Annotated in this window: 58 protein-coding genes and 1 tRNA gene (1 of these 59 cut by a window edge); 26 read left to right on the top strand and 33 right to left on the bottom strand. The window is 69.2% G+C overall.

Going from position 1 to position 56,602, the window contains the following annotated elements; genetic code table 11:
* Nucleotides 1-899 carry the 3' portion of an AMP-binding protein gene (locus tag ACFORO_RS28980; protein WP_377873636.1) on the top strand. Its footprint begins 628 nt before the window's first position, so 899 of the gene's 1,527 nt are visible here — the last part of the coding sequence; its start codon lies off the left edge, out of view; it ends in the stop codon at nt 897-899.
* Nucleotides 900-964: 65 nt separating this feature from the next.
* Here ACFORO_RS28980 and ACFORO_RS28975 read toward each other — a convergent pair whose 3' ends face one another.
* Entirely contained in the window at nt 965-1,411 is a 447-nt protein-coding gene (locus ACFORO_RS28975) for a MarR family winged helix-turn-helix transcriptional regulator (RefSeq protein WP_377873637.1), read from the bottom strand.
* A 101-nt stretch (nt 1,412-1,512) separates the two neighbouring features.
* Between ACFORO_RS28975 and ACFORO_RS28970 the strand changes: the two genes are divergently transcribed.
* On the top strand, nt 1,513-2,727 hold the full coding sequence (locus ACFORO_RS28970; RefSeq protein WP_377873638.1) for an amidohydrolase family protein: 1,215 nt from the start codon (nt 1,513-1,515) through the stop codon (nt 2,725-2,727).
* 71 nt (nt 2,728-2,798) lie between these two features.
* Here the strand turns inward: ACFORO_RS28970 and ACFORO_RS28965 are convergent, their stop codons facing one another.
* The 5 genes from ACFORO_RS28965 to ACFORO_RS28945 all read right to left on the bottom strand — a co-directional run bounded on the left by ACFORO_RS28965 (nt 2,799) and on the right by ACFORO_RS28945 (nt 6,051).
* Nucleotides 2,799-3,344, bottom strand: a complete 546-nt coding sequence (locus ACFORO_RS28965) for a dihydrofolate reductase family protein (RefSeq protein WP_377873639.1) — start codon at nt 3,342-3,344, stop codon at nt 2,799-2,801.
* An 86-nt stretch (nt 3,345-3,430) separates the two neighbouring features.
* The gene (locus tag ACFORO_RS28960; protein WP_377873680.1) at nt 3,431-4,468 is read right to left on the bottom strand and encodes an LLM class flavin-dependent oxidoreductase; all 1,038 of its coding nucleotides are present in this window, start codon (nt 4,466-4,468) and stop codon (nt 3,431-3,433) included.
* Nucleotides 4,468-4,980: an SRPBCC family protein gene (locus ACFORO_RS28955; protein WP_377873640.1), complete on the bottom strand. Its 513-nt coding sequence runs from the start codon at nt 4,978-4,980 to the stop codon at nt 4,468-4,470. Before ACFORO_RS28955 ends, ACFORO_RS28960 begins: the two co-directional genes overlap by 1 nt.
* Nucleotides 4,981-5,117: 137 nt before the next feature.
* Complete coding sequence (locus ACFORO_RS28950; RefSeq protein ID WP_354750034.1) at nt 5,118-5,621, bottom strand: winged helix-turn-helix transcriptional regulator; 504 nt, start codon at nt 5,619-5,621, stop codon at nt 5,118-5,120.
* 40 nt (nt 5,622-5,661) lie between these two features.
* Entirely contained in the window at nt 5,662-6,051 is a 390-nt protein-coding gene (locus tag ACFORO_RS28945) for a cupin domain-containing protein (protein ID WP_354750032.1), read from the bottom strand.
* Nucleotides 6,052-6,102: 51 nt separating this feature from the next.
* On the opposite strand from ACFORO_RS28945, the gene ACFORO_RS28940 reads away from it, so the two are divergent.
* The 5 genes from ACFORO_RS28940 (at nt 6,103) to ACFORO_RS28920 (ending at nt 10,827) form a co-directional block, all read left to right on the top strand.
* Nucleotides 6,103-7,068, top strand: a complete 966-nt coding sequence (locus ACFORO_RS28940; protein WP_377873641.1) for a helix-turn-helix domain-containing protein — start codon at nt 6,103-6,105, stop codon at nt 7,066-7,068.
* A gap of 219 nt (nt 7,069-7,287) precedes the next feature.
* Nucleotides 7,288-8,454, top strand: a complete 1,167-nt coding sequence (locus ACFORO_RS28935; protein ID WP_377873642.1) for a lytic transglycosylase domain-containing protein — start codon at nt 7,288-7,290, stop codon at nt 8,452-8,454.
* 53 nt (nt 8,455-8,507) lie between these two features.
* Entirely contained in the window at nt 8,508-9,422 is a 915-nt protein-coding gene (locus tag ACFORO_RS28930) for an SDR family NAD(P)-dependent oxidoreductase (protein WP_377873643.1), read from the top strand.
* 61 nt (nt 9,423-9,483) lie between these two features.
* Nucleotides 9,484-10,092, top strand: a complete 609-nt coding sequence (locus ACFORO_RS28925; RefSeq protein ID WP_377873644.1) for a TetR/AcrR family transcriptional regulator — start codon at nt 9,484-9,486, stop codon at nt 10,090-10,092.
* The gene (locus ACFORO_RS28920) at nt 10,093-10,827 is read left to right on the top strand and encodes an alpha/beta fold hydrolase (protein ID WP_377873645.1); all 735 of its coding nucleotides are present in this window, start codon (nt 10,093-10,095) and stop codon (nt 10,825-10,827) included.
* 2 nt (nt 10,828-10,829) lie between these two features.
* On the opposite strand, the gene ACFORO_RS28915 is transcribed toward ACFORO_RS28920, so the two are convergent.
* Nucleotides 10,830-11,633, bottom strand: a complete 804-nt coding sequence (locus ACFORO_RS28915; protein WP_377873646.1) for a TetR/AcrR family transcriptional regulator C-terminal domain-containing protein — start codon at nt 11,631-11,633, stop codon at nt 10,830-10,832.
* 120 nt (nt 11,634-11,753) lie between these two features.
* Here ACFORO_RS28915 and ACFORO_RS28910 point away from each other — a divergent pair, with 120 nt between their 5' ends.
* From ACFORO_RS28910 to ACFORO_RS28895, 4 genes are all read left to right on the top strand, one after another.
* Nucleotides 11,754-12,167, top strand: a complete 414-nt coding sequence (locus ACFORO_RS28910; protein ID WP_377873647.1) for a DnaJ family domain-containing protein — start codon at nt 11,754-11,756, stop codon at nt 12,165-12,167.
* Nucleotides 12,168-12,767: 600 nt separating this feature from the next.
* The gene (locus ACFORO_RS28905) at nt 12,768-13,898 is read left to right on the top strand and encodes a metallophosphoesterase (protein ID WP_377873648.1); all 1,131 of its coding nucleotides are present in this window, start codon (nt 12,768-12,770) and stop codon (nt 13,896-13,898) included.
* A 119-nt stretch (nt 13,899-14,017) separates the two neighbouring features.
* On the top strand, nt 14,018-14,818 hold the full coding sequence (locus ACFORO_RS28900) for an alpha/beta fold hydrolase (RefSeq protein ID WP_377873649.1): 801 nt from the start codon (nt 14,018-14,020) through the stop codon (nt 14,816-14,818).
* 36 nt (nt 14,819-14,854) lie between these two features.
* The gene (locus ACFORO_RS28895; protein WP_377873650.1) at nt 14,855-15,511 is read left to right on the top strand and encodes an HAD family hydrolase; all 657 of its coding nucleotides are present in this window, start codon (nt 14,855-14,857) and stop codon (nt 15,509-15,511) included.
* A 368-nt stretch (nt 15,512-15,879) separates the two neighbouring features.
* Here ACFORO_RS28895 and ACFORO_RS28890 read toward each other — a convergent pair whose 3' ends face one another.
* Complete coding sequence (locus ACFORO_RS28890; protein WP_377873651.1) at nt 15,880-16,338, bottom strand: NUDIX domain-containing protein; 459 nt, start codon at nt 16,336-16,338, stop codon at nt 15,880-15,882.
* Nucleotides 16,339-16,477: 139 nt separating this feature from the next.
* Here ACFORO_RS28890 and ACFORO_RS28885 point away from each other — a divergent pair, with 139 nt between their 5' ends.
* A complete protein-coding gene (locus tag ACFORO_RS28885; protein WP_377873652.1) occupies nt 16,478-16,939 on the top strand; it encodes a DoxX family protein in 462 nt (153 codons plus the stop codon).
* A gap of 29 nt (nt 16,940-16,968) precedes the next feature.
* On the opposite strand, the gene ACFORO_RS28880 is transcribed toward ACFORO_RS28885, so the two are convergent.
* The 6 genes from ACFORO_RS28880 to kynU form a co-directional block, all read right to left on the bottom strand.
* A complete protein-coding gene (locus ACFORO_RS28880) occupies nt 16,969-17,568 on the bottom strand; it encodes a GTP-binding protein (protein WP_354747177.1) in 600 nt (199 codons plus the stop codon).
* Nucleotides 17,549-17,920, bottom strand: a complete 372-nt coding sequence (locus ACFORO_RS28875; RefSeq protein WP_377873681.1) for a DUF742 domain-containing protein — start codon at nt 17,918-17,920, stop codon at nt 17,549-17,551. The genes ACFORO_RS28880 and ACFORO_RS28875 overlap by 20 nt, the downstream gene beginning before the upstream one ends.
* Complete coding sequence (locus ACFORO_RS28870) at nt 17,920-18,336, bottom strand: roadblock/LC7 domain-containing protein (protein ID WP_354747179.1); 417 nt, start codon at nt 18,334-18,336, stop codon at nt 17,920-17,922. The genes ACFORO_RS28875 and ACFORO_RS28870 overlap by 1 nt, the downstream gene beginning before the upstream one ends.
* Nucleotides 18,336-20,867: a sensor histidine kinase gene (locus ACFORO_RS28865; protein WP_377873653.1), complete on the bottom strand. Its 2,532-nt coding sequence runs from the start codon at nt 20,865-20,867 to the stop codon at nt 18,336-18,338. Before ACFORO_RS28865 ends, ACFORO_RS28870 begins: the two co-directional genes overlap by 1 nt.
* A 376-nt stretch (nt 20,868-21,243) precedes the next feature.
* Nucleotides 21,244-21,531, bottom strand: coding sequence for a hypothetical protein (locus ACFORO_RS28860; RefSeq protein ID WP_354747183.1), 288 nt, complete (start codon nt 21,529-21,531; stop codon nt 21,244-21,246).
* A gap of 211 nt (nt 21,532-21,742) precedes the next feature.
* Nucleotides 21,743-22,933 carry a kynureninase gene (gene kynU, locus ACFORO_RS28855; protein ID WP_377873654.1) on the bottom strand — a complete coding sequence of 397 codons (1,191 nt, stop codon included), beginning with the start codon at nt 22,931-22,933 and terminating at the stop codon, nt 21,743-21,745.
* A gap of 146 nt (nt 22,934-23,079) precedes the next feature.
* Here kynU and ACFORO_RS28850 point away from each other — a divergent pair, with 146 nt between their 5' ends.
* Complete coding sequence (locus ACFORO_RS28850; RefSeq protein ID WP_377873655.1) at nt 23,080-24,906, top strand: AMP-dependent synthetase/ligase; 1,827 nt, start codon at nt 23,080-23,082, stop codon at nt 24,904-24,906.
* A 246-nt stretch (nt 24,907-25,152) separates the two neighbouring features.
* Here ACFORO_RS28850 and ACFORO_RS28845 read toward each other — a convergent pair whose 3' ends face one another.
* Complete coding sequence (locus ACFORO_RS28845; RefSeq protein ID WP_377873656.1) at nt 25,153-26,037, bottom strand: SDR family NAD(P)-dependent oxidoreductase; 885 nt, start codon at nt 26,035-26,037, stop codon at nt 25,153-25,155.
* A gap of 352 nt (nt 26,038-26,389) precedes the next feature.
* Between ACFORO_RS28845 and ACFORO_RS28840 the strand changes: the two genes are divergently transcribed.
* The 5 genes from ACFORO_RS28840 to ACFORO_RS28820 all read left to right on the top strand — a co-directional run bounded on the left by ACFORO_RS28840 (nt 26,390) and on the right by ACFORO_RS28820 (nt 34,981).
* Nucleotides 26,390-27,598, top strand: a complete 1,209-nt coding sequence (locus tag ACFORO_RS28840) for an MFS transporter (protein ID WP_377873657.1) — start codon at nt 26,390-26,392, stop codon at nt 27,596-27,598.
* 465 nt (nt 27,599-28,063) lie between these two features.
* Nucleotides 28,064-29,428, top strand: a complete 1,365-nt coding sequence (locus ACFORO_RS28835) for a GGDEF domain-containing protein (RefSeq protein ID WP_377873658.1) — start codon at nt 28,064-28,066, stop codon at nt 29,426-29,428.
* Nucleotides 29,429-30,262: 834 nt separating this feature from the next.
* Nucleotides 30,263-32,434: a phospholipase A2 gene (locus ACFORO_RS28830; protein ID WP_377873659.1), complete on the top strand. Its 2,172-nt coding sequence runs from the start codon at nt 30,263-30,265 to the stop codon at nt 32,432-32,434.
* Between the two features lie 164 nt (nt 32,435-32,598).
* Nucleotides 32,599-34,266 carry an LCP family protein gene (locus tag ACFORO_RS28825; RefSeq protein WP_377873660.1) on the top strand — a complete coding sequence of 556 codons (1,668 nt, stop codon included), beginning with the start codon at nt 32,599-32,601 and terminating at the stop codon, nt 34,264-34,266.
* Nucleotides 34,267-34,390: 124 nt separating this feature from the next.
* Nucleotides 34,391-34,981, top strand: a complete 591-nt coding sequence (locus ACFORO_RS28820; protein WP_377873661.1) for a helix-turn-helix transcriptional regulator — start codon at nt 34,391-34,393, stop codon at nt 34,979-34,981.
* A 318-nt stretch (nt 34,982-35,299) separates the two neighbouring features.
* On the opposite strand, the gene ACFORO_RS28815 is transcribed toward ACFORO_RS28820, so the two are convergent.
* A complete protein-coding gene (locus ACFORO_RS28815; RefSeq protein ID WP_377873662.1) occupies nt 35,300-36,760 on the bottom strand; it encodes a flavin-containing monooxygenase in 1,461 nt (486 codons plus the stop codon).
* Nucleotides 36,761-36,831: 71 nt separating this feature from the next.
* Here ACFORO_RS28815 and ACFORO_RS28810 point away from each other — a divergent pair, with 71 nt between their 5' ends.
* Nucleotides 36,832-37,431: a TetR/AcrR family transcriptional regulator gene (locus tag ACFORO_RS28810; protein WP_377873663.1), complete on the top strand. Its 600-nt coding sequence runs from the start codon at nt 36,832-36,834 to the stop codon at nt 37,429-37,431.
* 220 nt (nt 37,432-37,651) lie between these two features.
* Nucleotides 37,652-38,203, top strand: coding sequence for a hypothetical protein (locus ACFORO_RS28805; protein ID WP_377873664.1), 552 nt, complete (start codon nt 37,652-37,654; stop codon nt 38,201-38,203).
* Nucleotides 38,204-38,844: 641 nt separating this feature from the next.
* On the opposite strand, the gene ACFORO_RS28800 is transcribed toward ACFORO_RS28805, so the two are convergent.
* Entirely contained in the window at nt 38,845-39,066 is a 222-nt protein-coding gene (locus ACFORO_RS28800) for a DUF3618 domain-containing protein (protein ID WP_037358573.1), read from the bottom strand.
* Between the two features lie 124 nt (nt 39,067-39,190).
* Here ACFORO_RS28800 and ACFORO_RS28795 point away from each other — a divergent pair.
* Nucleotides 39,191-39,264, top strand: a tRNA-Leu gene (locus ACFORO_RS28795).
* 99 nt (nt 39,265-39,363) lie between these two features.
* On the opposite strand, the gene ACFORO_RS28790 is transcribed toward ACFORO_RS28795, so the two are convergent.
* From ACFORO_RS28790 to ACFORO_RS28765, 6 genes are all read right to left on the bottom strand, one after another.
* Entirely contained in the window at nt 39,364-40,806 is a 1,443-nt protein-coding gene (locus ACFORO_RS28790) for an ATP-binding protein (RefSeq protein ID WP_377873665.1), read from the bottom strand.
* A gap of 76 nt (nt 40,807-40,882) precedes the next feature.
* A complete protein-coding gene (locus ACFORO_RS28785) occupies nt 40,883-41,251 on the bottom strand; it encodes a MerR family transcriptional regulator (protein ID WP_377873666.1) in 369 nt (122 codons plus the stop codon).
* 18 nt (nt 41,252-41,269) lie between these two features.
* Nucleotides 41,270-42,025, bottom strand: coding sequence for an SDR family NAD(P)-dependent oxidoreductase (locus ACFORO_RS28780; protein WP_377873667.1), 756 nt, complete (start codon nt 42,023-42,025; stop codon nt 41,270-41,272).
* 45 nt (nt 42,026-42,070) lie between these two features.
* Nucleotides 42,071-42,661, bottom strand: coding sequence for a dihydrofolate reductase family protein (locus ACFORO_RS28775; RefSeq protein WP_377873668.1), 591 nt, complete (start codon nt 42,659-42,661; stop codon nt 42,071-42,073).
* Nucleotides 42,658-43,467, bottom strand: a complete 810-nt coding sequence (locus tag ACFORO_RS28770; protein WP_377873669.1) for a metalloregulator ArsR/SmtB family transcription factor — start codon at nt 43,465-43,467, stop codon at nt 42,658-42,660. The genes ACFORO_RS28775 and ACFORO_RS28770 overlap by 4 nt, the downstream gene beginning before the upstream one ends.
* 56 nt (nt 43,468-43,523) lie before the next feature.
* Nucleotides 43,524-44,588, bottom strand: a complete 1,065-nt coding sequence (locus ACFORO_RS28765) for an FAD-dependent oxidoreductase (protein ID WP_377873670.1) — start codon at nt 44,586-44,588, stop codon at nt 43,524-43,526.
* Nucleotides 44,589-44,663: 75 nt separating this feature from the next.
* On the opposite strand from ACFORO_RS28765, the gene ACFORO_RS28760 reads away from it, so the two are divergent.
* On the top strand, nt 44,664-45,263 hold the full coding sequence (locus ACFORO_RS28760; RefSeq protein ID WP_377873671.1) for a TetR/AcrR family transcriptional regulator: 600 nt from the start codon (nt 44,664-44,666) through the stop codon (nt 45,261-45,263).
* Here ACFORO_RS28760 and ACFORO_RS28755 read toward each other — a convergent pair.
* Nucleotides 45,250-46,149 (bottom strand): MBL fold metallo-hydrolase, encoded by a 900-nt coding sequence (locus tag ACFORO_RS28755; protein ID WP_377873672.1) that lies wholly within the window; start codon nt 46,147-46,149, stop codon nt 45,250-45,252. The genes ACFORO_RS28760 and ACFORO_RS28755 overlap by 14 nt on opposite strands.
* 116 nt (nt 46,150-46,265) lie before the next feature.
* On the opposite strand from ACFORO_RS28755, the gene ACFORO_RS28750 reads away from it, so the two are divergent.
* The 4 genes from ACFORO_RS28750 to bcp all read left to right on the top strand — a co-directional run bounded on the left by ACFORO_RS28750 (nt 46,266) and on the right by bcp (nt 48,584).
* A complete protein-coding gene (locus ACFORO_RS28750; protein WP_377873673.1) occupies nt 46,266-47,141 on the top strand; it encodes a LysR family transcriptional regulator in 876 nt (291 codons plus the stop codon).
* A gap of 31 nt (nt 47,142-47,172) precedes the next feature.
* Entirely contained in the window at nt 47,173-47,355 is a 183-nt protein-coding gene (locus tag ACFORO_RS28745) for a hypothetical protein (RefSeq protein ID WP_116205006.1), read from the top strand.
* Nucleotides 47,356-47,552: 197 nt separating this feature from the next.
* Nucleotides 47,553-48,092 (top strand): hypothetical protein, encoded by a 540-nt coding sequence (locus ACFORO_RS28740; RefSeq protein ID WP_370934723.1) that lies wholly within the window; start codon nt 47,553-47,555, stop codon nt 48,090-48,092.
* A gap of 15 nt (nt 48,093-48,107) precedes the next feature.
* Nucleotides 48,108-48,584, top strand: coding sequence for a thioredoxin-dependent thiol peroxidase (bcp, locus tag ACFORO_RS28735; RefSeq protein ID WP_377873674.1), 477 nt, complete (start codon nt 48,108-48,110; stop codon nt 48,582-48,584).
* A gap of 48 nt (nt 48,585-48,632) precedes the next feature.
* Here the strand turns inward: bcp and ACFORO_RS28730 are convergent, their stop codons facing one another.
* From ACFORO_RS28730 to ACFORO_RS28690, 9 genes are all read right to left on the bottom strand, one after another.
* Nucleotides 48,633-49,211, bottom strand: coding sequence for a dihydrofolate reductase family protein (locus tag ACFORO_RS28730; RefSeq protein ID WP_354747222.1), 579 nt, complete (start codon nt 49,209-49,211; stop codon nt 48,633-48,635).
* A gap of 65 nt (nt 49,212-49,276) precedes the next feature.
* A complete protein-coding gene (locus ACFORO_RS28725; RefSeq protein ID WP_377873675.1) occupies nt 49,277-50,116 on the bottom strand; it encodes a helix-turn-helix domain-containing protein in 840 nt (279 codons plus the stop codon).
* A 33-nt stretch (nt 50,117-50,149) separates the two neighbouring features.
* A complete protein-coding gene (locus ACFORO_RS28720) occupies nt 50,150-51,913 on the bottom strand; it encodes a sensor histidine kinase (protein WP_377896666.1) in 1,764 nt (587 codons plus the stop codon).
* Nucleotides 51,903-52,592 carry a response regulator transcription factor gene (locus ACFORO_RS28715; protein ID WP_344271637.1) on the bottom strand — a complete coding sequence of 230 codons (690 nt, stop codon included), beginning with the start codon at nt 52,590-52,592 and terminating at the stop codon, nt 51,903-51,905. Before ACFORO_RS28715 ends, ACFORO_RS28720 begins: the two co-directional genes overlap by 11 nt.
* A 66-nt stretch (nt 52,593-52,658) precedes the next feature.
* Nucleotides 52,659-53,267, bottom strand: a complete 609-nt coding sequence (rdgB, locus tag ACFORO_RS28710; protein WP_377873677.1) for an RdgB/HAM1 family non-canonical purine NTP pyrophosphatase — start codon at nt 53,265-53,267, stop codon at nt 52,659-52,661.
* Entirely contained in the window at nt 53,264-54,040 is a 777-nt protein-coding gene (gene rph / locus ACFORO_RS28705; protein WP_344271632.1) for a ribonuclease PH, read from the bottom strand. The genes rdgB and rph overlap by 4 nt, the downstream gene beginning before the upstream one ends.
* Before the next feature lie 37 nt (nt 54,041-54,077).
* Nucleotides 54,078-54,845, bottom strand: coding sequence for an MBL fold metallo-hydrolase (locus tag ACFORO_RS28700; protein ID WP_377873678.1), 768 nt, complete (start codon nt 54,843-54,845; stop codon nt 54,078-54,080).
* 36 nt (nt 54,846-54,881) lie between these two features.
* Entirely contained in the window at nt 54,882-55,682 is an 801-nt protein-coding gene (gene murI, locus ACFORO_RS28695; protein ID WP_354747234.1) for a glutamate racemase, read from the bottom strand.
* Nucleotides 55,679-56,365 (bottom strand): rhomboid family intramembrane serine protease, encoded by a 687-nt coding sequence (locus ACFORO_RS28690; RefSeq protein ID WP_377873679.1) that lies wholly within the window; start codon nt 56,363-56,365, stop codon nt 55,679-55,681. The genes murI and ACFORO_RS28690 overlap by 4 nt, the downstream gene beginning before the upstream one ends.
* Nucleotides 56,366-56,602 lie beyond the last annotated feature (237 nt).

The following is a 56,602-nucleotide window of genomic DNA, read 5'->3' as shown; positions in this document are numbered from 1 at the left end:
ACGGCTGGGGAATGCCGTACGCGGTGACCGGCCTCGGCGGACGGCACATCGTGCTCCGCAAGGTGGACGGCACCGAAATCCTGCGCCGCGTACAGGAACACGGCGTGACGATCATGTGCGCCGCCCCCGCCGTCGTCACCGCGGCCCTGGACGGCGCCGCCTCCTGGGACGGCGAAATCCCCGGCCGCGACCGAGTCCGGATCGTGGTCGCCGGCGCGCCGCCGCCGACCCGGACCATCGAACGCGTGCGCGCGGAACTCGGCTGGGAGTTCATCCAGATCTACGGCCTGACCGAGACTTCGCCGCTGGTCACGGTGAACCGCTTCCGCAGCGAATGGGCCGGCCTGGACCCGCACGAGCAGGCGAAGCTCCTGGGCCGCGCCGGCGCCCCCGCCCTCGGCGTCCGCGTCACGATCGACACCGACGGCGAGGTCCTCACCCAAAGCAACCACAACCTCGACGGCTACTGGGAAAACCCGGACGAGACCGCGCGGGTGCAGGAAGGCAACTGGTTCCACACCGGCGACGGCGGCACCTTCACCGACGGCTACCTGACCATCGCCGACCGCAAGAAGGACGTCATCATCACCGGCGGCGAGAACGTGTCGTCGATCGAGGTGGAAGACGCGCTGAACTCGCACCCGGCCGTCCGGGAAGTCGCGGTGATCGGCATCCCGGACGAGAAATGGGGCGAACTGGTCACGGCGCTGGTGGTGACGGACGGGACCGAGGTGACGGCGGACGAACTGATCACGCACTGCCGCCAGCACCTGGCCGGGTACAAATGCCCGAAGCGCGTGGAATTCCTCGAGGAACTGCCGCGGACGGCGACCGGGAAGATCCAGAAGTTCAAGCTGCGCCAGCCGTTTTGGGAGGGGCAGGGGCGGCAGGTGAACTGAGCTTGCGCAGTGCTCCTTCGTGCCGCGCCGGAAGGAGCACTGGTCCACCTCGACGGACGGCCCCGTCAGCCCCCGCTCGCGGCCTGTTTCCTGGACCACTCCGCAGCGTCAGCGCCATACCGCGTCAGCAGCCGCGCGAACTGGATCCGCTCCTCCGCCGACCAGCCAGTCGTGATCTCCTCGAACGCCTTTCGTTGTTCGGCGGCGAAACGTTTCCGTTCCGCCTCGCCCTGCTTGGTGAGTTCGAGAACGGTACGGCGTCCATCAGCCTGCGACGCCGCCCGGCGGAGCAGCCCGTCGGCGATGCACGCGGCGACAGTCCGGCTGGCCACCGGCTGCGCGACACCCATCTCGACGGCGAGCCCACCGACCGTCGTCTCGTCCGGCGCGTCGGCGATCACGTTGAGCACGAGATTGCGCGACAAATCCTTGTTCGACGCCGGAGTGCGCCGCCGCAACCGGGACAGCGCCGGGCCGATCTGGTCCAGCACCGGGTCGGGAGAGCTGCTCATGCGCTTGATCCTAGGCGGCACCTGCCCATTTGCATACCTCAGGGCAAGTACATAGCATTAGGTATGTAAATACCCGATGCAAGGAAACGAGACGAACCACCATGACGCGCACCGCCATCGCCAACGCCCGGGTCTTCGACGGGGAGAAGTCCCTCGGCGTGCAGACAGTGGTCCTCGACGGCACGAGGATCGTCCAGGTCGGCGGCGAGATCCCCCAGGGCAGCGAAACCGTCGACGGCACCGGCGCGACCCTGCTGCCGGGGCTCATCGACGCCCACGTGCACTCCGCCCCGGGCTCGCTGGCGCTGGCCCTGCGGTTCGGGGTGACCACCGAACTGGAGATGCAGGGGATGAACACCCGCGAGAACCGGGGCCACATCACCGACGACGACACCGTCGCTGACGTGCGGTCCGCTGGCTTCGGCATCACCCCGCCCGGCGGTCACCCCAGCGAACTGATGCCCGAAGGATTCCGGCCGAAGTGGGATCTCCCGCCGGTGCTGCCTGTGATGCCGTTCTCCACCACGCCCGAGGAAGCGGCCGCCTTCGTCCCCCAACTCCTCGCCAGAGGCTCAGACTTCATCAAATTCATGATCGACGACGGCAGCGTGGAAGGGCACCCGGGACTGCCGTGTCTCGACCAGGCCACCATCAACGCCGGGGTCGCGGAAGCCAAGAAGTACGGCGCGCTCACCGTGGCCCACGCGCTGACCGTCGAGGCGACCAGAATGGCCGTCGAAGCGGGCATCGACGGTCTCGCCCACGTCTTCATGGACCAGCCGCACACCGCCGAGATCATCAGCCTCGTCAAGGACGCGGGGATGTTCGTCGTTCCCTGCATCAGCCTCAACGCCTCGCTGATGGGCATCACCGGCAGCGCGCTCGCCGACGATCCCCGGGTCGCCGCCCGTCTCGACGACAAGTGGACCGAAACCCTGCGCTCCAGCTACAACCGCTACCCGCAGGGCAAGCTCGAAGACGTGTACGGCACCGTGCGCGCGCTCGATGCCGCTGGTGTCGACGTGCTGGCTGGCACCGACGTCTCCATGCCCGAGACGTTCTTCGGCGGCCTCGCGCACGGAGCGAGCCTCCACCACGAACTGCAGTACCTCGTGGAAGCCGGTCTCACGCCCGAACGCGCCTTGCGGGCAGCCACCGCGACGACCGCCCGCCGCTTCCGGCTCAGCGACCGGGGCCGCGTCGCCGAGGGACTCCGCGCCGACCTGCTGCTGGTCGACGGCGACCCGACCCGCGACATCAGCGACACGCTCAACACCCGCGCCATCTGGCGGCGCGGCGCCCGCCTGGCGGAATAACCCGCAGGTGCCCCGAATCCTGCTCAGCGAGCCGGGGATTCGGGGCCGTGCAGACCGTCCTCTTTGGATAGTCAGTCGTCCGAAGGCCGGTAAACCAACCGCAGCACCCCGTTGCGGAACGCCGTCGTGTCCGCCAGCCGGAAGTCCAGCTGCGGCCCCTCCGCCGGAAACAGCCGCCGTCCCTTGCCGACCACCACGGGGTACTGCAGCAGGGTCAGCTCGTCCACCAGCCCGTGCGACAGGAGCCACCGCACCAGCGTCGTGCTTCCGCTGGTCATGATGTCGCCGCCCTCGCTGGACTTCAGTTCCGCGATCGCCTCGCCGAGGTCGCCGCGCAGGAGGGTCGTGTTGTGCCAGTCCGTCGCGGTCAGGGTGGTGGACGCGACGTACTTCGGCACGCTGTTCATGAACTCCGCGCCCGGGTCGTCCGTGCGGCCGGGCCACGCCTCGGCGAAGCCCTCGTAGGTCACACGGCCCAGCAACATCGCGTCGGCGTCCGCCATGCCGTCGCCCACCGCGTGTTCGAGCTCGTCGTTCCAGTACGAGAGCGACCACTGGTCCGGCGCCTCGACCACGCCGTCAAGCGAGACGAACAGGGTGGACACGATCTTGCGCATCGAGCGACTCCTTGGTGTTCGGGATCGCCGACACTATGGCGCAGCCGGACCTGCCGACGCAGCCAGATGGCCCAATCATTGGTCTGTCAGGGCACTTCCGTTACCAACTCGAGTGCCCGGCCGAGCATTGCCAGGCGGTTTTCCAGCGTGTCGCCCGCCGGATACAGCCGGACCGTGTCGACTCCGGCCGCGCGCCACACCTTCAGCCGCGCGCGGACCATGTCCTCGGTGCCGATCAGCGTCGTCGCGAGGACCATCTCGTCGGTCACCAGCCCGGCCGCGCCGTCGCGATCGCCGGACTGCCAGCGTTCCCGCACTTCAGCGGCGACCTCGGCCCAGCCCTGCCTGCTGTAGGCGTCGTGGTAGAAGTTCGTGCTCGCCGAACCCATGCCGCCCAGCGAAAAGGCCAGTTCCTTCTTCCGCCCGGCGACCATGGGGCGCAGTTCGTCCTCATCGGACGCGAACGCGACCTCCGCGCCTTGGCACACCACGAGATCACTGCGGCTCCGGCCCGCTTTCGCGAGCCCGGCGTCGAGATGGCGGAAGTACGCGTCGGCGCCCTCGGGGACGAAGCTCGTGCCCAGCCAGCCGTCGGCGAGTTCGCCGGTGAGCTCCAGCATCCGCGGCGACAGCGTGGCCAGGTAGATCGGGATGTCCTCGTTCGGCGTCGTCGACAGCCGCATCGGACGGGACTCGCCGGGCAACGGAATCTGGAAAGCCTTGCCAGCGAAGGAGATCTTCTCCCCGGCGAACGCACTGCGGATGATCTGCACCGTCTCGCGCATCCGGGTCAACGGCCGCGCGAACGGCACCCCGTGCAGCCCCTCGATCACCTGCGGACCGGACGGCCCGAGGCCCAGCGCGAACCGTCCGCCGGACATCTCGGCGAGCGTGAGCGCGGCCTGCGCGAGCGCGACCGGCGTACGAACGCCGAGCTGCATGATGCCGGAGCCGAGCCGGATCTTGTCCGTGCGCGCGGCGAGGTAGCCGAGCACCGACGGCGCGTCCGAGCCCCACGCCTCGGCCACCCAGCATTCGTCGAGACCCAGTTTTTCCGCCTCCAGCACGAAATCCCGGGTGCCGGGCCAGCCGGAGGACGCCTCGACGGTGGTGGCCGTGCGCATCATCCGGCGGTCTCCACGCGGTCCTTGATCGCGCCGAGTGTGGCGGTCATCGAGGCCTCGAACTCGCTCAGCCGGACGTGCACGATCTTCTGTTCCTTCTCCGGCATCCGCGCGATCACCTCGGTCACGCCGGACGGTCCCGGTCCCATCTGCGCCCACTGCGTGAGCCGCGTGCCGCCGTTCTCCGGGGCGAGGGTGAACCGCCAGACCGCGGTCGGATTGGCCGGGTCGCTGACCGCCCAGGCGAAGACGCGCGGTTCCTCGCATTCGACGATGTAGGAGGTGGTTTCCCACTCACCGCGCATTTCGTGGCGGTTGTGGCCGATGAAGGACCGTCCGAGCGCCGGTGTCGAACCTTCGTCGCACCACCGGACCGCCTGCAGTTCGCCGCTCAGCTCCGGCATCAGCACGACGTCCGAGGCGAACCGCCAGACCTGCTCGGGCGTGCCGTCGATCCACGCGTCCACCTGCACGGTCGGGGCGTCCGCGTACCGCGCGCCGGTCCACTCCATGACGAGTCCTCCTCCGTTGGCGTCTCGACCAGCATAGTTGCGTAATAAGACTGACCCTGTCAATCACCACGGAGGCCAAAAGCCGTGAGGGGAACCCTGAGGGAATCTGATTCCCTCAGGGTTCCCCTCACGTACCGCTACTCCTGGGGCGCGAACCGCGCCTGGACGTCGGGGCGCTGTGCCAGGCGCTCGGGGAAGCCGGGACCGCGCCGCATCCGGGTGTCGTCCGCCGACAGCGGCTCACCGCAGTCGGCGCACACGACGGTCGCGGTCGTGTCGTGCCCGCAGGCGTCGTGGTGCAGCACGATCGGCGGACCCGCTTCGGTGGCCAGCCACCGGTCGCCCCAGGCCGTCATCGCGGCCAGCACGCTCCAGAAATCGCGACCCTTCTCGGTCAGCACATAGTCGTAGCGCACCGGTTCGGCCTGGTAGGCGCGCTTCTCCAGCAAACCCTCGTCGACCAGCCTGCGCAGCCGGTCGGCGAGGGTGTTGCGCGCGATGCCGAGCGCCTGCTGGAACTCGTCGAAGCGGCGGACGCCGTAGAACGCGTCCCGCAGCACCAGCGGCGTCCACCAGTCCCCGAGCAGGTCCATGGTCCGGGCGATCGAGCACGGCCACTGCGCGAAGGAAGTGCGTTTCATGACGGCGAGGGTACGCCGTCCCACGGTGCAACCCAGCAGGTCAGACGCGATGCCCGACGGTCACGTCGACAGTGTCGGGCACTTCCTCGTGCTCGTCGCCGACCGAAAGCGTCCCGGCGGGCTCCACGAGCAGCACCACCGCGCCCTCCTTCGACGACGGCTTGTGGAACGTGCCGCGCGGGACCACGAACGCCTGCTCGCGCGTCAGTGTCACGGTCCGTTCGCCGTCCGCTTCGCGCAGCCCGATCTCGATGGCGCCGTCGAGGACCAGGAAGAACTCGTCAGTGTTGTCGTGCTTGTGCCACACGTGCTCGCCGGCGAACCGGGCGAGGCGGATGTCGTAATCGTTGACGTTGGCGACGATCCGCGGGCTCCACGGCGCGTCGAATCCGGCGAGCACCGCCCGCAGGTCGAGGGGCTGAGTAGTCATAGTTCGATCTTGGGCCTGGTCTCCGGCGGCCGGGAGTGCTAGGAATCGCACATGTCGAAAGGATCCTCGCACCGCGTCGTGATGATCGTCGGCGACGGCTCGAACCCGTTCGAGATGGGCGTCGCGACGGAACTGTTCGGCTTGCGCCGGCCGGAACTGCCGACGCCGTGGTACGACTTCGCGCTCGCGGCGCCCGGCGGGCAAGCCCGGATGCACCTCGGCTTCTTCACCCTCGCCGACGTCGCCGGCCTCGAGGCGGTCGACGCCGCGGACACCGTGATCGTCCCGAACCGCCCGGATCCGCAGACCCCCGCCGACCCGGAGGTCATTGCCGCGATCCAGCGCGCGGACGCCCGCGGCGCGCGGTTGATGAGCTTCTGCACCGGCGCGTTCACCCTGGCTCAGGCTGGCGTGCTCGACGATCGACGCGCCACGACGCACTGGCAGTGGGCCGAGGCGTTCACCGCGCACTACCCACGGGTCCGACTGGAGCCCGACGTCCTCTTCGTCGAGGACGGCACAGTTTTCACTGCCGCCGGAAGTGCGGCCGCACTCGATCTGTCGCTGTATGTAATCCAGCGTGACCACGGCGCGGAAATCGCCAACACGGTAAGCCGTCGCCTCGTTTTCACCGGTCACCGGGAAGGCGGCCAGCGACAGTTCGTGGAACGCCCGATGCCGGAGATTCCGGACGCCTCGCTCGCACCGATCCTGGAATGGGCGCGCCAGCACCTCGATCAACCACTCGCGGTCACCGACCTCGCCGCGCGCGCGTCGACCAGCGCCGCGACGCTGCACCGCCGGTTCCGCGCCGAATTGGGCACGACGCCGCTCGCCTGGCTCACCGCCGAGCGCGTCACGCTGGCCCGCCGCCTCATCGAACGCGGCGAACAAGGTCTGGACCGCATCGCCGCCCGCACCGGGCTGGGCACCGGCGCGAACCTCCGGCTGCGGCTGCGCAGGCACACCGGGCTGTCGCCGTCGGAATACCGGAAACGATTCGGCCCGGCGGCGTGACCCACCCTCGGGTCCACAGTGGACCCGACGAACGGATTGCTCCATTCGGCCTATTCAGCAAAATCCCGGTTAAGCCCCGATGACCGGAACCCGCCGAAGGTTTTATGCCAGACGAACGAAAGTTGGCCGGAACGGACAGAATTCCGGCGACCCCTCACCGGATCGCGCGCAGATCCGCTAGCTTGGCCGCAGACCGGCCGAACGAACGGGGAGACACGCATGGCCAGACGCCGCCCGGAGGGACGGAACGCCCGGAGCCGGGCTTTCGCCGCCCTCGCCGGAGGCGCGCTCGTGGTGCTGCCGACGGTGACGTCGTCCGGCATCCCGGTGGCGTTGCGCGCCGCGGAACCGCCGTCGGCCGCCCAGTCCGCGCCGAACTCCCCCGGCCTGCCGCCCGGCATCACGCTCCCGCCGATCGGCGTCGACGGCAGCCTGCCGCAGCCGCCGGTCCCGCAGGCGCTCGGCGTCCCCGGCTACCCGAACGGCCCCGGCTCGGCCACCACCGCCGGTCCGCTCGGCATCCCGGACAGCATGCTGCGCGCCTACCGCAACGCGGCCGACATCATGGCCCGCGAACAGCCCGGCTGCCATGTCGACTGGGCGCTGATCGCGGCCATCGGGCGGGTCGAGTCGAACCACGCGCGCGGCGGCTACGTCGACGCCCGCGGCAACACCCTCGAACGCATTCTCGGCCCGGTCCTCGACGGTTCCGGCGGATTCGCCGCGATCCGCGACACCGACCACGGCCGCTACGACGGCGACCCGACGTGGGACCGCGCGGTCGGCCCGATGCAGTTCATCCCGTCGACCTGGGCGTCGTACGCCTCCGACGGCAACGGCGACGGCGTCTCCGACCCGAACAACATCTACGACGAGACCCTCGCCACCGCGCGCTACCTGTGCTCGGGAGGCCTTGACCTCTCCACCGACGCCAACCAGCGCCTCGCGGTGCGCCGGTACAACAACTCGCAGTCCTATGTGGACACCGTGATGGCGTACGCGACCGGTTACCGGAACGGCGTCTCGAACCTGCCGGACAGCAAGGTCCCGATCGGGGCCCCGCCCGGCCCCGGCGCGGTCGAAGCCGCCGCGGGCAGCCCGGCCGGCGACGTCGCCCCGCCCACCCCGCCGCCGGTCGCCCCGGCGCAGCCGAACCAGCCCGGCACGCCGACGCAGCTTCCCGGCAGCAGCACCGCGCCGAGCAGCAACACCCCGGCGAAGCCGACCAGCACTACGCCGACCACTCCTTCCAGCACCACGCCCACGAGCACCACGCCGACCACCCCGACGAGCACGACGCCGTCCAGTTCCGCCCCGGCGAACCCGGCCACGTCGACCACCACGACGACTTCCAGCACCACGACGGAGGCCGCGCCGACGCACTGACCGCGGCGTTCGTATAGTCCGGACCGACCGGAAACCGGACTGTGGGGGCGATCGTGGCGTGGAATCCCCGGAACTTGCCCGACCTCGCGGGCAAGACCTACGCGGTGACCGGGGGCAACGCCGGAATCGGCTACTTCGTCACCGAGCAACTGGCCGCCGCCGGGGCGCACGTCGCGCTGCTGGGCCGTGACGCGTCCCGGCTGCGCGCCGCCGTCGAGATGGTGCGCACCCGCGTCGGTTCGGCTTCGTTGAGCACGATCCCGCTGGACCTCGCCGACCTGGAGTCCATTCCGGCCGCCGTCGAGGCCCTCGGACGTCTCGACCGGGTGGACGCACTGATCGAAAACGCGGGCATCACCGCGCCCGGTCCCGTGCGCCGGACGACGAAACAGGGCCTGGAGCTGGCAGTCGGCACCAATCATTTCGGCCACTTCGCGCTCACCGCGCTGGCGATGCCGCTCCTGACCGCCTCATCCGCGCGGGTAGTGCTGGCGGGCAGCCTGATCACCCGGATGTATCCGTACGACCTCGACGATCTGCAGAGCTCGCACAAGTATTCGGACTTTCGTGCGTATGCGCTGTCGAAGCACGCCGTGCAATCGTTCGCGATGGAATTCGACCGACGCCTGCGTGCGGCGGGTTCGCCGGTGCAGGCGATCCTCGCGCACCCGGGGTTCAGCCTTGAACGGACCAGCCCCGCTCGACCCGGAATCACCAAGCCGGTACCGGTGATGCGACTGCTCGCGCCCTATACGCACGGCAAAGATCACGGCGCCTGGCCCGCGGTCCGGGCCGCGATCGATCCGGCCGCGACCGGCGGTTCCTACTACGGGCCGGCTTTCGGCGGAGTGGGTCGGCCACGGTTGGGCACAGCGATGGGCGCTTCGCGGGATCCCTTGCGGGGCCGTCGGTTGTGGACGCTTTCCGAGGAAGCGACCGGGATCCAGTTCGCGCTCGGGGGTTCCTGACTCGCCCGCATCTTGGTAACGTCGTGTTTCCAGAAACGTCGTGTTACCGAATGGGTGTGCCTTGACCAGGCTGACGCGGGCCGAACAACAGCAGCTCACGCACGAAAAGCTGATCGAAGCGGGCCGGACGGTGCTCGTCCGGCGCGGGTTCCTCGCCGCGACCGTGGAGGAGATCGCCGCGGAAGCCGGGTACACGCGCGGCGCGGTGTACAAGCACTTCGGAGGCAAGGAAGGCGTGTGGCTGGCGATCATCGACGCCCGCGCCGAAGCGCACCTCGACCTGCTCAAGGCTGCTCTCGGCAAGGCGTCCACCCGAGACGACCTGATCGCCGCTCTCACCCCGAAGACCATCGCCGACGACGAGGAAGCCGCCCGGTGGAGCCGGACGACCGCCGAATTCGCCGCCGCCGTGACGAGACTTCCCGAAACCGCCGCGGCCGCCGTCTCCGCGCAACGGCAGCACGAAGAGGAAATCGTTGCCGTACTTGACGAACACTGCCGACGACTGGGGATCACGCCAGCTGTTCCGCTGCCGCAGGTGGTCGTGCTGCTCGGCGCGCTGAGCGGCGGACTCGCCCTGCGCCGCGGCGTCGATCCCGACACCGACGTAGCGGGCGTGCTCGCCGGAACCCTCGCCGCGGTGTTCCCCGATCCACGGAGGACTCCATGAGTGTTTCGTTCGCCCACGTCCGCTGCTGCTGATCCAAGGTGGCCTCGCCCCGATGCAAGGCTCGCCCGCTACGCCAACCGCGACGCTGGCCAGTCCTCGCGCGCCACCGCGGACTACACCCTCGCCGACTCCGCCGCGGACGGAATCGCCGTGCTGGACGCGCTCGGCTGGCCCGCCGCGCACGTCGTCGGCGTCTCCCTCGGCGGCATGATCGCCCAGGTGATGGCGACCCGGCAGGCGGAACGGGTGCTGAGCCTGACGTCGCTGTCCTCCGCGCCAGACCACCTCCAGCGATGGAACCTGCGGAAGGTCCGCACGCTCGTCAAATTCGCCGCCCTGCACCGAAAACGACCCAAAGACCCGGAATCCGCCGGTGAGCACCTCGTCCGGATCTACCGGATCGTCGGCTCGCCCGGCCATCCGCACGACGAAGACTGGATCCGCGACGTCGGCCGCCAAACCTTCCACACCCGCACCGATTTCGCCGCGTTCCGCCGCCAGGGCAAGGCAATGTACGCCCTGGGCGACCGGCGCGCGGAACTGGCCGGAGTACGCGCGCCGACCCTGGTGATCACCGGAGAAGCCGATCCCGTGCAGCCAGTCAGCGCCGGACGCGCGACCGCCGACGCCATCCCCGGCGCGAAATTCGTCACCTACGCGGGCATGGGACACGACCTGCCGCGTCCACTGTGGCCAGACCTGATCGGCGAAATCGACGCTATCGCCAATGCGTGAGCCTACTTGTCGACCTGGCCGATCCGGTCCGCGATCCCGTCGAGCAGCCGGTCCAATCCGAACTCCGACGCGTCCGACGCCTGCTTCGCGGAAGGCTTGTCGAACCCGCCGGCAAGCCAGGTCCGGTTCATCGCCGGGTGGGATTCGACGTCGAAATACGTGTACCAGAACGAAGAACGCTGCCCCCACCACGCGTCGTTGGACTGCCCCGTGGTCTGTTCCAAGTGGACACTCTCCGCCTCGGCCGCCGCGTTCGCGTCCACATAGCCCGCGACAGAACTGGCCGCCGCGACAACCTCACACGCAGGCAACCCCAGTCCGTCCATAATGGACAGCAAATATTCCTGACCGGCCAACTGCCCCGGACCGAGCGCGGGCCGCACCCGAGACCGCTCCCGCAGCCACGGATGCCGCCGGTAAATGTCGCGCGTCCGGTCAGCGTAAACGCGAACCTGCGCACGCCAGTCCTCCGGCCGGGGCTCGCCGGGCCCGGGGAGATTCCGTTCGAGGAGAACGGTGTCGACCATGAGGTCGATCAGCTCGGTTTTGCCGGGAACGTAGGTGTAGAGCGTCATCGTGCCCGCCCCGAGTTCCTTGGCCACGCGGTGCATCGACGTGGCGACAAGCCCCTCGGCGTCCGCGACCGCGATGGCCGCCACGATGATCCGTTCGACGGTGAGCGTCGGCCGCCTGCCGCGCGCTGAAGGTTCCGGAGCACCCGTACAGTCGCGCCACAACAAGGCGAGCGTGCGCGCGACCTCCTCGCGCGCAGCCTCGGGACCGTCGCCCTCGTGCTCGACGATCATCGCGTCCCCTCCCGGCCTTCGTACGCATCAGCGTGGGATCTTACCTGCCGTTTCAGGACCTTCGTCCCCTCCGCGGCGGCTCGCGGGCCGCTACGCTGGGGAGCGAGGGAGGTGGTTCCCGTGACGGAACGCAAACCACCGGGCGTGTCGTACGGCACGTGGGTCGACCGGCAAATCGCCGACGCCGAAGCCCGCGGCGACTTCGAAGACCTGCCAGGAACCGGAAAACCCCTGCCACCCCCCACCGGCCGCGACGCGGCGACCGACTGGGCCATCCGCCGCGCCCGCGAAGGCGACCTGGACCGGTCCGCTTTTCTGCCGCCGTCACTCGCCATACCGCGCGAAATCCAAGACCTGCCGGGGAAACTGGCCAAAATCCGCTCCGAACGCAAGGTGCGGGAGATCGTCGAAGACCTGAACGACCGCATCCGCAAGACCCACGCGATGCCCCAGGACGGCCCCGCGCTGCGGGCGAGGCCGCTGGACGTGGAGGAAACGGTGGCGAGCTGGCTTGCGGGGCGCGGAGAATCCTGATGCACGCGAGCTAGGCCCGCCTTGCCCGGCCGCGATGGATCCCTTTCCCGGAAGGCAGGCGGGGCGCGTCCTAAGCCACGCGAGGTGAATCCGCGCAGTACTTGCCGGAGACGGCCGCCGCACGGGTGCCGCCGGATGGGATCGACCGCGGCCGCTTTCCCAAGAGCCTGCGGAACGCGGCTTCGCCCAACCGGCCGCCGTCGGAGTTCCCGCCCGCTCGCCGAACCTCGCCCACAGAACTCCATAACCGCCGGAACCGGCCAACCGCCGAACCCCGCGCGCCCGCCTCGCCACCCCGCCCCGGTGGCCCCACCCGTCCACAAAACTCCACCACCGCCTCACTCGACCGGGCCACCGCCGAAAATCCCGCGCACCCGCCTCGCCACCCCACCCCGACGGCCCCACCCGCCCACAAAACTCCACCGCCACCTCACTCGACCAGCCGCCGAAAGTCCCGCGCTCCCGCCCGCAAAACTCCGCCGCCGCCCCAGCACCAACCGCCCCACCCACCGAAACCACTCCCGCCCTCCCCTCACACCCCGCCACCCACTCCCCGACTGCGGCTACGCTGGGTAGCACCTGGGCGAAGGGAAGAGAACCGTGGTCGGAGTTCGTCGGGTTGCCTTCGTGGTCGCCGCGGTGCTTTTGCTGTTCGGCGAGCCGTGGTCGGTGCTCGTGTTGCTGCCGGAGTGGCCGGTCGCGGGCACCGTCGTCGGCACGGTCGTTTTCGGCGTAGCGGCGCTGAGTTTTCCGGTGCTCATGGTCCTCGGGCACGGTCCGAAGCAGAGCGACGCCGCCGCGCGGGTCGGGGACGTCACGCTTGGCGCCGTCTGGGTGCTGTTCACCTGGAGCGTCCTCACGCACGTGCTGCGACTGGTCCTGCTGGTGTCCGGAGTGGACGATCCCGCGCGGCCACGGATCGTAGCCGGGGTCACGCTCGCCGTCGCGGCGGTGCTGCTCGTCAGCGGGAACCGGACCGCCATGCGGGTGCCGCCGGTGAAGGCGGTCGACGTCGTGCTGCCGAAGCTCGGCGCCGGGCTCGACGGGTTGCGCGTCGCAGTCATCACCGACACCCACTACGGCCCGCTCGACCGCACCCGCTGGTCCGAGCGCCTGGTCGCCGAACTGAACCGCTTGCGGCCCGACGTCGTCTGCCACGCCGGGGACCTCGCCGACGGGTCCGTCGCCAAGCGGCGCAAGCAGGTCGACCCGCTCGGCGGCGTCCAGGCACCGCTCGGCCGGTTCTACATCACCGGCAACCACGAGTACTTCGGCGAAGCCCAGGCCTGGCTGGACCACATGGCGAGCCTCGGCTGGGACACCCTGCACAACCGCTCGACACTGATCGAACGCGACGGCGCCCGGCTGCTCTTCGCCGGCATCGACGACCCCACCGGAGCCGCCTCGGGCCTCCCCGGCCACGGCCCCGACCTGGCCGCCGCCCTCGACGGCTCTGATCCCGAGGTCCCCGTCGTTCTGCTGGCCCACCAGCCCAAACAGGTCGCGCAGGCCCGCGAGGAAAACGTCGACCTGCAGATCTCCGGCCACACCCACGGCGGCCAGATCTGGCCCTTCCACCTCCTGGTCCGCCTCGACCAGCCCACCCTGTCCGGCCTCACCCGGCACGGCCCGACCCAGCTGTACAACAGCCGCGGCTCCGGCTTCTGGGGCCCGCCCTTCCGGGTCTTCGCCCCCAACGAGATCGCCCTGCTCACCCTGCGCAGCGCCTAACCCCAGCCCCGCGCCCTCGTCAACAGCGCCACATCCCACCGAACAATTTTTTTGTCTTGACAACTGCACTAGTCGGATGCGAGAGTTCTCCCCACGGCACCACTCCGAGGAGGAACACCATGCCCACCGTCACGTCCGCCGACGGCACCCAGATCGCCTACTCCCGCATCGGCTCCGGCCCCGCGCTGGTCCTCGTCGACGGCGCGCTCTGCTACCGCACCTCGACCCCGAACGACGACCTCGCCAAGGCCCTCTCCGACCGCTTCACCGTCTACACCTTCGACCGCCGGGGCAGGGGCGAAAGCGGCGACGCGAGCCCGTACGACGTCGAGCGCGAAATCGAAGACATCACCGCACTGGCCAAGGAAGCCGGCGGCGAGATCGGCCTGTACGGCATCTCCTCCGGCGCGGCCCTGGTGATGGAAGCCGCCCACCGCAGCGTGCCGGCGAAGAAGGTCGCGGTCTACGAACCGCCCTTCGTCGTCGACAGCACCCGCAAGCGAGTCCCCGCCGGCTACCAGGCGAAACTGGAAGCAGCAGTGGCCGCCGGAAAACCAGGCGACGCGATCAAGACCTTCATGACCGAAGGCGTAGGACTGCCCGCCCTGATGGTCACCATGATGCGCCTGATGCCCGCGTGGCCGCGCATGAAGCGCGTCGCCCACACCCTCGCCTACGACGCGCAAATCATGGACGACAACCAAGCAGGCCGCCCGCTCCCGGAAGCCCGCTGGTCCGGAATCACCGCCCCCACCCTCATCATCGACGGCGGCAAGAGCCCCGAGTGGATGCGCAACGGCGTCGCAGCAGCAGCCAGCCAGCTGCCGAACGCCGACTACCGCACCCTCCCCGGCCAGACGCACCTGGTGAAAACCGCCGCACTGGCCCCGGTACTGGCGGAGTTCTTCGCCACGAACTGACCCCGCCGGCGGACCAGGTGAGGCAGGCTGCGGAACGTGGCTACGCGAGCATTGATCTTCGATTTCGACGGCACCCTCGCCGACACGGAAGCCGCGGTACTGCGCTCCTGGCAAGAAATGTTCGCCGGACACGGAGTCGAACTGCCCCTGGACGTCTGGCACACAGTAATCGGCACCCAGAACACCGCAGCGACGATGTTCAAACTCCTGGCCGAACAAGCAGAAGGCATCGACCCGGAAACCCTGCGCCCCGCCATGCGCACCCGAGTACACGAACTCCTAGCCGAAGACGGCCCAAGAGAAGGCGTACTCGACTACCTGGACGAGGCCGCCCGCCGTGGCCTGGCGCTAGGCGTCGCCTCAAGCTCGTCCGGAACCTGGGTACACGGCCAACTAGAACGCCTAGGCCTGGCCTCCCGCTTCACCGCGGTAGAAACGGGCGACCGCCACAAGCCAAAGCCAGACCCAGACACCTACCTGGCAGCCCTGCGCACCCTGGGCGTAACCGCAGCAGAAGCCCTGGCCTTCGAAGACTCACCCCACGGCGTAAGCGCGGCGAAAGCAGCCGGAATCACCACCATCGCGGTGCCAAACCCCATCACCGCACCTCTGGACTTCGCCAAAGCAGACCAAGTCCTCCCCGCTTTCACCACCGCCCCGCTAAGCGCGCTACTGCGGCAATTCGGGACGTGAAGGGCTCCTTGAGGGAATCTGATTCCCTCAAGGAGCCTTTCACGGACCGCCCGCCTACCCGTCGCCGCGATGCGCCCCAACGCCACATTGGGTGCATCCCACGCACCCAACGCCACATTGGGTGCATCTGACGCACCCAATGCCACATTGGGGCGCTAGCCCCAACCCGAAACCGCCGCCGACGCACCCAACCAGCGAGGCACCCAGCCCCACCCCCGCACCCCGATACGAAGCGTCCCTGCGGTCCGGGGGTGCTTGTCAAGGCATCTTTCCCGCCTTGACAAGCACCCCCAGACCGTCAGCACAATCAAGCTTCGGGGTGCCCCACGCACGCCCGGGCGCAATGTCGCCGCCAGGCGACGAGCAGCTCACCCCAACTCGACAAGCCGATCCAAAAACCCCCGCTGCCCTTTAACCAACTTCTCCCGAGCCACCTCAAGAGAAAACCACTCCACCCGATCCACCTCAGGAAACTCCCGCATCCGCCCAGACCGAGGCGGCCACTCCATCTCAAAAACCCCCGGCACCACCTGAGCCGGATCAAGCTCCCCCTCCACCGCCCAAGCAGTCACGACCTTCCCCGACTGCCGAACCTCCCCCAACTCAACCCAAGCCCCCTCGGGAACCGGAACCCCCAGTTCCTCGGCGAACTCCCGCCGAGCAGCCACCTCGACCGACTCCCCGTCCTCAACCTCCCCCTTAGGCAAAGACCAAGCAGCCAGATCCTTCTTAGCCCAGAACGGCCCGCCCATATGCGCGAGCAACACCTCGACCCCCGCCGCGCCCCGCCGAAAAACCAACACCCCAGCACTACGCCTGACAACCATCCCCCCACCCTGCCAGCCCCCACCTGACCAGCCCAAACACCCCCGCAGAAAAAACTTCCCGGCACTGTGTCGATCCAAGCCAACCCAGTTCGACGCAGAGGCATAAGGCGCCCAACAGCCACCTGGGAAGGACCCCACGATGACCACCACCACCGCCCCGAAGACCACCAAGGCCGCCGAGACCACCCCCGCCGCCGAAGGCAAGAAGTCCCTGGCAGACCGAGCCCGCCCCACCGTCCTGGCCCTCTTCCGCGCAGTAGTGTCCTTCCTCTTCCTCTGCCACGGCCTGATGGGCTTCGGCCTCTTCGGCGGCATCGACAACGCAGGCGGCGCGCTCCCGTTGGGCCAGTGGCCGGGATGGTGGGCCAGCCTGATCGAGGTAGTCGGCGCGATCCTGGTCTTCGCCGGCCTCTTCACCCGAATCTCCGCAACGGTGCTCTCCGGCGTCATGGCCTACGCCTACTTCACCGTGCACGCCCCGGAAGGCCTTCTCCCCCTGCACAACATGGGCGAACCCGCCGCCCTGTTCGCCTGGATCTTCCTCACCATCGCCGTGGTGGGACCGGGGGCGGCCGCACTGGACAATCTGCGCCGTCGCTGAAACCCGCGACAGAGCGGCAATCCCGGAACCTAACCGGGGTTGCCGCTCACCAGCATTGCCCGCCCCAGCACATGCTCCATCAACACAGTCAGCACCTGCTTGGTCGAGTCCCGCTCCCGCGCGTCGCACAACAGCAACGGCACCTGCGGATCAAGATCCAACGCCCCGCGGACTTCCTCAGTCCCATACCGGTAAGCGTCGTCGAAGCAGTTCACCCCGACCACAAATGGCAACCCGCGCTGCTCGAAGAAATCCACTGCGGGAAAACAGGATTCAAGCCGACGAGTATCCGCCAGCACCACCGCACCCAACGCACCGTCGGCCAGTTCGTCCCACATGAACCAGAACCGGTCCTGCCCCGGCGTCCCGAACAAGTACAGGATCAGCTCGGGATTGATGGTGATCCGGCCGAAGTCGAGCGCGACCGTCGTGGTGGTCTTGCCCTCGACGCCGGACAGGTCGTCCACGCCCTCGGACGCCGCGGTGATCACCTCTTCGGTACGCAGCGGCGGCACCTCGCTGACCGAGCCGACCAGGGTCGTCTTGCCGACCCCGAAGCCGCCGGCGACGAGCACCTTCACCGCTTGCGCGGTGAGCGACCGGCGGGGCTCAGAGTTTCCGGATGCCATCGAGAACCGCCTGGAGTACGTGGGGGCTGGGGGCGTCGGTCACCGGCGTCGCGGTGCGGAAGAGTACGAGGTTGCGTTCTATCAAATCGCTCAGCAGCACCTTCACCACGGGCAGCGGCAGGTCGACGCGAGCCGCCACCTCGGCGACCGAAACCGGGCGCTGGCACAGGGAAAGAATGCGCGAGTACTCCGGTTCGAGGCCGGGCGTCTCGTTCGCGGTGCGCAGCGCGACGACGAGCGTGATGAGGTCGAGCCCGCGCGTGTCGGACCGGGTCCGCCCGCCGGTGACGGCGTAGGACCGCACCAGCGGACCGGCCTCGTCCTCGTACCAGGACTCGCGCCCCCGCGCCATCATGGCGAGGTCCGCTGGACCGCTCCGGCCCGCGGCGCCGCGGTGAGCACCGCGCCGACCCGCTTGATCATCAGGTTCATCTCGTAGGCGACGAGCCCCATGTCCGCGTCGACCCCGGCCAGCAGCGCGAGGCAGGCGCCCCGGCCCGCCGCGGTGACGAACAGGAACGCGTGGTCCATCTCGACCATCGTCTGCCGCACGTTGCCGCCGCCGAAGTGCCGTCCGGTGCCGCGGGCGAGGCTCTGGAAAGCCGACGCGACCGCGGACAGGTGCTCCGCGTCCGCCTCGGACAGGGTGCCCGACCGGCCGATCAGCAGCCCGTCCGCGGACAGCACCACCGCGCGGTCCGCGCCGGCGACCCGCTGCACGAGGTCGTCGAGCAGCCAGTCGAGCTCGTTGACTCCGTTGTTGGCCATCAGTCGCGATCTCCGTACCTGTTGTCGTGCCCGGGATCGGCCTCGCGGGCCCGCCGGGTGCCCTGCTGGAACGCGCTGAGCCGGGAGCGGGCCTGCTCCGGCGAATCCTCGCGGACGTCGTCGGATTCCGGGGCCGGCCGGTCACTGCGCAACTGCGGAACCAGGTTCTGCTGCCGCCGCCGCTGCGGAAGCGGCGGACGACCAGGCGGACGCGGCGGCGCGGCGCGGCCGTTTTCGACCGCCGGACGCGGCGCCCGGCCGTTGTCCGCGGGCGGACGCTGCTCGTGCTGCGGACGGGTTTGCGGCGGACGGACCGGCGGCGCCTCGGCGACCGGACGCATGGCGCGACGCGTAGGCAACTCCGGCCGCTGCTGTTCCGGTGCCACCCGAGGCTCAGGTGCGACCCGAGGTTCCGGCGCGACACGCGACGGCTGCGACTGTTCCGCTTGCACTGGTTCCGGGCGAGACGCTTTCCGTTGCGGCAGCTCCGGTCGCTGCGGCTCAGCGCGCTGCGATTCCGGCGCGGGCCGCGACGGCTCCACCGCGAGCCGGGAAAGCTCCGGCGTCCCATCCTCTTCCGAAGACGCGTCAGCCTCGGTGTCCGAAGGCTCCGTCTCGCTGATCGGCGCGAGCAAATCCTTGCGCACCAACACGATCGCCCGGGTCCCGCCGTACGCGGATTCGCGCAGGTGCACCGAGATCCCGTGCCGCGACGCCAGCCGCGCGACCACGAACAGGCCCAGCCGCGGTTCGTCGGACAGCGCCATGATCCCGAAGTCCGGCGGGTCGGCGAGCATCGCGTTGAACTCGTCGGCCTGGTCCTGCTCGATGCCGAGTCCCTGGTCCTCGACCTCGATCACGACGCCCTTGCCGACGACGTTGCCGCGCAGTTCGACGCGCGATTCCGGCGGCGAGAACGACGTCGCGTTGTCGATCAGCTCGGCGAGCAGGTGCACGAGGTCGCCGACGACCGGTCCGCGCACCGCGACGTCGGGCAGCTTCGCCGTCTTCACCCGCGCGAAGTGCTCGGTCTCCGCCGCCGCGCCGCGGACGAGTTCCACCAGCGACACCGGATTGCGCCACTGCCGTCCGGGCTGGCCGCCGCCGAGGATGATCAGGTTCTCCGCGTTGCGCCGCGCGCGGGTGGAGAGGTGGTCGAGCCGGAACAGCGTGTCCAGCTGGTCCGGGTCCTCCTGCTTGCGCTCGGCGGCGTCCAGCACCTTCAGCTGCCGGTGCACGATGACCTGGCTGCGGTGCGCGATGTTGAGGAACACCGCCTTGGTGCCCTGCCGGGTCTTGGCCTCCTCGACCGCGGCGGCGAGCGCGGACTGCTGCGCCAGGTTGAACGCCTCGGCCACCTCGCCGATCTCGTCCGTGCCGTGGTCGAGCAGATGCCCGCCCTCGTCGAGGTCGACCGGCTCGCCCGCCCGGACGCGGTCGATGAGTTCCGGCAGCCGCACCTCGGCCGCGTCGAGGGTGTCCTCGCGCAGCCGGGCGAGCCGGGAGATGAAGCGGTTCGACAGCCGAAGCGCGATCAGCACCACGACGAGCGCGAAGAGCACCGCCGCCGCGCCCGCGATGATCGAGTTCCGCAGCGTGTCGTCCGCGTCGGTGATCGCCGCGTTGGTCGCGTGCGCGCTCTGCGCGGCGAACATCGTCATCAGCGTGGTGGCGACCTGCTTGGCGTCGGTCCGCCACTGCTCCAGCGGCACCGGAAGCTGTTTCGCGCCGGACAGCAAGGCGTTCTCGACCTGGGTCACGGTCGTCCACGCGGGACTCGAGACGAGCTTGTCGTAGTTCGCCCGCACCTCGGGCACCATCTGCGGCACCGACTGTTCGAGCTGCGCGTGATACGCGCCGATCTGGCCGAGGTACGCGCGCTGCTCGTCGCCGGACAGCCCGCCCGCGGCGAGCCCAGCCGACGCCAGCGCGTCGCTGCGCTGCATTTCCTCGGCGGCGTTGAAAATCGGGATCGCGGACAGCCGGGCGTACGCGTTGTCCGCGCCGCGCGCGGCCTGCGCGAGCCCGGCGACGCCCTGGGTGAACTGGTCGATGATCTGGTTGTAGAAGGAGAAAACCTCGAGCCGCGGCACCTGGCCGGAGTCGACCTGCTGGCGCAGCTGCGGCAGTTTCGCTTCCAGCGCCGCGAACGTGGCGATGTTCTGCTTGACGCTCGCGGGCACGTTCGAGTCGCTCGCGAAGTTGCCCTGCAGCACCGAGGTGATCTGCGCGGCGGACGCGTCCGTCTTCGGCCGGGTGGCCAGCAGCGCGGCGCGCGCGGCGTCCTGTCCGGCCAGCACGCTCATCGACAGCTGGCGTTCCTGTTCAGCGGCGAGCAGGAACGGAATGCCCGGGCCTTCCGAACCGCGAATCTTCTGCGCGTAACTCCGCGCCTGCGACGCGTCGAAAATCAGGTATCCGGCGAGCGCGATACCGACGATCAGCAACGCCACGCTAGGAATCAACGCGATCGCGAGCACGCGAGAGCGAATCGAGGAGCCGCGGCCCTTTCGCCCGGAATTCTGCTTCACCGTGATCCGTTTTCCTTCCGGCACTGCTGTGGTATTCGGGTCCGCGGTGTTTTCGTTGCACCGGTCCGACCAGCCGGATCACAGTTCACCGTGGTCTGCGTTGCCCGCGACGACGGTAAGCAACCCGGACGGGCGAGTCAAGTCCGGACCCGCGTTGCCGTCATCCTCTTGTTACCTGCTAGTAACCCACTGCGGTGCTTGGAAAACTGATCACCACCGGACGTGACCTTGGTCGCACCGGCCGCGCCGCTGCCCGCCGGGCGCCCGCGCGTGAGGTCGATCACGGCCCGGTGCCCGCGAAAACTAACCGGAAACTTATGCGCATTTCCGCATCAGCGGCGGAATCGAACGGAAACCTGAGATCAATTTCCGGAATTCAGCGCCGGACGCCATTCGGCGGCCGGTGCGCGGAAAGCCGCGGCCCGGGAGCCGGTTCCGTTTCCGGCGCGACCGGACGGTCGCGCCGGAGCAGATCGTGCAACATCTCCCGGCACGCCCACGCCAGCACCGCCACGGACGCGATCAGCACCGCTACCAGCGTCGATTCGACCGGATAGCGCCCGATGAAGTCGCCGAAACGCGCGAGCACGAAGCCGAGGGCCACGCCGACGAGCAGGGTCACGACATACGAGAGCGGCACTTCCCGACCGCGGGTCTCGATCATTTCGGCCCCTTCCGCCCCGGATTCGCCCGGCGGCGCCGCTCCCCGATCGGCTCCTGCCCGCGAAAAAACAGGGGCTGAGCATACCCGCCGGGCAGCGCGCGGCGCGCCCGTCGATCACCCGAAGGGGCGAGCAGGACACCGATTGTTCACCCAGGACGCGCAAATCCGGCCGGATCCTCGCGAATCCGCACGGATATTGCGCGAATTCTTTTCAGCGCACCTCGCGCAGCACGGTCACCGCCCGCAGCACCTCGGCGTAAGTCGTGTACAGCGGGGCCAGCCCGAACCGCAGCACGTCCGGCGGCCGGAAATCGCCCAGCACGCCGCGTTCGTGCAGTGCGTCCATCGTCTGCTGCCCGCCCGCGTCGCGCACTGAAACCTGGTGTCCCCGAACGTGGTCGCGCGGCGTCGGAATGTCGGCTCCCGGCAGCAGTTCGTCCGCACACCGGAAGAAGAAATCGCCCAGTGCCAAGCCTTTCGCGCGCAGCACGGAAAGGTCGACGCCATCCCACACGTCCAGTGCCGCGTCGAGCGCCAGCATCGACAGGATGTCCGGCGTGCCGGCGCGGGCGCGCGCGATCCCCGCGCTGCCGCGATATCCCGCTTCCATTCCGAACGGATCCGCGTGCCCGGCCCATCCGGCGAGCGGCTGATCGAATTCCGCCTGATGCCGCTGCGCCACATAGATGAACGCGGGCGAACCCGGTCCGCCGTTGAGAAATTTGTACGTACAACCCACCGCGAAATCGACCTCGCACGCGTCGAGCCGAACCGGAATCGCGCCGACGCTGTGGCAGAGATCCCACACCGCGAGCGCGCCCGCCGCGTGCACGGCCTCGGTGACCGACGGCATGTCGTGCAGCCGTCCGCTGACGTAATCGACGTGATTCACGAGCACCGCGGCCGTCCGCTCGCTCACCGCGCCGGGCAGTTCCGCCACCGGCACGCGCCGCACGGTGTGCCCGGTGAGCCGGGCCGCCTGGTCGGCCACGTAGCCGTCGGTCGGGAAGGTCGCCGCGTCGACCAGCACCTCGTCGCGGCCGGGGTTCGCCCGCACCGCAGCGACGAGCGTCTTGAACAGGTCCACGCTCGTCGAATCCGCCACCACGACCTGTCCGGCGGCGGCCCCGACCAACGGCGCGATCCGCTCGCCGACCCGCTGCGGGGCCTCCCACCAGCCCTCGGTCCACGACCGGATCAGCCGCCGCCCCCACTGGTGCCGGACGACCTCGGTCACCCGCTCCGCGACGTGTTTCGGCGGCACGCCAAGAGAATTCCCGTCGAAGTACGCGACTTCCGGGTCAAGGTCGAACTCCGCGCGTTTCGCGGCGAGCGGGTCGGCGGCGTCGAGCGCGGCCGCCTCGTCGGCAAGGCTCTGGCCGCGCACAGCGGATTCGGTCATCGACGCTCCTCGGGGTCCCGGTTCGCTCTCTTTCTAACAGGAGGCGGGCCCGCCTATCGAGCGCCGAGGCTGGCCGGGATTCTCTATCGGCCGCCGCTTCGACGACCTACAGTGACCTGACCAGGCACCACCGGAGGAGGTCAGCGTTGACCCAGTCGATCGCCGAACAAGCCGAGGGCCGCACCATCCCGTCGCTGCTGCGGCGCAATGCCGTCGAGTACGGGGACCGGCCCGCGCTCACCTCGCTCGATCTCGAAGGCCGTCCGACGCTCACCTGGAGCGAGTTCCGGACTGCGATCGCCGAGGTGTCGCGCGGGCTCGCCGGGCTCGGCCTCGCCACGGGCGACCGGATGCTGATCATGGCCCCGAGTTCGCCGGACCACCTGGTCGCCGACCTCGCCGCGGTGCACCTGGCAGCCATCCCTTGCACGGCGTACGCGACGCTCAGCCCAGACCAGATCCGCTACGTCGCCCGGCACAGCGCCGCCCCGGTCGTCGTCCTCGCCGGCGCCGACGAGCTGTCCCGCTGGCTGCCGGTCCTCGACGATCTGCCCGCGCTGCGCCGCGTGGTCGTCATCGATGAATCCGCGATCCCGGACGGCGACGACCGGTTCGTCGCGTACTCCGCCGTGCGCGAAGCCGGCCGCGCCGCGCTCGCCGCCGACTCCGAGGCGTTCGAGCAAGCGTGGCAGGCGATCCGCCCGGACGACCCGCTCGCGATGATCTACACGTCCGGCACCACCGGCGACCCCAAGGGCGTCGTGCTGTCGCACCGCAACGCGATCCACGAGGGCATCGCCGTGCACACGCTGCACAAGGCTCCGATGCACCCGACGAACATCGCGTACCTGCCGCTCGCGCACATCGCCGAACGCGAGCTGTCGATTTATCTGCCGATCGTCGCGGCGGGCCACGTGCACACCGTCGGCGATCCGTCCGGCGTGGTCGCGGCGCTCGGCCAGGTGCACCCGCAGAGCTTCTTCGGCGTGCCGCGGGTGTGGGAAAAGATGGTGGCGGGCCTGAAGAACATGCTCGCCGGCGTGCCCGAGGACCGGCGCGAGACGCTCATTTCGGCGAACGAACTCCTGCAAGAGGGCTACAAACTCCGCAGCGCGGGCGAGGAACTGCCCGCCGATCTCGCCGAACGCATCGCGAAGACCGACGAGACCGTGCTCGCGCCGGTGCGCGGGCTGCTCGGGCTCGACCAGCTGCACATCGCGTCCAGCGGCGCGGCCGCGCTGCCGCTGGAGGTGCTGTACTTCCTCGCCGGGCTGGGTGTCGAGATCCGCGAGGTCTGGGGCCTGTCCGAGACCACCGGCGCGGCGACCGCGAACAGCGCCGACGCGTTCCGCGCGGGCACCGTCGGCCGTCCGATCGACGGCGTCGAGGTGAAGACCGGCGAGGACGGCGAACTGCTCGTCCGCGGCCCGATCGTCTTCCTCGGCTACCTGCAGCCGGACGGCACGATCGAACCGGCCACCGACGCCGACGGCTGGTTCGCCACCGGCGACATCGGCACGATCGACGACGACGGGTACGTCACGATCACCGACCGCAAGAAGGAACTGATCATCACCTCGAGCGGCAAGAACATCGCGCCGACCCGGATCGAGGGCCTGCTGAAGGAGCACCCGCTGATCGGCCAGGCGGTCGCGATCGGCGACGCGCGGCCGTACGTGACCGCGTTGATCGTGCTCGACGACGAGATCGCCCCTGGCTGGGCGGCGGCCAACGGCGTCGAAGCGGCCGGGATCGACGCGCTCGCCGCGCACGAGGCGGTCCAAGCGGAGATCGCCCGGGCCGTCGAATCAGCGAACAGCAGGCTCGCGCGGGCCGAGCAGATCAAGAAGTACCACGTCATCACCACGGCGTGGACGCCCGAAACCGGCGAACTGACCCCGACGCTCAAGCTCAAGCGCCGGGTGATCAACGACCGCTACGGCTCCGACATCGCCTCGCTCTACTCCTCGTGAGTGGCTGTGCCGGTTAGGGCGCACAGTGTTCCGGCTGTCTACGGACCCCGCTGCCCGAATGCCGCATCGGGGTTTTCTCGGTAGCGGCCGCTATGACAAGGAACGCGACACCTTCCCCTACCCGCCTGGCCGCGTCCCGCCCTGCGGGCACGTCCGTGAGGGGAACCCTGAGGGACTCAGAGTCCCTCAGGGTTCCCCTCACGGACAGTCAGCGAAAGCGGAGAGAGCCCTCGGATACCGAACGGCTCACGAGGCCTGCCGGGACCACTTGCGCAGCCGCGGCGGCACGCGCTTTTCCAGCCCGTAGTTCTCCAGGTGGGCGGAGAACACCTCGTCGAACGCCTGCTGCACGGTCTCGGTGTCCCAGTCCGGGCGCTCCAGGATCGGCTGCTTCAGATACGGCTGCCCCATCACGTGCAGCTGCGGGCCGTTGCACCGGATCATCTGCCCGGTGATGCCGTGCGATCCCTCGCCGAGCAGGAACAGCACGAGCGGTGCGATCTTCGCCGGCGTCCGTTCCGGCGGGCACGCGCGCAGCGCCCGCTCGGATTTCCAGACCATCCGGGTGTGCGCCACCGGGCACACGGCGTTCACCCGGATCCCGGAATCGTCGAGGTCCAGCGCCCAGGAATAGGTCAGCGACGCGACCGCGCCCTTGCTCGCCGAGTACACCCCGAGCTTGCGCTGCCCGAGCGACGCGCCGGAGGAGATGTTCACGATCGACCCGCCGCCCGCGCCGACCATCGCGCGGATCGCGGCGAGCCCGGTGTACATCACGCCGAGCACGTTGACCTCGACCAGCTGGCGGGCCTGTTCCGCGTCGTCCTCCCACGGCAGCGCCTCGTAGTTGAGGCCCGCGTTGTTGACCAGCCCGTCGATCCGGCCGAACTCGGCGACGCACTGGTCGACGATCGCCTGCGCCTGCGCCGGATCGGCCACGCTGTGCCCGTTCGCGACCGCGCGGCCGCCGTGGCCGCGGATCGTCGCCGCGGTGCGCTCGGCCAGTTCGGCGTCCACGTCGTTGACCACCACGGCCCCGCCCGCGCGCGCGACATGCACGGCGAACGCCTCCCCGAGCCCGCGCCCGGCCCCGGTCACCACCACGGCCTTGTCCTGCAACAGTCTGTCCACGCTCACTCCCCGCTGGTGCGCCCGGCGCGAGGACGTCCGCTCCGCCGGGTCTCCCCCAGTGTTGGGCCGTTCGGCCCAGTCGCACCGGACGATCGCGACGAACGGTGGTCGCGCTGCGCCGAACGAGGAAAGCTGATCAGTGCTACGGGTACCCCGCGGCAGGTCAGTCCGAACGGCTCCGCGTTCCGGCCACCGGATTCTTCCCGACTGTTCACCCTGGTGTGATCGGCGGCATACTGAGGGTGCATGCCCCGGCCGGAGCAGTGACACTCCTGGCCAGGAGCGAAACAGGCGAAGGCAGAATGCGGGGCACTCGCATTCACTCGATCGGGGAGGGGGCAGTGGTCATCTCGTGACGACCGAAGCGACCTCTCGGCTGACGGCACCGCTGCGGAATGTCGAGTATCGCGTGCTCTGGGCAGCGGAGGCCATCTCGAGCGCGGGCGACCAGCTGGCGAAGGTGGCGCTGTCCATCCTCGTGTACCACCGCACCGGTTCCGCGCTGTGGGCCGCGGCCGTCTACGCGCTGACCTTCCTGCCCGCGCTCGCCGGCGGGCTCGGGCTGTCCTTCCTCGCCGACCGTTATCCGCGACGGGCCGTGTTGAGCGTGAGTGCCGCCGCGCAGGCCGTGCTCGTGGGGTTGATGAGCCTGCCCGGAATGCCGCTGGTCGCTCTGTGCCTGCTGCTCGTCGCGGTGCAGCTCGCCGCGTCGCCCGCGAACGCGGCGCAGAACGCGATCACCCGCGAGGTGTTCACCGACGACCATCTGTACCTGCGCAGCCAAGACCTGCGCGGGATCACCACCAACACGGTGCAGCTGCTCGGCCTGGCCGGCGGCGGCGTGCTGGTGACGGCCGTGGGCACGTCGTGGGCGCTGGCGATCGACGCGGTGAGTTTCGCGGTGGCCGCGGTGATCGTGCGGGTGTGGGTGCACAACCGGCCCGCTGCCGGAGGCGACCACAGCACGTGGTTCTCCGCGACGCGCTGGGTGTTCGGGCAGCGCAAACTGCGGGTGCTGATCGCTTTGTCCTGGCTCGTGGGGCTGGCCGTGGTGCCCGAAGGGCTGGCCGCGCCGCTGGCCCAGCAGCTGAACGCGCCGTCCGCGGCGGTCGGCTGGCTGCTCGCCGCCGACCCGCTCGGCTTCGTCGCCGGGGCCTATCTGCTGTCGAAATTCGCGTCCGCCGAGGTCCGGCAGCGGCTGCTCGGAGTGCTGGCGACGACGTCGCTGGCCTTGCTCGCGCTGTTCCTGCTGCAGCCGAATCTGGTGGTCGCGCTGGTGTTGCTCGCGCTCGCCGGTGCGATGGGCGCCTACATCATCACCGTGACCGCGACGTTCTCCACCTGGGTGCCGAACGAACTGCGCGGCGGGGCCGGCGGGCTGTACCGCACGGGGCTGCGCGTGGCGCAAGGCATCGGGGTGGCTCTCGGCGGGGTGGTCGCACAGGCGACCGGCTCTGCCGTTACCGCCATCGCGCTGGCCGGGCTGGCCGGCGTGGCTCTGGCGATCCCCACCGCGTTCTCGTGGACCCGGGTGCGGCACGCGGTCGCGGCCGGGGCCTGAATCGTGGATCGCTGGACGAATCTGTGGCCGGGGTCGAGGCACCGGCCGAATGGGTCCGGGTACGCCGGACGGGAAGTCGTTTCACGCTTCACGGTCACGCACGGAACACACCTCCGTTCGCATTGTCACGAATCCGTCGTGGATTGGTCACGGAACTCACGCTTCACGGTCACGCACAGCTGCTCACCTCCGCTCGCTGACAATTCACCGGAAAATGACAACAGCTCGATTCACGCTTCGCGGTCGCGCATGGGAAAACACCTCACTCGGGGGGACGGCGGGGACGCTCCTCCGCAATTTACTTCATGGATGCAGCAGTTGTCGCGGAAGGCGTCTCCGGGTTCGGAGACTACGACCGAATACAGCGTTCGAAGTCGGTGAGTGAGATGATACCGGCAACTGATAACGGCGCAGAACCGGGAACCGTCCGGGAACCGCATCCGACACCCGAGGAGGCACGGCCCGATGCCCGGAACCGAACCGGCGCGCGGTGAAGGCCGCGGCCCCGGGGAGGAACCGCCCGCCGCGAAGGGCGGGGCGGGAAGGCTGCGCGCATTGATCGCCGGGAACCCCGTCCACTCCTGGGATCTCTGGACGAAACCGCGCCGGATGATCGCTTTCCTGCTCGCCTGGGACGCGATCGCGGTGGCGCTGCTGACCTTCGGCGTCGTCACGTCGCCGAGCCCGGATCTCGTGGACTGGGGCCGGTTCGCGATCCTCGCGGGCTGCGCGACAGTGCACATCCAGCTCACCCGCAGGCAAGAGGAACGGCGGCGCAACCGGGTCACCGCCGTCCACATCGACCTGACCGGCATCTGGGTGTTCCCGGCCGCGCTGCTGCTGCCGATCCCGCTGACGCTGCTGCTGATCGCGCTCCTGCGCGTCCAGCGGTGGTTCAACTCCCGGCGGCCGCCGCACAAGTTCGTGTTCACCTCGTTCACGCATGCGGTGTCGGCACTGCTGGCGCACCACCTGTACCAGACTTTCGCGTCCGCCGAACTGGCCCGGCTCTCGCCCGCGAACTCGTTGCAGGTCTTCGGGATCCTGATGCTCGTCGGGTTCAGTTACGCGGCGCTGCAGGCGATCGTGATCGGCGGCCTGCTCGCGCTCGGCGGCACGTCCGCGCCCACGCTGCGCAACGTATTGGGCACCAAGGACGACAACCTGCTGGAGCTGTCGACGATCAGCCTCGGCACCATCGCGACGATCCTGCTCGTGAACATCCCGCCCGCGATCGTGATCCTCGTGCTCATCACGGTGCTGGGCAACCGGCTGGCGGAAATCAACCAACTGCAGTCCGAGGCGCGCACCGATCCGAAAACCGGGATCTTCAACGTGCGCGGGTGGTCGGAGTCCGCGGAACGCGCGCTGGCGCGGGCCGCGCGCGGCGGGGAAACCCTTGCGCTGCTGATGATCGACCTCGACCATTTTAAGTGGATCAACGACACGTACGGCCATCCGGCGGGCGACGACGTGCTCCGCACGGTGGCGCAAACTCTCGACGAGATAACGCGCCCCAAGGACATCATCGGCCGCTTCGGCGGCGAGGAGTTCCTGATCCTGCTGCCCGATGCGGACACCACGGCGGCGAAGGTGACCGCGGAACGGATCCGTACCGCAATCGCCGATCAGCGCATCGTGACGACCGACAAACGCGGCGGTTCGGCATTGATCACCGGCCGCACCGGGTCGATCGGCGTCGCATTGCTCGGAGTGAACGGAACAACACTGGAACAGTTGCTGCAAGCCGCCGACGCGGCCGTCTACGCCGCGAAGGAAGGCGGCCGGAACCAGGTGCGCTTCGCGGATGCGAATCCGCCTTCGGAGTGATCAACAATTCCGATCACCGGCACTGTTTTCGATTAATCGCGAAACCGATTCAGCAACTGTGCGCAACGGCGCGCACCCCGTTCCGCCGCCGGATTGGGCCGCCGGGTTAATTGCCCGCCGGACCGCTAACCGCGACACCCGGTTTTCGGGAAGGAACGAAAGCCGCCGGGGTCGGGCGAACCCGGTTGGCCGAAGACCGAAAATCCCTCGCGCCCGCATCGGACTCAACCGCGCTCCGGCAACCCCCGACTCGCACCCCGCCCGGCCGCTGCTGGCGTCCATCCCGGACCGAACCTCCCGAGCGCACCCCGCGCCCCACGCACCCCACCCCGGTCGCGGACCGATGCGGCATTGGGGTTCTCTCAGCAGTGCAGTGTGCGGCTGCGTACCTGCGACGGTCCGTGAGGGGAACCCTGACGGACTCTGATTCCCCCAGGGTTCCCCTCACGGACCTCGGCACCGCGGGCCTCGTGTGCTGAGCCCGTCGACGCGGGGCGAGACCTCCCGCCGCTACTGAGAAAGCGCTTCGCATGCGCCCGATGAGGCATTGGGCTTCTCTCAGCAACCCCGCTGCGGCGCACTGGCTGGGCCGCGTAGCGGCCGCCTCCCCACCGAGGTCCGTGAAGGACTCCTTGAGGGAATCTGATTCCTTCGAGGAGTCCTTCACGGACCTCCTCGGGAGCCGCGCACCCACCTCACGAAGCTTCTCGCCCACACCCACCGTGGCATCCGGTGCGCCCAGCGCAATCCGCCGCACCCCGGGGGTTACCCCCCGCGCGGGTGAGGGGGACAGCCGCCTCCCGCGTCGCGTGCCGGGCTGGCACCCTGGAGCGCATGCCAGCCACCGACGACCGTGCCCCGGCCGCCGTTCGCGTTCGCCGACCCTGGTCGACGTCCGGCTGGCTGCTGCTCGTCCTGCTCGTGGTGTTCGGGTTCGGCCTGATCGCCTCGCGGCCCGCGTCCCCGCCCGACCAGGGCCCGCCGACCGGCGGCGTGCTCGCGGCGCGGAACGCGGTCGACGCGCTCGCCCACCCCGACGGCCAGGCCACCGCGCTGGCGCTCCTGCCCAAGGACTTCACCGCGGTCACCGGCGTGAAGCCCGGCCCGCTGCCCGCCCGCGACGGCACCGTCCGCGCGGCACACTTGGACGGCGGCTGCTCGGCCCCGTGGGGCGACGACAACACGAAGTGGGACTTCTCCGTCCCGTGCAAGGCGCACGACCTCGGCTACGACCTCCTCCGCTACGCCAACGACAAGGGCCACCCGCTCGACCAGTCCGCCCGGGCGTCGCTCGACGACCGGCTGGAGCAGGACATGCACCGCACCTGCGAGCTGAACCCGATGAACTCCGAGCGCACCTGCCAGCTGGTCGCGTCGGTGTTCACCGGCGGGCTGGTCGTCAACTCGTGGCACCAGCGCTGGGGCCCGCCGGTCGGCGACCCGATCGGCCCGATGGTCGCCGGCGTCCTGGTGATCGGCTGTCTGCTCGTGATGCGCCTGCGCGGCTGGCACACCGCCCGCCGCACGACCCCGCGTCCGCGCCTGCCCCGCGGCGTCCCCCGGCCATGGGCGGTGCTCGGAATCGCCGGCGCCGTGCTGCTGATGGTCGGCGAATCGGCGACCGCGCTGGCCGACTGGGCGGGCGCGCCGGAGGCGACCTGGTGGCCGCTGACCTGGCTCGCGCAGCTCACCCCGCTGCTCTTCTTCGCGGGCGGGCTCGCCAACGCGGCGGGCTGGCGGGCCGAACGCGACCGCGGCTACCGGCATTACCTCGCCGAACGGTCCAGTCCGTTGCTGCGCCCAGCGTTGATCTTCGCCGTGGTCGCCCTGATCGTGCCGCTGGCGCTGGAACTGCTGGGCATCCCGGCCGGGACCAACGCCACCGTCATGCGGATCGCGCTGCACCCGCTGTGGTTGCTGGGCGTCTACCTGCTGACCGTCGTCGGCGCTCCGATGCTGCTCGCGCTCTACCGCCGTACGCGGCTGTGGTCGGTCGCGGCGCTGACCGCTGTCGTCGTAGCCGGAGAACTCGCCGCGAGCTGGACGGACGTCTCCTGGCCGCGCTACGCCGCGACGCTCGCCTTAGCGCTCCTCGCGCAACAGGTGGCGTTCGCGTACGCAGAGGGCGTCCGGCTTCGCCGCCCAGTGCTCGGCGTCGCGGCCGTAAGCGGCGTCGCGGCCCTCGCGGTCGCAGTGTTCGCCTTCGACGCTTCGCCGGTGCTGCTCGGCAACCCGGGCGCGCCTGCCGCGTTGTCTGCGAGGCCGTGGACCGTGCTGCTGCTGGGTGTGTCGCAACTCGGCCTCATCGGGCTCCTCGCGACACCACTGCGGCGCTGGGCCGCACGCGACCGCGTCACCCGCACCGCCGCGCTCATGCTGCGTGCCCCGATGAGCCTGTACCTGGCATTCCTCGCCGCGATGCTGCTGCTCGTCGCCGCGGTCTATCTGCCCGGACCGATCGCGAACGGCCTGAGCTGGCTGCTGCGTCCGCGCATGCTCGCCGCGGTGGCGCTGCTGCTCGTGCCCGCGGCGCTGGTCTTCTGGTGGTTCGAGCGACACCCGGGCAAGCCCAGCGCCGAGGCCCCGGCCGCGCCACTTCCGTACACCCCGACCGGCCGTCGTCCAGTGCTGCTCACTCGCGCCGCCGCCACGCTGGGCATCGGATACGCGACGCTCGGCGTGTTCGGTCTCGCGCTGGCCCGGTTCGGCGCTGAGGCCGCGGACGCCGACGTGCTCGGCCTGCGTCTCGACCCGGTCCAGAGCCTCGTGCATCTGCTCCTCGGCGTCCTGCTCCTGCACGCGGTCCGGACCGGCGGAGCGGCGACCTCGGCCGCGACCTGGTTCGCTGCCGCACTGACCTGTGTGCCGTCCCTCGTGGCCGCCGCCGGCGGCGAGACGCACGGTTCGGCGGTCGTCGTCCTGCACATCCTCACCGCGGTATTCGCGCTGGTCGGGGCGGGTTCGTGCATGGTTCCGACAAGAAGGACGGCCGCCGCCGCGCCCTGACCCGCGACACGCGTACCGCCGACCGGGCGAAAATGCTTCGGATACCGGACGATGGGTGGTGCGCGCCACACCGTCCGGGGGAGGTGCGAATCCTTCGCAACCCCCGCCGGGCACCATGCGTCTTCAGAAGCGGACGACCAGAACGACGAGAAGGAGCCGACCGCGTGGACTACCCGCCTCGGAACGGGCAAGGCGATCGCCGCCCCGCCCGCTCGTGGCAGGACCAGCCCGGCCGGGAACCGGCGCGGCGGCCCGGGCCACCGCCCCGCTCGCGACGCGACCCGCAGGGTCCGGCTCGTCGTCCCGGACCGCCGCCGCGCCGCAGCACCGGACGGTCCCGCCGCGGCGGGATGCGCGGCGCGAAAATCGCTCTCGCGGTGGTGTCGCTGCTGGTCATGGGGCTCACCGGATACGCGTGGGCGTCGCTGCAGGGCCTGGTGAACGGGCTGAGCTACTCCGACGTGATCGGCGACGGCGCGGGCGGCGACAAGCCAGCCGACGGCGCCCGCGACATCCTCCTGGTCGGCCTCGACAGCCGCACCGACGCGCAGGGCAACCCGCTGCCCGCGGACCTGCTGGCCCAGCTCAACGCGGGCGAGTCGGACGGCGAGCTGAACACCGACACGCTGATCATGGTGCACATCCCGAACGACGGCAGCAAAGCCGTCGCGATGTCGCTGCCGCGCGACTCGTACGTGGACATCCCCGGCTACGGCAAGCACAAGATCAACTCGGCGTACGCGCGGGCGATGCTGCAGGCGCGCAAGGACCTGCAGGCCCAAGGCGTCACCGATCCGAAGGAACTCGACGTCAAGGCCAACCAGGCCGGGGCGAAGCTGCTGATCGCGACGATCCAGCAGCTGACCGGGTCCACGATCGACAACTACGCGGCGATCAACCTGCTCGGCTTCAGCGACATCACGAAGGCCATCGGCGGCGTGGACGTGTGCCTGAAGGACAACGTCGACGACGACTACTCCGGCGCGAAGTTCACCAAGGGCCAGCACACCATCGACGGGGTGCAGGCGCTGGAGTTCGTCCGGCAGCGGCACGGCCTGCCGCGCGGCGACCTCGACCGGGTCGTGCGCCAGCAGGTGTTCATGGCGGGCATGGCGCGCAAGATCCTGTCCGCGGGAACGCTGACCGACCCGGGCAAGCTCAACTCGCTGGTCGACGCCATCAAGAAGTCCGTGGTGCTGAACCAGAACTGGGACATCTTCAGCTTCGCCCAGCAGATGAAGGGCCTCACCGGCGGGCAGCTCGAGTTCCGCACCATCCCGGTCGACAACGTCGAGTACCGGACGCCGAACGACGGCGTCGCGGTCAAGGTCGACCCGGCGAAGGTGAAGGCCTTCGTGCAGGGACTGACCGGCCCGCAGGCCGGAGCCGACGGCGCTCCGGCACAGCAGCAGAAGCCGGATCAGTCCCATAAGGACACGACGGTCGACGTGCGCAACGCCTCGGACCGCACCGGTCTCGCGGCGACCGTGTCGAAGCAACTGGTGGACAAGGGCTTCACCGCGGGCGACACGGACAACGCGTCCTCGCGGAAGACGACTGTGATCTGGGTCCCCAGCGGCGGCGAGGCAGCCGGGCAGGCGGTCGCCGACGCACTCGGCACCAAGGCGACGGTGCAGGAAGACAAGAGCGTGCCCAAGGGCCACGTGAAGGTGTTCCTCGGTTCGGACTACCAGCCTTCCGCCGGCGCTTCGAGCGGAACCGGTGCGGCGCAAGCCCCTCCGGCGCAGCAGGCCGCGCCCCCGGCGACGCCCTCGGGTCCGGGCAGCGACGACCAGCCGATCACCGCCGACGGAGTGCCCTGCGTCAACTGACGCGTTGCTCCATTCGGGGAAAGTCGAAAATCTTCCCGAAACCCGCGTAATGAGCGGCCGCTTCGGCACTTTCACCATCGGGACGCAAGCCCGCGTCCGCGAAGTTGGTTGAGGGGCAGGGGCCGTGATCGACGCTGAGCACTACCAGCGAGTGCTGGGAGACGAGCTGCGCAAGCTCAGGCGTGGCCGGGGATGGACGCGCAAAGAGCTGAACGCGCATCTGCAGAGCGAAATCTCGCTGCAGACACTGGCGACGTACGAACTGGGCACCCGGCAGTGTTCCGTGGTGCGCCTGGTCGAACTGTGCGTGGCGATGGACGAGCTTCCGCAGGATTTGCTGGCGAAGGTGCACAGCCGGGTCTTCACCGAGGAACCGGGACGGGTCCGCGTGGACCTGCGCCGGGTCGTCGCGGAGGCCGGTCCGGAGCTGACTCCGCTGCGGCGCTGGGCCGAAGGACGGTTGCGGCAGAACGGAGTCGCGATGCCGGGGTCGCCCGCGCGCGCGAACACCGCCTCCCGGCCTCCCGCCGCGGTACCCGGATCCTCAAGCACGCCAACCTCTTCCGCTCCCGCCGCTCCGAGCCAGCCCGCTTCGGCGAGCGCCTCGACCGACGAGGTGTCGTTCGACTTCGCCGCACTGGAACGCATGGCCGAACTCTGCGGCCTTCCGACGGCTGAGCTGGTTTCGCACCTGCGCAAGCTCGCTCCTGCCTGACCACAGACCACGAGGGGGACCCTTCGCGACTCCTCCCCTGCCGCGAAAGTCCCCCTCGTTCTGCTCAACCTCCGCGCGCACTCGTCCGCGCGGGTTCTTTCCCGCTCAACGACAACGCCGCCTTGCCCGCGTCCACTGTGGAGCGACCGCTCCCTGCTCAATGCTGCCCCCAGTACTACGAGGGGAACTTTCGCGACTCCTCCCCTGCCGCGAAGGTTCCCCTCGTACCCCTGCCAGTCCACTGTGGACTGCGGCGGAGACCACGAGGGGGACCCTCGCGACTCCATCCCCCGTCGCGAAAGTCCCCCTCGTGCCGCATCACCCGAGCAGTTCGTAGTCCTCCCGCCGCACCGTCCGGGTGTCCAGCCAGTACCGCCAGGTGAATCCCGGCCACAGCGTCCGGTTCACGCCCTTCGCGTCCAGATACCAGCTCTTGCAGCCGCCCTGGGTCCAGATCCCCTTGCCGAGTTTCCGTTGCATCTCGGCGTTGAACCGCTCCTGCACGTCCTCGCGCGGGTCCAGCGCCCGGTCGCCCGCCAGCCGCAACGCCTGCGCGATATAGGAAATCTGCGCCTCGATCATGAAGACCACCGAGTTGTGGCCCAGCCCGGTGTTGGGGCCGAGCAGGAAGAACAGGTTCGGGAAGCCGTTGACGGTGATCCCGAGGTGCGTCCGCATCCCCTCGCTCGCCCACTCCTTCGCGAGGTTCCGCCCGTCGCGGCCGACGATCTCCAGACTGTCGAACGCGTCGGTCACGTGGAACCCGGTGCCGTAGACGATCGCGTCCACCTCGTGCTCGACGCCAGCGTTGTCGACGACGCTGTGCTCGCGCACCTCGGCCACGCCGTCGGTGACCACGTCGACGTTGTCGCGGGCCAGCGCCGGGTAGTAGTCGTTCGAGATGAGCACGCGTTTGCAGCCCATGGTGTAGTCCGGGGTCAGCTTGGCGCGCAGCTCCGGGTCCGAGACCGCGCGGTCGATGTTGCTCTTCGCGAGCCGCTGCCCGACCTTCATGATCCACGGCTGGCCGTTGAAGCCGACCGCGCGCGCTTCCAGCGTCCAGTAAAGGAAATTCCGGTACAGCCGCTGCACCGGCGGCACCGCGCGGAACAGCCCGCGCAGCCAGCCCGGCATGTCGCGGTCGGCCTTCGGCATCACCCACGGCGGCGTGCGCTGGAACAGCGTCAGCTCGGCCGCCTCCGGCGCGATCTTCGGCACGAACTGGACCGCGCTCGCCCCGGTGCCGACCACCGCGACGCGTTTGCCCGCGAAGTCGAAGTCGTGCTCCCACTCGGCGGAGTGGAACGCGCGGCCCTGGAACCGCTCGATGCCCGGCAGGTCCGGGATCATCGGCCGGTGCAGCGCGCCGACGCCCGCGACCAGCGCCGGAGCCACGAACTCGTCGCCGCCGCGGGTGCTGACGTGCCAGCGCTTCTCCTCGGCGTCCCAGCGCGCGCCGGTCATCTCCTGGCCGAAGCGGATGAAGCGGCGCAGGTCGTACTTGTCGGCGACGCCGCGCATGTACTCGTAGATCTCCGGCTGCGGCGAGTACGCGCGCGACCAGCCGGGGTTCTGCTCGAAGGAGAAGGAGTACATGTGCGACGGGATGTCGCACGCGCAACCGGGGTAGCTGTTGTCCCGCCAGGTCCCGCCGACGTCCTCGGCCTTCTCGAGAACCACGAAGTCGTCGCGGCCGTCCTTGCGCAGCTGAATCGCCATGCCGAGCCCGGAGAACCCGGTGCCGACCACGATCACGCCGGTCTCGGTGCGGTTGCCCATGCGTCCTCCCGTTAACTGTTACCCGAAGTCCAGCTTACTCGGAGTAGGTTACTGGCGGTAGAGTGTGCGTCATGACCACCGCCAAGCGCAAGCGCATGCCCCGAGCCGAGCGGGAACGGCAGATGATCGAGGTCGCCGAGCAGGTCTTCGGCGAGCGCGGCTACGCGATGGCGTCGATGGACGAGATCGCGGAACTGGTCGGCGTGTCCAAGCCGATGCTGTACGAGTACTTCAACTCGAAAGAGGGCCTGCTGCTGGCCTGCATCCGGCAGTCGCGGGCGGCGCTGCAAGAGGCCACCGAGCAGTCGATCGTCGGCGCGGACTCCGCGCAGGAGGCGCTGCGGCGCGGCTTGCTGGCGTTCTTCGTCTTCATCCGGGAGCGCCGCCAGGCCTGGTCGCTGCTGCGCCACGAGATGGCCCTGATCGGCACCCCCGCCGCGGACGAGATCGAAGAAACCCGCCGCCAGCAGACCGACCTGATCACCGCGTTGATGAGCGGCTACTTCGACAGCGCGGACACCCTGCGCGCGGAGGCCTCGGCCGAGTTCGTCGTCGGAGCCTGCGAGCGGCTGGCGATCTGGTGCGAGCGCTTCCCGGAGGTGACCCCGGAGAAGGCCACCGAGTACGCCATGGATCTGCTGTGGGCCGGGTTGTCACAGCGTGCGATTTGATGTGCACGTGAAGATGACCGTGCATTAGGCCATTCGGTCGTCACTCAGCGCACATCTCGTCCCGTTACTTGTGACACAGAGTTTTCTTGCGGTATCGATGACACGGTAGAAAGACACACTGGGTGTCGCGCCAGCGGCCGGCAAGCAGGAATCGCGTCATGAGTTTGCGGTGGCCGGGTCTCGACCTGTGACGCATGCTGATGACGAGAGGGGTGAGGCAGTGGTGGAAACGATCACGGCGACTTACAAGCACGACAACGACGACTGGACGATCACCGTGAGCGGCCGCGGCAAGGAGCTGACCGGCAAGGCGCCGGGCATCATCGCCGCCCGCGACCGGGCCGACCAGCTCGTGGAGAAGCTCGCCCCGAACGAGCGTCCCACGGTCGTGCACCTGCTGAACGGCAACGCACTGGAGTTCACCAGCACGTACATGGCCGCCCGCCTGACCCTGCCGGAGATCGAGCCGCTGGAAATCCCGCCGTCGGGCGGAGCCAAGGCGGCCGCGGCGGACTCCGGCAAGACCGAAGCTCCGGCCTCCACCACAGCGTCGACTGCTCCTGCTGCGGCCTCGGCCTCGGCTGCTCCTGCCGTTGCCGCCGCTGCTGTTGCCAAGCCCGCTGCGGAGAAGGCTCCCGAGCAGCCCGCCAAACCGGCGCTGCCGCCGAGCAAGCAACTCCCGAAAGAGGTCGAAGACCGCAAGCCCGACGAAGCGAGCCGCCCCGGCGTGACAGCTGGTGCGTCGGCCACTCCGCCGGTCGCGCGCGCCTGACCTGCACTGTTTCGCTCACACGGCTCGCGTTTTTCGCGGGCTTGTTTGACGTGCGCTGACTGGTCCCCTACGAAGCCGGGGTTTTGGGTCAGCCTCCGTCGGGGTAGGCCGCTTTCGTGCTGGCCGATGCCCGCTTCACACCTGCCTGCGGGCCGGTGCTCACGGGCTCTACGACGCCCTGAGACGGTCTCGGCATCCCTGCGCGGACCTGACCCGCAAACAGTCGGCTATGCCCAGTACAGCGGGATAAAACCGGCGCGTCACCCAGGCGGGGTAGCCCAATACGGCGAACGTGCTCCACCAAACCGACCCAGCCGGGCGACCGCCGAATGAGTGACCGCTGGTGCAGTGGCACTTCTCACGAAGTTAACCCGCCGTGACGATCAAGGCTGTCGATCCGCCATCCAGGGATGAAACAGCCCGTATTCAGCAGATCACGCGCCGCCGAGCAGTCCCGCCCGAGAGGCGACGCCGGGTAATCACGGGATCTGCCTTGAGCCGTGTCTCGTACGGGCTCGGGCACCGGTCGCCCCCTGGAAAGCCAGGGCAAGCCGCTCAGGCCGCTCCGGCGGGTCGCAACCGGATGCCCGCGCCGATGCTCCGAGCCAGCGAGGCCCGGAGTCAGCGCGGGAGGCGAACCGTCAGCGGAACAACTTCCGCACCAGCAGCACGGCCACCAGCACGCCGGCCCCGATCAGCGGGTACTTGACCTTCGGATTGTCGAGCTTCGCGCGCACGCCGTCCTTCGCCTGTTCGGCGAGTTTCTGCGGATTGGCCTTCGTGCCCAGCTGGTCGAGGGTCGCCGCCAAAGCGGTCCTCGCCTGCTCGATCTCACGCTCGATGGTCTCGGGGTCGCGAGCCACGTGCCCTCCTCGCCGCAGTCGGACTGTAGGCGGTCCACGGTAGAGGACAACCCCCGCGAGACGGCGACTGGCCACGCCGAGCCGACCCGAACGTGGCGCGCGCTACGATCACACCTGGTTCCTGGGGGCCGTAGCCCAATTGGCAGAGGCACACGGTTTAGGTCCGTGCCAGTGAGAGTTCGAGTCTCTCCGGCCCCACACTCAGGCTGCTGGGCAGCAGACCGGTTCGCTGGTTCGCATCGCCGCGTACAGCAGAAATACAGCAGGCAGCGGATTCTCGCCGCTCGGATCGTGTTCTCAGCGCCGCCATGCCTCGATGAGCTCTTCGGGACCGAACGACGCGGCCAGCGGCAGTCCGTCTTCGATGCCGTTGCGGGACACCGCGATCAAGGGCGTCGTGTGGTCGCGTCCGGGGATCGACATGGATCCGGCGAGCAGGCTTTCCCACTCGCGTTTGCCGAAGAGTTCGGTCTCCAGCCACTTGATGGAGCCGGTGAACGCGATGCGAGTGGCCGCGGGCCGGTCCCGGTCGGCGCCCACCAGGTCGATTTCCGGGTTGTTCTGCCGGTTCCACCAGCCGCCGACGACGTCCGCGCCGGGCAGCCGGTCGTCGGGCAGGAGCCGCGCAAGGGCCGTCCGGACGACAGGCTCGACGGCACGGCCGCGCCAGGACGGCCATGACCCTTCGATGCGCGACGCGACCAAGTCGCCGCGGCCGCGTTCGACCTCGGCAATACCGCGCTGCAGGAACGCCAGCCAGAACCGCAAGTACGGATCCTCGATCCGATAGCGCTTGTTCTTGGTGTCCGGACGGGTGGCCAGCGGAGTGTCGACGGCGACGATGCGCTTGGCCGTCAGGGTGTTCAGGATCGGGGCGAGGGTGCCGGAAGGGATCGGGTTGCCGGCGCCGATCCGATGGGCGATCGTTCCGAAGGTGCGTTCGCCCGTACCGATCGCTTCCAGGGCCGAGCGGCTGTGCGACGGTTCGGGAACCTCGCCGAGCAAGGACAGTTCTCCCGCCATCAGCAACGGGGAAAGCGGGTCGGCGAGCTGGTCGCGCACAAACGCGGTACGGCTGGTGCCCGGTTTCCAACGCTGGACGATCTCCGGGAAACCGCCGGTGATCAGATACGCGTCGATGGCCTCCGCCGGCTCGAGTGCGGTCATCCGCTGGACGTCGGCCGGGTCGAGGGGGCGCACCAGCATGCGGGCAGCACGGCCATGGAAGGGACGGCCGTACTCCTGGAGGGACTCCATCATCGACAGGTCGCTTCCGACCAGCAACAGCAGCACCGGCTTGGCCGACAGGTACCGATCCCAGACGGTCTGGAGGGCGCCTTCGAACTCGCGGTCCTGCTCGACCAGCCACGGAACCTCGTCCAGGACGACAATGCTGGGAGTGTCCTCGGGTACCGCGACTGCCAGCGCGCGCAGGGCCTGGTTCCAGTCGGCGCCAAGCGCCCCGGCGACCAGGTCCGCACCGGGCAGGGCTGACTCGACGATCGCGGCGGCGAAGTCGGCGCGCTCCGCGGCCGGATTGCGACCGCGGGAGGCTTGGAAGATCAGATACGGTGCCCCCGAGCGGTCGCAGAACTCCTGGACGAGCCGGGATTTGCCCACCCGCCGACGGCCGGTGACGATCACGGCCTGGCCGCGGGTGGTCGCGGTCGCGTCCCTGACCAGGCGAAGCTGCCGCTCAAGCAGCGCGAGATCGTTCGAGCGCCCCTGAAACTCCACCATAAGCTCGACCTCATCAAAGTATGATCGGATCTTACTTAGATTGAATCATACTTAGAATGAGACTTACCCAGAGATGTCAACCGCAAGCAACGTCGCCGCTGCGGGACGCGGTCGCTCGCGAGGACAGTTGCTCCCGGGCCCGGGTCAAGGCGGCGATGCGTTCGTCCAGCACGGCCAGCCTGCGGTCCACCAAAGCGATAGCGCTCGAGGACAGGCGTCGCGCCGGCAGGTCTCCCTGCAGGCACGAGCCCAGCGGGCGGATGTCTTCCATGGTGAGCCCCGAGTCGAGCAGGTAGCGGATGTTCGCCACCCGCTCGATCGCGGACTCGTCGTACTGCCGGTACCCGTTGTGGGAGCGGGCGGCGGTCAGCAAGCCCTGCTCCTCGTAGAACCGCAGTGCTCTGGTGGTGACTCCGGTGGCCTTCGCCAGCTCTCCGATCCGCACCGACCCGAGCGTACGCCGCTAAGCGATCACTGCGCCGCCGTCGACGGGCAGGACCACGCCGGTCAGGTACGCCGCGGCGGGGCTGGCGAGTTGGACGATCCAGTGGGCGACTTCTTCCGGCTGGGCCAGGCGTCGCAAGGGCACCATCGCCTGCAGGGACGCGTGTTGTGCCTGGGCTTGCTCGGCGGTGAGGCCTTCGCGGGCGTAGATCTCGGTGGCGACCGGGCCGGGTGCGACCGCGGTGACGCGGATGCCTTGCGGGGCAAGTTGCACTGCCCAGCTTCGGGTCAGCGACTCAAGGGCGGCTTTCGTCGCCGCGTAGAACTCCCGGCCCGCCATCGGCCAGCCGCGTTGGCCGATGGCGGTTGTCACGTTGACGACGACGCCATCGCGCAGGTGCGGCAGCGCGGCTTGCACGAGGTAGACCGGCGCGAGCAGGTTCGTCGCGACCACCCCGTCGAACGCGCCGGGCTTGATTTCGCCCAGCGCGGCCGGGTCGACGATCCCGGCGTTGTTCACCAGAACGTCGAGCCGGCCGAATTCGGCAAGTGCCGCAGCGACAATCTCCTCTGCGGCGCCTGCCCCGGTGATGTCGGTGGCGAACGGGCGGATCCGTGCGAAGCCCTCCGCGGTTTCGGCTAGCCGCACGGCGGTCCGGCCGACGACGAGGACGTTCGCGCCCTGCCTTGCGAACTCGCGTGCGGTGACCTGTCCGATGCCCGTTCCGCCGCCGGTGACGATCACGGCTTTGCCTTCAAACTGTCCTTCACTCATGACAATCGACGCTAAACATTGCCGTATGCGTGAAGGTCAAGCCGCTCAGCGCACGCGCTGGTAAACCAGGGCCACTTCGCCGAGATCGCCGGTCTCCTGGTGCGCGACTGTCCACTTAGTACCCGGCAGGCCGTCGTCGAACAGGCGCGGGCCGCCGCCGGCGATTTGCGGGCAGATGGTCAGGTACAGCGTGTCGATCAGGTCCTCGGCCAGCAGCGCCTTGATCACGCTGACGCTGCTGTTGACCAGGATGTCGCCCTCGCCGTCGGCCTTGAGCTGGGCGACGACCTCGGCGGCGGGCGCGTTCACGATGCGCGTGCGCTCCCACGGCGACTCGGTGAGCGTGCTCGACAGGACCACCTTTTCCGTGTCCACCAACCACTTCGCGTAACCGCGGTCGCGCGGGTCGGCGTTTTCGTCGGCGGCGACGGTCGGCCAGAAGCCGAGGAAGCCTTCCGCGTTGCGGCGGCCGAGCAGGGCGGTCGTCGCGTTCTCCCAGATGCGGGTCATCTGGTTGCGGGCGGTTTCCGTGGTGACGTAAGGGATGATCGCGCTCATGTCGCCGGGGCCTTCCGGGCCGTGGTAGCGGCCGTCGAGGGTCAGTGCGAGGTTGGCGGTGACACGACGCTCGGTCATGACTGGGTTTCCTTTCGGGCGATGACTTCGATGAGGTGGTCGAGGACCTGTCCCCAGCCGGTTTCGATTCCGGCGATGGCGGGCGCGGCCTCGACGGTCGTTGCGCTGATTCCCAGGCCCAGCCGCAGCTGGGTGCCGCCGTTCGCCGAAGGGGCGAGGGCGAGGTCGTAGTGGCCGCTGAACGCGACGGCTCCGGCCGCGTCCAGCACCGACAGGTCGAACACGAGCCGCTCGGTTTCGCGAGCGGTCCGGACCCGTCCTTCCGAGCGGTAGGTGCCTTCGGCGTCGCGGTAGGCGAGAACGACGCGCCCGCCCGGCTTCGGTTCGAGGACACACTCGGTGACAGTCAGGGACGGCGGGACCCACCACGACGCCAGCAGCCCGGCGTCCGTCCAATACCGCCAGACCGTTTCCGGCGGCACCGGCAGCACGCGCTCGAAGGAGAACGCACGACCGTCGGCCCAGCGATCCCGGTCCGCGGCGGCGGTATCGGCTTCGATCGCCGCGCGGTAGCGGTCGAGCACGTCGCGCTCTCCCGTGTGCGCCTCGATCGTCGCGGCCAGCTTCTGGAGCTGGTCCGCGAATTCCCGCAGCGGAGCCGCTTCGGCCGCGTAGACCCGGCGCTGCCCGAGCGGGGCCATGGTGACCAGGCCGGCGCGGGCGAGGGTCTGCAGGTGCTTGGTCGTCTGCGGCTGCCGCAGCCCGGTCAGCTCGGCCAGTTCGCCGACCGACCGAGGCCGTTCAGCGAGCAGTTCGACCAGCTGCCACCTGGTGGTGTCTGCGAGTGCCGCGGCGATCCCGTCCATGCACTGAAGTATTCACTGCATCGAATATTCGTGTCAAGGAATTCTTTTCGCCGATCTCAGCCGGGCAGCAACCGGGCGGCGAGGTTCCGAACCGCCAGGCCTCGTTTCGTGCGCGGGACCAGCATCGATGCCGCCGTCCGGACCCCGCGCTGCTTGGGCTTCACGCGCGCTCGATGGGTCGTCTCGTAGTGCGCGAACGCCTCGGTGCGCGTCCCGTCAGCGAGCGCGGTGGCCAGGGTGTGCGCCCCGACGATCGCGAGGCTCGAACCGTCGCCGAGCAGCGAGACGCAGGAAGCGGCATCGCCGACCAGCGCGACCCGGCCGTGGGACCAGCGAGGCGGATCGACCACGGCGACCGCGTCGAAGAAGACGTCGTCCGTCGCCTCGAAGCGAGCCAGCAACTCCGGGACCCGCCAGCCGAGACCCCGGTAGGCGGTGGACAGGATTTCCTTGCCCTGACCGGGATTCGGCGCGCGGAAGATGAACGCGACCCGGGCGTTCCCCCGCCCCGGATGGACCGCGACGATGCGGCCCGGGGTGTTGAGCATGACGATGTCCCGCGGATAGTCGGACGGTTCGCCGAGCGTCACGGTCCCGACGTACATCCCGGCGTGCCGGACGAATTCCCGCTCCGCGCCGAACGCGAGCCGCCGCACCGCCGAGTGCACCCCGTCCGCGCCGATCACCAGGTCGAACCGGCGCGGGGCAGCGTGCTCGAAGGCGACGTCAACCCCGCCCTCGTCCTGTTCCAGCGCGGTGATGGTGTCGCCGAAGAGGAATTCGGCGTCGTCGCGCGCCGCTTCGTAGAGCACGTCCGCCAGATCGGCTCGCGGGACCTCGATCTCTTTGCTCGCCGCCATCCGCACAGTGGTCACCGAACGCCCGCGCGCGTTGAGCAGCCGCAACCGCTGCGCGTGCGTCGCGACCTCGCGCAACCGCGGCACGACACCCATCGCGTCGGCCACCTCCATCGCGCCGCCGCGGACGTCCACCGGGTTGCCGCTGCTGCGCTGGCCAACTGCCCGTTCTACGACGGTCGGCCGGAAACCGTTGCGCGCCAGCCAGAACGCGAGGGTTGAGCCAGCGATCCCGGCACCGCACACGAGGACGTCACGAGTCATGTCCTCGAAGATAACCGCACTCAGTGCAGTTCTGCAATGAGTGCAGTTTTGTACCTAGTGTCATAAGCTGCTGGAGTGTCTCTCCGTGATCGCAAGCGCGCCCGCACCCGCCAAGCCCTGATCGACGCGGCGACCGACCTCTTCGAGCGCAACGGCTACGACGAGACGACCATCGCCGACATCGCCGCAGCCGCGGAGATCGGCACGCGCACGTTCTTCAGCTACTTCGCCAGCAAGGAAGAACTGGTGTTCCCGGACGCCGAGAGCCGGGTGCAGGCGTTGCTCGACGCCCTCGCGAACCGCGCCCCGGACGACCGGCCGATCGACCTGCTGGTCCGGGTCCTTTCCGACGGCGGCGAGGTCAGCGACGACATCATCGGCAAGCTGACCCCGTTGCGGATGCGGCTGCTCCAGACCGTGCCCGCGGTCCAGGGCCGTGCCCTGCAGATCCAGTTCAACGCCGAGCGCCGGATCGCCGGAATCCTCGCCGAAGCCTTTCCCGGCGAACTCGACGACGTCACCGCCCGCACGTTGACCGGCGCGTTCGCCGGCGCGGTGCGCGGAGCGTCGCAAGCCATGCTGGACCGCCCCGGCGACCTCACCGCCGAGCAGCGAACCCAAGCGACCCGCCAGGCCATCGTGAAGACACTCGGGCCCCTGCTTAACCGCGACTGACGTGCTCCGCGCACAGGCACGCCACCGCGGTGTCGATCCACTCGCGGCCTTCCCACTCCGGATGCCGCTTGATCAGCTCCTCCCGCACCTCCGCGATCACGGTCGCCTCGGCCATGTCCGAATCGCGGCGACGCCAGGTCTCGTCGCGCAGCAGTTCGAGGTAGGCGCGCAGGTCGTCGAGCAGTTCCGGACCGCTGATGTCGCCGTGGCCGGGGACCACGATTTCCGGCCGCTGCGCGGAAAGTTTCCGCATGACCTCGATCCAGCGGATGCCGGACACGTCGGTGTCGTGCGGCGGGAACCACGGGAAGATCGCGAACTGGCCAGTCTCGGCGAGGTCGCCGGTGAACAGGACGCCCGCGTCCGGGACCGTGACGACCTGGTCGCCCTTGCTGTGCGCGCGGCCGGTGGCGCGCAGCTGCACCACGCGACCGCCGAGGTCGAGGTCGTGCGACGAGTCGTAGACGACGTCCGGGGTCGGCAGTTCGACGCCCTCCAGCTGCCGCGCGACCGGCTCACCCAGGCCGCTGAACATCTGCAGGTAGCCGGGGCCTTTCGCGGCGAGGTCGGTCGCCTGCGCGCGGTTGACCAGGTAGGTCGCGGCCCCGGCGAAGGTCTGCGCGCCGAACGCGTGCTCGGGGTGGAAATGCGTTGTGGTGAGGTAAATCCGGCGGCCGCGCGCGTATTCGGTCGCGAACTTCAGCACGGTTTCCGCGTTGCGCGGCCCCATGCCGGTCTCGACGACGAGCACGGAATGCGTCCCGCCGACGACGCCGACGTTCGGCACCAGCTGCACGCCCTGGTTCGGGACCACGACCAGGTCGCGGGCGAGTTCGCGCACCTGCGAGGTCTGCACGACGGGATCGGGATACGGGTAGTCGGCCATCGCCGGATGCTCCTCGGAAACGCGGGATCAGTGACCGTTCCAGTCCAGCGCCGCGCCCGCGCGGTGTCCAAGACCGATCCGCTTTTCCCGATACCGCACGGGTATTGTCGCTGGTTGTGGATCTCCGTTCGCTCCGGTACTTCGTCGCGGTCGCCGAGGAGCGCCACTTCGGCCGGGCGGCGGCGCGGCTGCACATGACCCAGCCGCCGCTGAGCCGCGCGATCAAACAGCTCGAAACCGACCTCGGCGCGGCCCTGCTGGACCGTTCGCCGTCCGGGGTCACGCTCACCGCCGCCGGAACCGCGCTCTACGACGAGGCTCGCACCCTGCTCGAGGCAGCGGACCAAGCCCGCGCGAAGGTCGCCGCGGCGGCCGGACCGGGGACGCTCACGCTCGGCACCCTCGCCGACAGCTCGGAACCGGTCGGAATCCGGCTCGCCGGCGAGTTCCGCGAACGGCATCCGGGCGTGCGGATCAGCGTCCGCGAAGCCGATCTCACCGATCCGACCACCGGGCTGCGCGCCGGGCTCGTGGACGTCGCACTCACCCGGATTCCGTTCGACACCACCGGAATCCGCACACACGTGCTGCGCGCCGACCCGATGGGCGTCGTCCTGCGCGCGGACGATCCGCTGGCCGGACGCGCCGAGGTGCGCCGGGAGGAACTCGCCGACCGGGCGTGGTTCCGGTTCCCGGACGGCACCGACCCGCGGTGGCAGGCGTTCTGGAGCGGCGGCGGCGCGGGCGGGCCGGTCGTGCGGACGGTGCACGAATGCCTGCAAGCCGTGCTGTGGAACGGAACCGTCGGGCTCGCCCCGCTTGCGCACTCGTTTCCCGAAGGCGTCGCGACAGTCCCGTTGGCGGACTATCCGCCGAGCCAGCTCGTGGTCGCGTGGCGCGAGGATTCGACGCCGCCGCTGGTCCGCTCGTTCGTCGAACTCGCTGTGCGCATCGCCGGGCTCGACCGCCGCGAAACGCCTGCGAACCCGTAGGCTGGGCCCGGAGATCGGGGAGGTGTGGGCCGTGCCGGGACGCAATCCGCTGCGGGTCCTGCGCAAATGCGCGGACTGGTTCGAAAACCGCGGCGTGTACATCCCCGGCGAGGAAAGCCGCGCGGTCGACCCGGTGCGCGACTTCGGCTGGCTCATGGTCGCCTGGGGCGCCGGCGTCGCGGTGTTCATCCTGTTGTTCGCGTTCGCGGTCTGAATCCCGACTCGCGGCTGTTGACATCGGGGTGATGACTGTCACCCGGAGTGCTCTTTCGATCACGGATCGGCCACGGCTGTACACCAGGTCCGCGTCTTCCGCACCGTGACGGCATTAGTGCCGCCAGAGTGGAGCGGGTCCGCTCGGCAACTACGCCGAACGGCACACCGCCCCACCCCGACTGGAGTACCCCCGCGATGGCGCCCCCGCGCACCCCGAAACTGCTGTTGACCGCCTGCCTGCTGTTTTCCGTGGCAGCCTGCGGCGGCGTCAACGCTCGGGAAGGCTCCGCCGCGATGGGCGTCGGCAACCCGGCGGCGCAGCCCGCCGCCGCGCAAGCCTCCGGCGACCTGCAGTTCGGCGCCAACCACCGGTTCGCCAGCGGGATCACGGTCTCGCTGTCGGCCCCGCAGTCGTTCCAGCCGAGCCCGGCGGCGTATCCGCGCAGTGCCCGTGCGGCGGCGTTCTACATCCAGGTCACGAACAACGGCACGGACCCGTATCGGGTGTCCGCGCTTTCGGTCACGGCGACTGTCGCCGGGAAGCCCGCGAAGCAGGTTGTGGACGCCACGCAGGGTCTCGGCGGCGTTTCCGACGCGGGCAAGGATTTGCTGCCGGGCCGGTCTACGCAGGTCACGCTCGCTTTCGCGGTGCCCGCCGAGAGCGCGCGGATGGCGGTGCAGGTGCGGCCCAGCACGGGCGAGCCCGCCGTCGTCACGTATTGCGGAGACGCCTGAATTACCCTCGTCTCCATGACCGACCAGCGACTTGCCGAGGGCGACGAAGCGCCCGGATTCACCCTGCCGGACAGCACCGGCAAGAACGTCTCGCTCAGCGACTTCCGCGGCCAGGCCGTGGTGGTGTACTTCTACCCGGCCGCGGGGACGCCGGGGTGCACCAAACAGGCTTGCGATTTCCGGGACAATCTCGCGGAGTTGAACGACGCGGGATATCAGGTGCTGGGGATTTCGCCGGACAAGCCGGAAAAGCTGGCCAAGTTCGTGGAAGCGGAGGGGCTGACGTTCCCGCTGCTGTCCGATGTGGACAAGGAAGCGCTGTCCGCGTGGGGCGCGTTTGGGGAGAAGAAGAATTACGGGAGGGTTTACCAGGGGGTCATCCGGTCTACGTTTATCGTGGACGCGGAGGGGAAGATCGCCAAGGCCGCTTATAACGTGCGGGCTACTGGGCATGTGGCCAAGTTGATCCGGGACTTGGGGATTGCTTCCTGAATTGTTTCCCAGAGCGCGGAGAGGCCGGCCAAGCCTCTCCGCGCTTGGTCAGCGACGCACCTGATAGCGCAGGTGAAGCACCCGGTCGCCTTGAACCACGTCGGGGTTCTCCAGCAGGTGCTGTGCGTTGACTGAGCCGAAGCAGCGTTTGCCGGAGCCGAAGACGGCCGGGACTACGTCCATGCGTACCTCGTCTACCAGGCCTGCCGCGAGGACCTGACCGCCTACGTCGCCAGCGGCGACTTCGACTACGCGGTCGCCTGCGAGCTCTTGTGCTTTGGTTACCGCCGCCTTGACCCCGTCGACGAAGTGGAACGGGGCCTCGGGGTTCCAGCCTTCGGGGGCTGGGCGGTGCGTCACGACGACTACGTGGTCGATTCCGCTTGGCGGCTTTCCGTCCCAGCCGTCCGTCAGGTCGAAGACGTGGCGGCCGACGATTGTCACCCCGATCTGGTCCCAGTACTGGCGCGTGTAGTCGTAGGACTGCTGCGACACCTTTAGCGCGCCGCTGTCGTCCAGCGGGACGTCGCCGCTGGTCAACCAGTCGAACAGCGGGCCGGGCTGGTCGTTTTCGTCGGCGATGAAGCCGTCGGCCGACACCGAGCTGTACATGACGACCTTGCCCACGGGGTCTCCTTCGCATTGGGGTGGCCCCAAATTAGCGGGTTGCGAGCGGTCGCTCTTGTAAGAAATCAATCGGTCGGCAGCGGCCAGTTGTTCAGCGTGTGCCCGGGGTGTTCGCGGAGGAAGCGCCGCCGGACTTCGACGTACTGGGTCGGGGCGAGGCCGGTGAAGGCGCGGAACTCGTGGCCGAAGTGGGCCTGGTCGAAGTAGCCCGCGCGACCGGCTAGGTCGCTCCAGTCGATCGGGCCGGTGGGGTCTAGCGCGAACACGGTGGCGGTGAAGCGGTGGGTGCGGGCCAGTCGCTTCGGGGTGACGCCGATGAGTGCCTTGAACCGTTGTGCCAGGTGGGTGCTGCTGACTCCGGCTGCCGTGCTCAGGTCGCCGATCGGCATCGTCCCGCGAGTTGCCGCGATGATGTCGCTCGTGTGGCGGACCAGGCCCAGACCGGCGGTCTCGGATAGCCGACGCATCAGCTCGTCTTCCAGCAGTGTCAGCATCTGGTGCGGGTTGTTTGCCGTGGCCAGGCGGTCTCGCAGTTCGGTGCTGGCGGGTCGGCCCCAGACCTGTTCTATCGTCACCGGGCGGTCGCACAGGTCCGTCGCGGGCATCGGCAGGAACGGGGCCAGGCCCCACGGTTTGAAGTGCACGCCGACGGATCGGGTCCGGGGCGGGTAGCCGAACTCGTACGCACGGGTCGGCATGGTGATCACGCAGCCGTCGGTGTATTCGGCCGTCTCGATCTCGGTGCCAGCGCGGATGCGGAACGGCGCGCCCAGGTTGACGATGAACAGCGCGGCAGGTGCCGGTGGCAGCGTCAGGCGGGCATACGGCGGCGCGCCCTCCAGGTAGTAGAGGTCGTCGATCAGCCCGTCCAGCGGCGATCTCGGCGTTCTGGACACGTACTCCACGCCCACAGCATTGCCGACGCCTGCCGGCAAGCGCTACCCGCGGAAATTTGCCGGGAAGCGCAAAGTGAAAGTCGTGCCTTCGCCGGGAGTGCTGGTGGCGGTTACTTCGCCGCCGTGGGCTTCGGTCAATTTGCGGACGATTGCCAGGCCTAAGCCGCTGCCTCCGGAGATTCGGCTTCGCGAAGGGTCGGCGCGCCAGAAGCGGTCGAAAACTCGGGGCAGATCTTCTGGAGAGATTCCCGTACCGGTGTCGGTTACTTCGAAAATCGCGTCATTGTCGCGTTGGCTTGCGGTGACGGTTACCGAGCCGCCCGACGGGGTGTGGCGGATTGCGTTCGAGACCAGATTGTCGAGGGCTTGGCGCAGGCGTACTGGGTCCGCGGTGATGGCCGGATTTTCCATGGGCGGGACGGACAGGTGGACGCCCGCGGTTTCGGCGCGCGGAGCGTGGGCGGCGGCGAGGTGGGCCAAGACCGTGTTCGCGTCGATGGGTTCCGGGTGGACACGCAGCGCTCCGGCGTCGGCCAGGGCCAGGTCTTGCAGGTCGTCCACGATGTGTTGCAGGTGAACTGCTTCTTCCAGCAGGGAGACGACCAGTTCGTCGTCCAGCTGGCTGATGCCGTCCTGGGTCGCTTCCAGCCAGCCTCTGATGGTGGCCAGCGGGGTGCGGAGCTCGTGCGCGACGTCGCTGACCATCGCTTTGCGGGCGTTCTCCAGCTCTTCCCTCGCCCGCGCCATGTCGTTGAACGCGGTGGCCAGGCGGGCGATCTCGTCCTTGCCTTTGACGCGGACCCTGGCGCCCGTCTCGCCGGCCTTCAGGCGTTGGGCCGCGCCGGTCAGCGCGCGGAGGGGGCGGATCAGGCGGATCGACGCCAGTGCGGTGACGATGACCGTCAGCAGGAGGATCGCGGCGGTGACGGCGATGAGCTTCGTGCGGTTTTCCGGCGAGAGGGTGAAGCCGGTCGGGGGCTGGTCGGTGCCTTTTTCGGTGATGTAGAGCCAGGCCGCGGGAGCGACGTAGGGGGTCAGCTGCTCTTTGCGGGCCGAGGTTACGCAGTTGGTGATGGTCTGGTCGGTGGCTTGGACGACCGGGCCGTCGAAGGTCCACAACAAGCCCAGTTTGGCTACCGGGATCGTGCTGTCGTTCCGGCCGAGACAGGCGTCGATCAGGCCGGACAGCTTGCTCAGGGCGGCTCGCTCGGTCTCGGTGGGGCGTTCCAGCAGAGCGGTGCCGCATTGGGCGGTGCCGGCCGGGGCGATGACCCTCGGGTGGCCGCTCGGCGAGATTTCCAGGCTGCCAAGGCCGGTTCGGCGCTGGGTGCAGGACAGGACTTTTTCGGCGACCTCCTGGAGATCGTCGCGTTCGTCCGCGGGGAGTTTGTAGGGGCCGACCGCGTCGGGGTCGATCCGGTCGGGAGTGGACTTGATGCCGAGGCGGGTGTCGACGGCCAAGGGATCGATGACCGCGGACGGCTGGGGCGGGAGTGTGCCCGGGTTCTGTTCCGAGCTGGCGATCAGCTTGCCCTGCGGGGTGGTCAGGACGATTTTGCGACCGGTTTTGTCCGCGTAGTCGTTGATGGTTTTGGTCGCGCCGGACCACGTGGGATGGGTTGCCGCGTACGAAAGCAGGGCCTGGTAGATGGTGCCGTCGTCGGCGAAGAGCTGGCCTTGTTCTCGTTCGATGGCACCGGAAGTGGTCCGGGAAGCCAGCCAGGCGGTGGCTGCGATCGCGCACACGGCGATGGCCGCGGTGACCGCGAAGAGGCGGAAGAGGCGGAAGAGGAGGCTACGGGGCATCGGACTTGGCGGTCAGTTTGTAGCCCACGCCGTAGACCGTGAGGAGTTTCGCCGGTTTTCTCGGGTTGGGTTCGATTTTCTTTCTGAGGTTCATGATGTGCACGTCAATAGCGCGCTGGGTGATGTAGCGGTCGAAACCGTGCAGGTGTTCCAGGAGTTGCGCCCTGGTGAAAACCTGGTCCGGGCGGGCGGCCATGACCTCCAGGATCCGGAATTCCCCCGGAGTGGTTTCGATCGGGTTTCCGCTTACCGCGACCTCGTGTTTGTCTTTGTCGACGGTCAGCGTGCCCACTTTGATGGGACCGTCTTTCGCCGCGTTCGTTCGCCGGAGAAGGGTTCGGACCCTCGCCATGAGTTCGCGCGGGCTGTAGGGCTTGGTGACGTAGTCGTCCGCGCCCAGGTCAAGGCCCTGGAGCAGGTCGTCCTCGGTCGAGCGGGCCGTGAGCATGAGGATCGGCAGGTCGGAGGACGCCCGGATGGTCCGGCAGACGGTCAGGCCGTTCATGCCGGGGAGCATGACGTCCAGGATCAGGAGATCGGGTTCCGCCGTGCGGATTTCCGCCAGTGCGGCTTCGCCGGTGGGCGCGACGGTGACGGTGTGCTGCTCGTGTTCCAGATAGCGGCGGACCAGTTCCGCTTGTTTGGGATCGTCTTCGGCAAGGACGATATTGGCGCACATGCTTGCCGAGACTAGCCCGAGCCCCGCCCCGGAGCCACCAGCGCGGCTCCGGAGCGGGCCCGGCGGTTATGCGTCGGCCAGTTTCCGCAAAGCCGGCAGAAGTGCGCGCAGGGCCTTGCCCCGATGGGAAGCGGCGTCTTTTTCCGCCGGGGACAGTTCCGCGCTGGTTTTCGTTTCGTTTTCCGGCACGAAGATCGGGTCGTAGCCGAAACCGTTGGTTCCGTGCTTTTCCCTCGTCAGTGCGCCTCGCCATTCCGCCCGGACCGTCGTGGCCTCACCGGACGGAAGGGCCAGCACCGCCGCGCAGACGAAGGCCGCGCCCCGGCGCTCGTCCGGGGTGTCCGTCAGCTGCGCCAGAACCAGGTTCAGGTTCGCTTCGTCGTCACCGTGTTTGCCGGACCAGCGCGCGGACAGGACTCCGGGCATGCCGTTGAGGGCGTCGACGGTCAGGCCCGAGTCGTCCGCGACGGCGGGCAAACCGGTGGCGGCTACCGCGTCCCGCGCTTTGGCCGCCGCGTTGCCTTCGAAGTCGGGGGCGGTTTCCGGGGCTTCCGGGAACTCCTCGACGTCGTTCAGGCCGAGCACCTCGACGCCCTGGATGCCTTCCGCTTCCAGGATCCGGCGCAGTTCGCCCAGCTTCTTCGCGTTCCGGGTGGCCAGCAGCAGCTTGGTCACTTCTGGCCCTTCTTCTTGTCCGGCCGCGGTTCCGGCAGCTCGCCCGGGTACGGCAGCGCCAGCGCTTCGTTCTGCAGGCGGGTCAGTTCCTCGCAGCCGGCCAGCGCCAGGTCCAGCATGGTGTCCAAAGTGGACCTCGCGAAGGTGGCTCCCTCGCCGGTCCCCTGCACCTCGATGAGGGTTCCGGCGTCCGTGGCGACCACGTTCATGTCGACCTCGGCGCGCGAGTCCTCCTCGTACGGCAGGTCGAGCCGCACCCGGCCGTCCACGACGCCGACGCTCACCGCGGCCACCGAGGACGACAGCGGCTGCGGGTCGTTGAGCCGGTTCGCCGCGCCCAGCCAGGTGATCGCGTCCGCCAAGGCCACGTAGCCGCCGGTGACCGCCGCGGTGCGGGTGCCGCCGTCGGCCTGGATCACGTCGCAGTCGATGACGATGGTGTTCTCGCCGAGCGCGGCCAGGTCGATGCAGGCGCGCAGGGAGCGGCCGATCAACCGGGAGATCTCGTGCGTCCGGCCGCCGATCCGGCCCTTCACGGCTTCGCGGTCGCTGCGGGTGTTGGTCGCGGACGGAAGCATCGCGTACTCGGCGGTGACCCAGCCGAGACCGGACCCGGCGCGCCACCGCGGCACGCCCTCGGTCACGCTCGCCGCGCACAGCACCCTGGTGTTGCCGAACTCGACGAGCACCGACCCGGCAGGCCACTTCTGGAACCCGCGGGTGAGCTTCACTTCGCGGAGCTGGTCGTCGTTCCTGCCATCTTTTCTAGCCACGGGGAGCACTCTAGGACGTACCCCTGACAGTTTCGCGTCAGAGGTCGTAGACCGCGCCCTGAGTCACTAGCTCGGCATCCGGGAACACGGCTTTGGCCTCGGCCAGGACGGCATTCCGGTCGGTCCACGGGGCGATGTGGGTCAGCAGCAGACGGCCGACACCGGCTTCCTTGGCCAGTTCACCGGCTTCTTTTCCGGAGAGGTGCACGCCTTGCGGACGGTCGGCGGCATCGGTCCAGGACGCTTCGGAGAGCAGGACATCAACACCGTCGGCCAGTTCGCCGAGGCCGCGACACAGTCCGGTATCGCCGGTGTACGCGAGGATGGTGCCGCCGTACGCGATGCGCAGGCCGAAAGCGGGCGTCGGGTGGTACACGGCGACAGCGGTCACGTCGAAGGGACCGATCTCGATCCGCTCTTCGCGCAACTCGTGGAACTCGTACACGTCCGACAGATCCGCAGCAGCGCGCTCGGCGGCGTCGGCTGCGTACGCGTGCGCGAGGCGCGAAGGCGCGTCCGCTGGCGCGTACAGCGGCAACCGTCGCGGCCGCGCGGGGTACGGCGGCGCGGGGTGATAGCGGCGAAGCACTGTCAGAGAGTTGACGTCGGCGCAGTGGTCGGCGTGCAGGTGCGAAAGGACGAGCGCGTCCAGGTCGAACGGGTCGAGCACGGTCTGCAATCGGGCGAACGTGCCGGTGCCCAGCTCGAGACCGAGCCGGTAGCCCTCCGCCTCCAGGAGGTACCCGGAAGCGGCGGCGTCCGGCCCGGGGATACTGCCCGAACACCCGAGGATCGTCAGTCGCACCTCGTCACCCTAACTCCGCCCAGCGGCGTCGCAGCGTCACGCGCTGACCGGGTCCAGCGCACCCGGCGCGAAGCCCATGAACCGCTGCGCCAAGCGGGCGAACGGCTCCGGCGAACCGGTGGCGAGGAACTCGTGCTTCGGCGACTCGTCGCGTTCGGCGAGCAGGTCGAGTTCGGTCAGCACGCGGTAGAGGTCTTTGGCCGTTTCGTCGGCGCTGGAGACGAGCGTGACGTCCTGTCCCATCACGATCTGCAGCACGCCGGACAGCAGCGGATAGTGCGTGCAGCCGAGGATCAGCGTGTCCACCTCGGCTTCGAGCAACGGCTGCAGATAACCCTGTGCCAGCCCGAGAATCTGTCGGCCAGTAGTGATCCCGCGCTCCACGAAGTCCACGAAGCGCGGGCAGGCGACACTAGTGAGACGTACGTCCGGCGCAGCGGCGAAGGCGTCGTCGTACGCCCTCGAACGCACAGTGCCCTCGGTGCCGATAAGACCGACGCGTCCGCTGTGTGTGGCGACCGCGGCCCGGCGCGCGGCGGGAAGGACCACTTCGATAACTGGTACGTCGTAGCGTTCGCGCGCGTCGCGAAGGCAGGCCGCGGACGCTGTGTTGCACGCGATCACCAACGCCTTCACGCCACTCTCGACCATGTCGTCGAGAGCGGCCAACGCGTACTCGCGAGCAGTGGCGATGGGCAGCGGACCGTACGGGTTGCGCGCGGTGTCGCCGACGTAGCGGAGCTGTTCGGCAGGCAGCAGTTCGAGAATCGAGCGTGCGACGGTGAGCCCGCCGACGCCGGAGTCGAAAACACCGATGGGCGCGCCGGGAGAACTCACCCCCCGAGGTTACCCGGCGTCGTCGGCTCGATCTTCGGGGATTTGACGCGTTCGCCGCGTGAAGTCAGCCACGCGGCGAGGATGCCGGCCAGCGCGCCGAAGAGGTGGCCCTGCCAGGAGATGCCGGGATTGCCGGGCAGCAGGCCCCAGAGCATCCCGCTCCAGACGCCGAGCAGCACGACCGCGACCGCGATCTGCGCGAGCGACCGGTGGAACAGGCCGCGCACCAGCAGGTACGCGAGCCAGCCGAAGGCCAGCCCGGACGCGCCGACGGTGTAGGCGTCCGAGGGCCCGACGAGCCACACCCCGATCCCGGACACCGCCCAGATGATCGCCGTGACCACGGCGAACCGGCCGATGCCCGCCGCCATCGCGAGGAAGGAGAACACCAGCACCGGCACCGTGTTGGAGAACAGGTGCGACCAGTTGGCGTGCAGCAGCGGCGCCCAGAGAATGCCGTCGAGGCTGGACGCGTGCCGCGCCAGGATCCCGCCGTCGGTGAACTTGCCCGGCAGGATCACGTCGAGCAGTTCCACGAGGTACAGCACCCCGACGAACCCCAGCGCGACGAACGCGGCGGCCTTGGGATTGGGCGGCAGGATGCGCTTCGCGACGTCGACCGGCTTGCCGCCGCCTGGTGCGGGCGGCGGTGACGTCGGCGGGAGGGGAGGCAGTGTGCTCACGCCCTCAGGCTACGTCGGGGACGGGCGGACGGCCTCGGGAGAAATCCCTGAACTTGGCCCTGGGTGACCTGCCGTGAAGGACTCCTTGAGGGAATCAGATTCCGTCACGGGGCCCTTCACGGACCGCCCGGCCGCGCGGGGTCGCGCGGGTCGTGAGGGGAACCCTGAGGGACTCAGAGTCCAATGCCAGGGACTTATTGATCCGTAACTCAAATCTGTCGTAGTCGTTGACGGTGC

Source organism: Amycolatopsis halotolerans (assembly GCF_042647905.1).
Lineage (GTDB): Bacteria > Actinomycetota > Actinomycetes > Mycobacteriales > Pseudonocardiaceae > Amycolatopsis > Amycolatopsis halotolerans.
Note: the sequence above shows the minus strand (reverse complement) of the source record. Positions and strands in the feature narration are given on the sequence as shown.

Coding starts and splice junctions, on each gene's coding strand:
- ACFORO_RS28975 (WP_377873637.1), bottom strand. CDS start 1,411: ATGAGCAGCTCTCCCGACCCGGTGCTGGACCAGATCGGCCCGGCGCTG.
- ACFORO_RS28970 (WP_377873638.1), top strand. CDS start 1,513: ATGACGCGCACCGCCATCGCCAACGCCCGGGTCTTCGACGGGGAGAAG.
- ACFORO_RS28965 (WP_377873639.1), bottom strand. CDS start 3,344: ATGCGCAAGATCGTGTCCACCCTGTTCGTCTCGCTTGACGGCGTGGTC.
- ACFORO_RS28960 (WP_377873680.1), bottom strand. CDS start 4,468: ATGCGCACGGCCACCACCGTCGAGGCGTCCTCCGGCTGGCCCGGCACC.
- ACFORO_RS28955 (WP_377873640.1), bottom strand. CDS start 4,980: ATGGAGTGGACCGGCGCGCGGTACGCGGACGCCCCGACCGTGCAGGTG.
- ACFORO_RS28950 (WP_354750034.1), bottom strand. CDS start 5,621: ATGAAACGCACTTCCTTCGCGCAGTGGCCGTGCTCGATCGCCCGGACC.
- ACFORO_RS28945 (WP_354750032.1), bottom strand. CDS start 6,051: ATGACTACTCAGCCCCTCGACCTGCGGGCGGTGCTCGCCGGATTCGAC.
- ACFORO_RS28940 (WP_377873641.1), top strand. CDS start 6,103: ATGTCGAAAGGATCCTCGCACCGCGTCGTGATGATCGTCGGCGACGGC.
- ACFORO_RS28935 (WP_377873642.1), top strand. CDS start 7,288: ATGGCCAGACGCCGCCCGGAGGGACGGAACGCCCGGAGCCGGGCTTTC.
- ACFORO_RS28915 (WP_377873646.1), bottom strand. CDS start 11,633: ATGATCGTCGAGCACGAGGGCGACGGTCCCGAGGCTGCGCGCGAGGAG.
- ACFORO_RS28900 (WP_377873649.1), top strand. CDS start 14,018: ATGCCCACCGTCACGTCCGCCGACGGCACCCAGATCGCCTACTCCCGC.
- ACFORO_RS28890 (WP_377873651.1), bottom strand. CDS start 16,338: ATGGTTGTCAGGCGTAGTGCTGGGGTGTTGGTTTTTCGGCGGGGCGCG.
- ACFORO_RS28885 (WP_377873652.1), top strand. CDS start 16,478: ATGACCACCACCACCGCCCCGAAGACCACCAAGGCCGCCGAGACCACC.
- ACFORO_RS28880 (WP_354747177.1), bottom strand. CDS start 17,568: ATGGCATCCGGAAACTCTGAGCCCCGCCGGTCGCTCACCGCGCAAGCG.
- ACFORO_RS28875 (WP_377873681.1), bottom strand. CDS start 17,920: ATGGCGCGGGGGCGCGAGTCCTGGTACGAGGACGAGGCCGGTCCGCTG.
- ACFORO_RS28870 (WP_354747179.1), bottom strand. CDS start 18,336: ATGGCCAACAACGGAGTCAACGAGCTCGACTGGCTGCTCGACGACCTC.
- ACFORO_RS28860 (WP_354747183.1), bottom strand. CDS start 21,531: ATGATCGAGACCCGCGGTCGGGAAGTGCCGCTCTCGTATGTCGTGACC.
- kynU (WP_377873654.1), bottom strand. CDS start 22,933: ATGACCGAATCCGCTGTGCGCGGCCAGAGCCTTGCCGACGAGGCGGCC.
- ACFORO_RS28835 (WP_377873658.1), top strand. CDS start 28,064: ATGCCCGGAACCGAACCGGCGCGCGGTGAAGGCCGCGGCCCCGGGGAG.
- ACFORO_RS28830 (WP_377873659.1), top strand. CDS start 30,263: ATGCCAGCCACCGACGACCGTGCCCCGGCCGCCGTTCGCGTTCGCCGA.
- ACFORO_RS28815 (WP_377873662.1), bottom strand. CDS start 36,760: ATGGGCAACCGCACCGAGACCGGCGTGATCGTGGTCGGCACCGGGTTC.
- ACFORO_RS28810 (WP_377873663.1), top strand. CDS start 36,832: ATGACCACCGCCAAGCGCAAGCGCATGCCCCGAGCCGAGCGGGAACGG.
- ACFORO_RS28790 (WP_377873665.1), bottom strand. CDS start 40,806: ATGGTGGAGTTTCAGGGGCGCTCGAACGATCTCGCGCTGCTTGAGCGG.
- ACFORO_RS28780 (WP_377873667.1), bottom strand. CDS start 42,025: ATGAGTGAAGGACAGTTTGAAGGCAAAGCCGTGATCGTCACCGGCGGC.
- ACFORO_RS28775 (WP_377873668.1), bottom strand. CDS start 42,661: ATGACCGAGCGTCGTGTCACCGCCAACCTCGCACTGACCCTCGACGGC.
- ACFORO_RS28770 (WP_377873669.1), bottom strand. CDS start 43,467: ATGGACGGGATCGCCGCGGCACTCGCAGACACCACCAGGTGGCAGCTG.
- ACFORO_RS28765 (WP_377873670.1), bottom strand. CDS start 44,588: ATGACTCGTGACGTCCTCGTGTGCGGTGCCGGGATCGCTGGCTCAACC.
- ACFORO_RS28755 (WP_377873672.1), bottom strand. CDS start 46,149: ATGGCCGACTACCCGTATCCCGATCCCGTCGTGCAGACCTCGCAGGTG.
- ACFORO_RS28740 (WP_370934723.1), top strand. CDS start 47,553: ATGGCGCCCCCGCGCACCCCGAAACTGCTGTTGACCGCCTGCCTGCTG.
- bcp (WP_377873674.1), top strand. CDS start 48,108: ATGACCGACCAGCGACTTGCCGAGGGCGACGAAGCGCCCGGATTCACC.
- ACFORO_RS28720 (WP_377896666.1), bottom strand. CDS start 51,913: ATGCCCCGTAGCCTCCTCTTCCGCCTCTTCCGCCTCTTCGCGGTCACC.
- ACFORO_RS28715 (WP_344271637.1), bottom strand. CDS start 52,592: ATGTGCGCCAATATCGTCCTTGCCGAAGACGATCCCAAACAAGCGGAA.